Source organism: Actinomadura sp. 7K507 (genome assembly GCF_004348425.1).
Lineage (GTDB): Bacteria > Actinomycetota > Actinomycetes > Streptosporangiales > Streptosporangiaceae > Spirillospora.
Map to the genome: position 1 here is coordinate 1 of NZ_SMKK01000060.1, position 42,998 is coordinate 42,998.

Annotated in this window: 37 protein-coding genes; 7 read left to right on the forward strand and 30 right to left on the reverse strand. The window is 71.6% G+C overall.

The genetic code is table 11. The features are described from left to right. A partial coding sequence (locus E1285_RS15780; RefSeq protein WP_132152645.1) for a serine hydrolase occupies nt 1–1,131 on the forward strand: 1,131 nt, incomplete at its 5' end. 75 nt (nt 1,132–1,206) lie between these two features. Here E1285_RS15780 and E1285_RS15785 read toward each other — a convergent pair. The 4 genes from E1285_RS15785 to E1285_RS15800 are packed head-to-tail and all read right to left on the reverse strand — an operon-like array spanning nt 1,207 to nt 5,229. Continuing rightward, complete coding sequence (locus E1285_RS15785; RefSeq protein ID WP_132152647.1) at nt 1,207–2,298, reverse strand: YihY/virulence factor BrkB family protein; 1,092 nt, start codon at nt 2,296–2,298, stop codon at nt 1,207–1,209. Between the two features lie 53 nt (nt 2,299–2,351). Beyond that, complete coding sequence (locus tag E1285_RS15790) at nt 2,352–3,092, reverse strand: 2'-5' RNA ligase family protein (protein ID WP_165966635.1); 741 nt, start codon at nt 3,090–3,092, stop codon at nt 2,352–2,354. Beyond that, complete coding sequence (trpS, locus tag E1285_RS15795) at nt 3,082–4,185, reverse strand: tryptophan--tRNA ligase (protein ID WP_243722806.1); 1,104 nt, start codon at nt 4,183–4,185, stop codon at nt 3,082–3,084. The genes E1285_RS15790 and trpS overlap by 11 nt, the downstream gene beginning before the upstream one ends. 12 nt (nt 4,186–4,197) lie before the next feature. Beyond that, nucleotides 4,198–5,229, reverse strand: a complete 1,032-nt coding sequence (locus E1285_RS15800) for a hemolysin family protein (protein ID WP_132152649.1) — start codon at nt 5,227–5,229, stop codon at nt 4,198–4,200. Nucleotides 5,230–5,312: 83 nt separating this feature from the next. Here E1285_RS15800 and galE point away from each other — a divergent pair, with 83 nt between their 5' ends. Beyond that, nucleotides 5,313–6,266, forward strand: a complete 954-nt coding sequence (galE, locus tag E1285_RS15805) for a UDP-glucose 4-epimerase GalE (protein WP_207946612.1) — start codon at nt 5,313–5,315, stop codon at nt 6,264–6,266. Beyond that, nucleotides 6,242–7,423: a galactokinase gene (galK, locus tag E1285_RS15810; protein WP_243722807.1), complete on the forward strand. Its 1,182-nt coding sequence runs from the start codon at nt 6,242–6,244 to the stop codon at nt 7,421–7,423. Before galE ends, galK begins: the two co-directional genes overlap by 25 nt. Here galK and E1285_RS15815 read toward each other — a convergent pair. The 12 genes from E1285_RS15815 to E1285_RS15870 all read right to left on the reverse strand — a co-directional run bounded on the left by E1285_RS15815 (nt 7,410) and on the right by E1285_RS15870 (nt 22,185). Then, nucleotides 7,410–9,800 carry a tetratricopeptide repeat protein gene (locus E1285_RS15815; protein WP_132152653.1) on the reverse strand — a complete coding sequence of 797 codons (2,391 nt, stop codon included), beginning with the start codon at nt 9,798–9,800 and terminating at the stop codon, nt 7,410–7,412. The two genes, galK and E1285_RS15815, sit on opposite strands and share 14 nt — an antisense overlap. Beyond that, nucleotides 9,800–11,563 carry an HSP90 family protein gene (locus tag E1285_RS15820; RefSeq protein ID WP_132152655.1) on the reverse strand — a complete coding sequence of 588 codons (1,764 nt, stop codon included), beginning with the start codon at nt 11,561–11,563 and terminating at the stop codon, nt 9,800–9,802. The genes E1285_RS15815 and E1285_RS15820 overlap by 1 nt, the downstream gene beginning before the upstream one ends. 115 nt (nt 11,564–11,678) lie before the next feature. After that, nucleotides 11,679–13,073, reverse strand: a complete 1,395-nt coding sequence (locus tag E1285_RS15825) for a 4-hydroxyphenylacetate 3-hydroxylase N-terminal domain-containing protein (RefSeq protein ID WP_132152657.1) — start codon at nt 13,071–13,073, stop codon at nt 11,679–11,681. Between the two features lie 46 nt (nt 13,074–13,119). Further along, nucleotides 13,120–13,905: an enoyl-CoA hydratase gene (locus E1285_RS15830; protein WP_132152659.1), complete on the reverse strand. Its 786-nt coding sequence runs from the start codon at nt 13,903–13,905 to the stop codon at nt 13,120–13,122. Continuing rightward, nucleotides 13,905–14,687: a crotonase/enoyl-CoA hydratase family protein gene (locus E1285_RS15835; protein WP_132152661.1), complete on the reverse strand. Its 783-nt coding sequence runs from the start codon at nt 14,685–14,687 to the stop codon at nt 13,905–13,907. Before E1285_RS15835 ends, E1285_RS15830 begins: the two co-directional genes overlap by 1 nt. 101 nt (nt 14,688–14,788) lie before the next feature. Further along, nucleotides 14,789–15,910 (reverse strand): acyl-CoA dehydrogenase family protein, encoded by a 1,122-nt coding sequence (locus tag E1285_RS15840; RefSeq protein ID WP_132152663.1) that lies wholly within the window; start codon nt 15,908–15,910, stop codon nt 14,789–14,791. Between the two features lie 90 nt (nt 15,911–16,000). Then, nucleotides 16,001–17,170, reverse strand: a complete 1,170-nt coding sequence (locus E1285_RS15845; protein WP_132152665.1) for an acyl-CoA dehydrogenase family protein — start codon at nt 17,168–17,170, stop codon at nt 16,001–16,003. Between the two features lie 49 nt (nt 17,171–17,219). Beyond that, entirely contained in the window at nt 17,220–18,068 is an 849-nt protein-coding gene (locus E1285_RS15850; protein ID WP_132152667.1) for an enoyl-CoA hydratase/isomerase family protein, read from the reverse strand. Between the two features lie 50 nt (nt 18,069–18,118). Then, nucleotides 18,119–19,384, reverse strand: coding sequence for an acyl-CoA dehydrogenase family protein (locus tag E1285_RS15855; protein WP_132152669.1), 1,266 nt, complete (start codon nt 19,382–19,384; stop codon nt 18,119–18,121). Continuing rightward, a complete protein-coding gene (locus tag E1285_RS15860; RefSeq protein WP_132152671.1) occupies nt 19,381–20,535 on the reverse strand; it encodes an acyl-CoA dehydrogenase family protein in 1,155 nt (384 codons plus the stop codon). The genes E1285_RS15855 and E1285_RS15860 overlap by 4 nt, the downstream gene beginning before the upstream one ends. Before the next feature lie 25 nt (nt 20,536–20,560). Continuing rightward, nucleotides 20,561–21,322 (reverse strand): SDR family NAD(P)-dependent oxidoreductase, encoded by a 762-nt coding sequence (locus tag E1285_RS15865; RefSeq protein ID WP_132152673.1) that lies wholly within the window; start codon nt 21,320–21,322, stop codon nt 20,561–20,563. Nucleotides 21,323–21,393: 71 nt separating this feature from the next. Further along, nucleotides 21,394–22,185, reverse strand: a complete 792-nt coding sequence (locus tag E1285_RS15870) for an enoyl-CoA hydratase-related protein (RefSeq protein WP_132152675.1) — start codon at nt 22,183–22,185, stop codon at nt 21,394–21,396. A gap of 288 nt (nt 22,186–22,473) precedes the next feature. Between E1285_RS15870 and E1285_RS15875 the strand changes: the two genes are divergently transcribed. Further along, the gene (locus tag E1285_RS15875) at nt 22,474–24,045 is read left to right on the forward strand and encodes an AMP-binding protein (RefSeq protein WP_132152677.1); all 1,572 of its coding nucleotides are present in this window, start codon (nt 22,474–22,476) and stop codon (nt 24,043–24,045) included. Nucleotides 24,046–24,109: 64 nt separating this feature from the next. Here E1285_RS15875 and E1285_RS15880 read toward each other — a convergent pair whose 3' ends face one another. The 11 genes from E1285_RS15880 to E1285_RS15930 form a co-directional block, all read right to left on the reverse strand. Then, on the reverse strand, nt 24,110–24,793 hold the full coding sequence (locus tag E1285_RS15880) for a TetR/AcrR family transcriptional regulator (RefSeq protein WP_132152679.1): 684 nt from the start codon (nt 24,791–24,793) through the stop codon (nt 24,110–24,112). 237 nt (nt 24,794–25,030) lie between these two features. Beyond that, nucleotides 25,031–26,257, reverse strand: a complete 1,227-nt coding sequence (locus tag E1285_RS15885; RefSeq protein ID WP_132152681.1) for an ABC transporter substrate-binding protein — start codon at nt 26,255–26,257, stop codon at nt 25,031–25,033. A gap of 136 nt (nt 26,258–26,393) precedes the next feature. Next, nucleotides 26,394–27,935 (reverse strand): AMP-binding protein, encoded by a 1,542-nt coding sequence (locus tag E1285_RS15890; RefSeq protein WP_132152683.1) that lies wholly within the window; start codon nt 27,933–27,935, stop codon nt 26,394–26,396. A 2-nt stretch (nt 27,936–27,937) separates the two neighbouring features. Continuing rightward, entirely contained in the window at nt 27,938–28,813 is an 876-nt protein-coding gene (locus E1285_RS15895) for an alpha/beta hydrolase (RefSeq protein ID WP_132152685.1), read from the reverse strand. Nucleotides 28,814–28,826: 13 nt separating this feature from the next. Continuing rightward, entirely contained in the window at nt 28,827–29,567 is a 741-nt protein-coding gene (locus tag E1285_RS15900) for an ABC transporter ATP-binding protein (RefSeq protein WP_132152687.1), read from the reverse strand. Then, entirely contained in the window at nt 29,560–30,300 is a 741-nt protein-coding gene (locus tag E1285_RS15905) for an ABC transporter ATP-binding protein (protein ID WP_207946613.1), read from the reverse strand. The genes E1285_RS15900 and E1285_RS15905 overlap by 8 nt, the downstream gene beginning before the upstream one ends. A 151-nt stretch (nt 30,301–30,451) precedes the next feature. Then, nucleotides 30,452–32,473 (reverse strand): ABC transporter permease, encoded by a 2,022-nt coding sequence (locus tag E1285_RS15910; RefSeq protein ID WP_132152691.1) that lies wholly within the window; start codon nt 32,471–32,473, stop codon nt 30,452–30,454. A 183-nt stretch (nt 32,474–32,656) separates the two neighbouring features. Next, nucleotides 32,657–34,036: a 4-hydroxyphenylacetate 3-hydroxylase N-terminal domain-containing protein gene (locus E1285_RS15915; RefSeq protein ID WP_132152693.1), complete on the reverse strand. Its 1,380-nt coding sequence runs from the start codon at nt 34,034–34,036 to the stop codon at nt 32,657–32,659. Nucleotides 34,037–34,278: 242 nt separating this feature from the next. Then, the gene (locus tag E1285_RS15920; RefSeq protein ID WP_132152695.1) at nt 34,279–35,478 is read right to left on the reverse strand and encodes an acetyl-CoA C-acyltransferase; all 1,200 of its coding nucleotides are present in this window, start codon (nt 35,476–35,478) and stop codon (nt 34,279–34,281) included. Between the two features lie 133 nt (nt 35,479–35,611). Further along, nucleotides 35,612–36,454, reverse strand: coding sequence for an ABC transporter permease (locus tag E1285_RS15925; RefSeq protein WP_132152697.1), 843 nt, complete (start codon nt 36,452–36,454; stop codon nt 35,612–35,614). Beyond that, on the reverse strand, nt 36,451–37,329 hold the full coding sequence (locus tag E1285_RS15930) for an ATP-binding cassette domain-containing protein (protein ID WP_132152699.1): 879 nt from the start codon (nt 37,327–37,329) through the stop codon (nt 36,451–36,453). Before E1285_RS15930 ends, E1285_RS15925 begins: the two co-directional genes overlap by 4 nt. A gap of 97 nt (nt 37,330–37,426) precedes the next feature. On the opposite strand from E1285_RS15930, the gene E1285_RS15935 reads away from it, so the two are divergent. The 3 genes from E1285_RS15935 to E1285_RS15945 all read left to right on the forward strand — a co-directional run bounded on the left by E1285_RS15935 (nt 37,427) and on the right by E1285_RS15945 (nt 39,606). Continuing rightward, the gene (locus E1285_RS15935; protein ID WP_132152701.1) at nt 37,427–38,185 is read left to right on the forward strand and encodes a TetR/AcrR family transcriptional regulator C-terminal domain-containing protein; all 759 of its coding nucleotides are present in this window, start codon (nt 37,427–37,429) and stop codon (nt 38,183–38,185) included. Nucleotides 38,186–38,273: 88 nt separating this feature from the next. Next, complete coding sequence (locus E1285_RS15940; RefSeq protein WP_132152704.1) at nt 38,274–38,771, forward strand: hypothetical protein; 498 nt, start codon at nt 38,274–38,276, stop codon at nt 38,769–38,771. After that, nucleotides 38,758–39,606, forward strand: a complete 849-nt coding sequence (locus E1285_RS15945; protein WP_132152706.1) for an alpha/beta hydrolase — start codon at nt 38,758–38,760, stop codon at nt 39,604–39,606. The genes E1285_RS15940 and E1285_RS15945 overlap by 14 nt, the downstream gene beginning before the upstream one ends. 160 nt (nt 39,607–39,766) lie before the next feature. Here the strand turns inward: E1285_RS15945 and E1285_RS15950 are convergent, their stop codons facing one another. The 3 genes from E1285_RS15950 to E1285_RS15960 form a co-directional block, all read right to left on the reverse strand. Next, nucleotides 39,767–40,756, reverse strand: a complete 990-nt coding sequence (locus E1285_RS15950) for a malate dehydrogenase (protein WP_132152708.1) — start codon at nt 40,754–40,756, stop codon at nt 39,767–39,769. Between the two features lie 251 nt (nt 40,757–41,007). Continuing rightward, complete coding sequence (locus tag E1285_RS15955; RefSeq protein WP_132152710.1) at nt 41,008–42,225, reverse strand: NADP-dependent isocitrate dehydrogenase; 1,218 nt, start codon at nt 42,223–42,225, stop codon at nt 41,008–41,010. A gap of 174 nt (nt 42,226–42,399) precedes the next feature. Further along, entirely contained in the window at nt 42,400–42,867 is a 468-nt protein-coding gene (locus E1285_RS15960; protein WP_132152712.1) for a DUF3017 domain-containing protein, read from the reverse strand. Between the last annotated feature and the right edge of the window lie 131 nt (nt 42,868–42,998).

Genomic DNA, 42,998 nt, shown 5'->3' on the forward strand with positions numbered 1-42,998 from the left:
CAGCCCCCTGCCCCGCACGCCGCGCCGTCCGGCGCACCCGCGGCGGAGACGGTCGGCGGCCCGCAGCTCGCCGGCCGGGGCATCGTGGTCAACACGGCCGCCGGCGTCGCCGGACTGCCGAAGATCAAAGCGTCCTCGTACCTGATCGCGGACGCCGACACCGGGGACGTCCTGGCCGCCAAGAACCCGCACGGCGAGTACCTGCCCGCGAGCACGATCAAGACGCTGACCGCGCTGGCCCTCGTCCCCAGACTGGACGGGAACCACCAGGTGCGGCCGTCGCAGGCGGCGTGCGACGTCGAGGGCACCAAGGTCGGGATCACCCCGAAGATGCGCTACAAGGTCTCCGACCTGTTCCACGCGATGCTGATGATGTCGGCCAACGACGCGTCGGTGGCCCTCGCCGAGGCGAACGGCGGCCTGGAGAAGACGCTCGCCGACATGAACGCCGAAGCCAAGCGGATCAACGCGCACGACACCGTGGCCGGGTCGGTGAACGGGCTGGACAAGGATCTCGGGCTGAACGTCCGCACCATGCACACCTCGGCCTACGACCTGGCGCTCATCCTGCGCGAGGGGATGAAGAACTTGGCCTACCGGACCTACATGCAGGCCATCGACCACAAGTTCCCGGCGCCGCCGAGCAAGAAGGAGCGCAAGCGGGGCAAGAAGGTCAGCGGCTACCCCATCCACACGCACAACCGGATGCTGCCGGGCGAGCGGCACGCCTACCAGGGGATGCTGGGCGGCAAGAACGGCTACACGATCGCCGCCGAGCAGACGTTCGTCGCCCAGGCGCGGCGCGGCGGGCACACGATCGTGGTCGCGCTGATGAAGGCCGACAAGCCGCCGTCCCCGTACGCGGCCAAGCTGCTGGACTGGGGCTTCGCCGCCCGCGGCAAGGTCGAGCCCGTCGGCGTCCTCGTCTCGCCCGGCAACCCGAAGCAGGCCAAGAAGGACGCCGACTCCGGCGGCGTGCTGCCGGACGCGCCGCTCGCCTCCGACGACTCGTCCCGCAAGCGGCTGCTCGTGGGCGGCGGCGCCGTGGGCGCCCTGCTGGCCGTGGCCGCGCTGTTCGCGGTGCTGCGCCGACGCCGCCGCTTCGAGAAGTCCCTCGGGCCCCGTCCGTAGCCGCACGGTCCGTAGCCGCGCCGTCCGTAGCCGCGCCGTCTGTAGCCACGCGGTCCGTGGCCACGCGCCGGGCGGTCAGGTTCTGATCGGTTTGCCGTGGTCGGTCTTGGCGGGTTCTTCCTGTTCGGGGCCGTCCGGCTGTTCCGGGGTGTCCGGCTGTTCCATGCCGTCAGGCTGTTCGGGGCCGTCAGGTTCGACGTGTTCCCGGAGGGCCTCGACCTCCTCGCGGTCGGCCAGGTTCTCCGGGTTGGTGGCATCCGCGGTGAGGACGACCACGCGGGTCGCCGTCCACGCGGCGACGAACAGCGTGAAGCGGGACACCAGGTTGATCCACACCATCAGGCCGACCAGCACGGCGAACGTCCCGTAGACCGGGTTCTCCGTCACCCGCGCGACGAGGAACGTCGCGGCCTGCTTGAGCGCCTCGAAACCGGCGGCGCCGAGCAGCGCGCCGCGGATGATCCGCCGCCACGGCGCACGGGTCCCCGACAGGCGGGTGAACAGCACCAGGAAGATCACGGCGTTGAACGTGATCGCGCAGGCGAGGGACAGCATCCGCAGGCCGGTGCCCGCGCCGGGCACGTCCTGGAGGCCGAACCAACCGAGGACGGTGCTGGTGGCGGACGTCGTGACCGTCGTGACCGCCATGCCGCAGATCAGGGTCACGCCGAGGAACGCCAGGACCGACAGGTCCCAGAACCGCTTGACGACGAAGTTGGCGCCGCCGTCGGGCTCGTTGCCCCAGATGTCGCGGAGCGACTCGCGCAGCACCTGCACCCAGTTCGACCCGGTGATCATCAGCGCGGCCAGGCCGATGAGCCCGACGGCCGTCTTGGACTGGGCGATCTGCTCGACCCGGATCTCCCCGGACAGGCCGGGCAGCAGCGAGTCGATCGCCCGGATGAAGTAGTCGCGCGCCTGGGCGCTGACCCCGACGAGGTAGCCGAGCAGCGAGTACCCGAGGGCCAGCAGCGGGAAGAACGACAGGAAGGCGTAGCAGGTCAGGGCCGCGGCGAGCCGGTCACCGCGCCGCTCCTGGTACCGCTGGAACGCCCGGATGTGGTGGGCCAGCCATGGATGGCGGTCGCGGACGTCGCGCAGCAGGTCCTTCCCTTTGCCGAAAAGGGACTCGCCCTGCCGCTTTATCCCCTTGATCGCCTGCCGCATGGAGGGACCCTACCCAGCGGAGGCCCCCCGATACCGCAGACGGTAATCGATCGTTAAACGCTGCGTTGCCCGCGCGGGCCCGGACCTCCCTCGTCGAGCGACCCGTGCGGGACGGGGCCGCCCTCGCCGAAGACGAAGTCGCACCGCGGGCGCCACACCCCGTCCAGGCCGTGCTCGTAGAGCGAGAAGCCCCACACGTCGAAGTCGGCGCGGTAGCCGGCGAGTTCCTTGAACGCCCGGTCCATGACGTCGTCGGGCAGGTGGTGGGCGATGGTCACGTGCGGGTGGTACGGGAACGGCAGCGGCCGGGCCAGCGGGCCGGACAGAACCCTCGCCTGGACGCGCTCGCAGCCGCCGATTCCTTCGGCCAGGGCCACGAAGACGACCGGGGAGACCGGCCGGAACGTTCCGCTGCCGCGCAACCTGATGGGGAACGCCGGCTCGGTGCGGGCGATCTCCCGCAGGTGCTCCTCGATGCCGTCCAGCGCCTGGCCGGGGACTTCGGTCGGAGGGAGCAGCGTGATGTGCGTCGGGATCGCGTTGGCGAGGGGATCTCCGAAGGAGGCACGCCTGGCCTGGAGGAACGCGCCGTGCGGGTCGGGGATCGGGATGGCGACGCCGATCGCGCGGACATCGGCCCCGGGACCGGCGCCGCGCGGTTCGCCGGGCGCGTCCGGGGCGTCGAGGACGCCCGGGGCGCCGGGCGGCGGCGCCCCGGGCGTGCCGTCGCCCGCGGAGGGCGGTTCCCCCGCGCCCTCCGTGCCGTCGTCGTTCGCTGAGCGGTCAGTGACCACGTCCCACGAATCCCACCCGTTCGCGGACGACGTCCATCGTCCGCGCGGCGACCAAGGACGCACGGCCGGCGCCGTGGGCGAGGACCTGGTCGAGCCGGGCCTCGTCGTCCAGCAGCTTGAGCGTGCGTTCCCTGATCGGCGTGAGCGTGTCCAGGACGATCTGCGCGAGGTCCTTCTTGAACTGCCCGTAGCCGGAGCCCTCGTACCGGCGTTCCAGGTCGGGGATGGGCGTGCCCTCCAGTGCGGAGTAGATCCGCAGCAGGTTGGTGACGCCGGCCTTCTTCTCCTCGTCGTAGACGACCTCGGTGCCGGTGTCGGTGACCGCGCGCATGATCTTCTTGCGCATCGGGCCGGGCTCCTCCAGCACGTCGATGATCCCCTGCGGGGTGGAGGCGGACTTGCTCATCTTGGCGTCCGGCTCCTGCAGGTCGGTGATCTTCGCGGCGCCCGGCGGGATGTGCGCCTCGGGCGGCACGAACGTCTCGCCGAACCGGTGGTTGAACCGCTGCGCGAGGGTGCGGGTCAGCTCCAGGTGCTGCCGCTGGTCCTCGCCGACCGGGACGCGCAGCGCCCGCTCCCCCTCGCCGGGCTCCGGGGTGTAGAGCAGGATGTCGGCGGCCTGGAGGACCGGGTAGGTGAACAGCCCGACGGTCGTCCCGCCCGTCCCCTGCTTGGACGACTTGTCCTTGAACTGGGTCATCCGCCCGGCCTCACCGAACCCGGTGAGGCAGCTCAGCACCCACGCCAGCTCCGCGTGCTCGGGGACGTGGCTCTGCACGAACACGGTGGCGCGCTCGGGGTCGAGGCCCATCGCGAGGAGCTGCGCCACGGCGACCTTCGTGCGGCGCCGCAGGAGCGCGGGGTCGTGCTCGACCGTGATGGCGTGGAGGTCGACCACGCAGTAGAAGGCGTCGTGCGTGTCCTGCATCGAGACCCATTGACGGAGCGCGCCCAGATAGTTGCCGAGGTGGAACGAGTCGGCGGTGGGCTGGATGCCGGACAGCACGCGGGGCCTGACCCCTGCGGCGGCAGCGGTGGACACTGCGGCGGCATCGGTGGACGCTGCTGGGCTGGACGCTTCGGGCATGTGCACGGACCGATTCTCTCAGGTGTCGCCGGAGGCTCCGCCGATGGCCGCCCGCGGGGCCGCGGACGGGGTGCCGGACGGCGCCGTGACGGCCTGCGGCGTCGCGCGCGGCATGACGCGCACGCGCGCCACCCGCCGGCCGTCCATCCGGGCCACCGCGAGGCGCCGGCCGCCGGCCTCCACCGAGTCGCCCTCGGCGGGCACGCGGCGCAGCACCGCCATGATGTGCCCGGCGACGGTCTCGTAGGGCCCCGCGGGCAGCCGGATACCGGTCTCGTCGGCGAAGTCGTCCAGGTTGAGCAGGCCGTCGACCTCGACCACCCCGCCGTGCAGGCGCCGTGCCTGCGCGTCCTGCACATCATATTCGTCGCGGATGTCGCCGATGAGCTCCTCCACGAGGTCCTCCAGCGTGACGATCCCCGCCACGCCGCCGTACTCGTCCATGACGATCGCCAGGTGGCAGCCCTCGCGGCGCATCTCCGACAGGACGGGCAGCACCCGTTTCGTGGACGGCAGGAGCTTCACCGGCCGCACCAGCTCCCCCACCGGCACGTCCCTCGGCGGGCCCTCCCGGCCGTCCTGGCCGTCCGCGCCGTCCGGGCCGTCCGGGCCGTCCGGGCCGTCCGGGTCGCGCGGGCGGTCCGAGGGTAAATCGGGGACGAGCAGGTCGCGGATGTGCACGAAGCCGATCACCTCGTCGTGGGAGTCGCGGCAGACGGGGAACCGCGAGTGCGGGCTGCGGGCGGCGATCCGCGCGGCGGCGGGCAGCGGGAGCGCGGCGTCCAGGAACTCCACCTCGGTCCGGGGCACCAGGACCTCGCGCAGCGGCCGCTCGCCCGCCGCGAACACCTCTCCGATGAGCGCCCGCTCGTCGGCGGTGAGCTGGGTGTTCTCGGCCACCAGCGCCCGCATCCGCTCCGCCGTGAGCTCCTTCCGGAGCGTGCGGGGGTCACCGCCCGCCAACCGCACGACGAGATCGGTCGAGTTCGACAGCAGCCAGACCAGAGGGCGCACGAGCCCCCCGGGCGGCCGGGGCGGCGTCCGGTCCATGGGTTCACCCTTCCCAGTTCGGGGTTCCGGCTAGCCTTGACCCACCCCGCCATCACAGTGTCTTTTTCATGGAGGTCTGTCCTGTGAAGCTTCTCGTCACCGGAGGCGCCGGCTACGTCGGCAGCGTGGTCTCCGCTCTGCTCCTGGAGGCGGGGCACGAGGTCGTCGTGCTGGACGACCTGTCCACCGGGCATGAGGACGCGGTGCCGCAGGGGGCCCGGCTGGTGCGCGGCACGATGCGGGACACGGCCGCGGACGTCCTCGGCGGGGCCGGGTTCGACGCCGTCCTGCACTTCGCCGCCAAGTCCCTGGTCGGCGAGTCGGTGGAGAAGCCCGGCCTGTACTGGGACAAGAACCTGGGCGAGTCCCTGGCGCTGCTGGACGCGATGCGCGTCGCGGGCGTCCCGCGGATCGTGTTCTCCTCGACGGCCGCGACCTACGGTGATCCGGAGTCGGCGGCGATCCTGGAGACCGACCCGACCCGTCCGACCAACCCGTACGGCGCGTCCAAGCTGGCGATCGACACGGCGCTGGCCGAGTACGCGCGGCTGCACGGCCTCGGCGGGGTCTCGCTGCGGTACTTCAACGTCGCGGGCGCCTACGGGCGGCTCGGCGAGCGGCACACCGTGGAGACCCACCTGATCCCGAACGTGCTGAAGATCGCGCAGGGGGACGGCGAGTCGCTGCGGATGTTCGGCGACGACTACCCGACGCCGGACGGCACCTGCGTCCGCGACTACATCCACGTGCTCGACCTCGGCCGCGCCCACCTGCTGGCCCTGGACGCCTGCGCGCCCGGCACCCACCAGATCTTCAACCTGGGCAGCGGCACCGGCAGCTCCGTCCGCGAGGTCGTCGAGGCCTGCCGCGAGGTCACCGGCCGGGAGATCCCGACGGAGGTCGCGCCGCGCCGCCCCGGCGACCCGGCCGTGCTGGTCGCCTCGTCCGAGAAGATCCAGGCGGAGCTGGGCTGGAAGCCCGAGCGGGACCTGCGCACCATGATCGACGACGCGTGGACGTTCCTGCGGTCCCGGTGAGCGGCCCTCACGCGCTCGCCGCGGAGTTCACGGAGGCGTTCGGCCGGGAGCCGGACGGCGTGTGGCGCGCGCCCGGCCGCGCCAACCTGATCGGCGAGCACACCGACTACAACGACGGGTTCGTGCTGCCGTTCGCGCTGCCGCTCGGCGTGTCGGTGGCGGCGGCGCGGCGGGACGACGGCGTGGTCGAGGTGCGGTCGCGGCAGGCCGCGGCAGACGTCACCGCGCCTGTGGACGGCGGGCCGGTCGTGGCCGAGGGATGGCCGCCGGACCGGGCGTGGGCGGCGTACCCGGTCGGCGTGGCGCGGGTGCTGCGCGGGCACGGCACGGGCGGCGCGTCCCTGCTGATCGACTCGGACCTGCCGCAGGGCGCCGGGCTGTCCTCGTCCGCCGCCCTGGAGTGCGCCACCGCGCTCGCGCTCTGCGACCTGCACGGGATCGCGATCGACCGTCCCGCGCTGGCGCGGCTGGCGCAGCGCGCCGAGAACGAGCAGGTCGGCGTGCCGTGCGGGCTGATGGACCAGGCGGCGTCGCTGCTGTGCACGGCGGGGCACGCGCTGATGCTGGACTGCCGCAGCGGCCTGTCGTCGCAGGTCCCGTTCGCGCCCGCCAGCGCCGGGCTGACGCTGCTGGTGGTCGACACGCGGGCGTCGCATGCCCTGGCGGGCGGCGAGTACGGGCGGCGGCGCGCCGAATGCGAGGAGGCGGCGGCGCTGCTCGGCGTGGACGCGCTGCGCGACGTCAAGGATCTCGCCGGGGCCCTCGGGACGCTGCGCGACCCGGTGCTGCGCCGCCGCGTCCAGCACGTCGTCACCGAGAACCACCGGGTCGAGGCGACCGTCGGGCTGCTGCGCGCCGGAGCCGTCCCGGAACTCGGCGCGATGCTGAACGCGTCGCATCTGTCGCTGCGCGACCAGTTCGAGGTCTCCTGGCCCGAGGCCGACACGGCGGTCGACGCCGCGTTGAGGGCGGGCGCGCGAGGCGGCCGCATGATCGGCGGCGGCTTCGGCGGTTCCGTGATCGTGCTGACCGCGGCCGACCGCGCCGAGCGGGTACGGGACGCCATCGCCGCCGCCTACGCCGAGCGCGGCTGGACGCCCCCGGAGTTCCTCGAAGCCGTACCCTCCGAGGGCGGCCGCCGCGTCACTCCTGCATAGCCGCCCGGATGTCGTCGCGGAGGCGGGCGGCCTCCTCGGCGGGGCCGGTCTCGTCCAGGGTGCTGAAGCCGTCCACGGCGGCGGACGCGTGCGACGCCGCCTCCGGCAGCCGCCCGGACCGGGCCAGCAGGCGGGCCTGGTCGTAGGAGACGAGCGCGGTGTCCCAGATGCGGGCGGGTTCGTTGTCCGGCGGCAGGCTCGCCAGCGCCGAACGTGCCGACTCCATGACGGTGACGGCCTCGTCGCCCTCGCCGGACCACATCAGGCACATCGCGGCGCGGCGGCGGGCGCGGACCACGCCGTAGGGGTCGCCGGCCTTCTCGTGCACCTCGGCGGCGGCCGCGAACCGCTCGGCGGCCTGCGCGTCCTTGTCGAGGCCGGTCAGGATCTCGCCGGTCTCTTCGAGGAAGTGCGCGGCGCCGGCCGGGTCCCCCTGGTTCGCGGCGTCCTGGGCGAGGGCCGTGAACGTCTCCACGGCGCCCTCCTCGCCCAGTTCCTTCTGCGCGTGCGCGAGGACCAGGAGGCAGCGCCTCTCCCGGTCGTCCTGGCCTCCGAGGGCGGGGAGCGCCTCCTCGGCGACCTCGGCGGCCTCCAGGTGGCGGCCCGTGGCCAGGTATCCGGCGGCGAGGTCCACCCGCAGCTGGGCGGCCTGCTCGTGCCGGCCTTCGGCCGTCCAGCCCGCGACGGCCTCGGCGAGGTCGGCGACGGCGTCGGCCGGACGGCCGGCGGCCAGGAGGGCGAGGCCCCGCTCCGAGTGCGCCGCCGCACGCATCGGCGACGCGGCGGGCTGCGCGGCGATCAGCTCGTCGAGCAGGGCGAACGTGTCCTCGTGCGGGCCGTCCTCCTGCCGGGCCAGGACGCGGGCGAGCAGCAGCATCGGGGCCGCGGCCTCCCGCGTGCCGCCGGACGCCCGAGCGGCCTCGGCCGACCGGCGCAGCGCCGCGACGCCGTCGTCGGTCTCGCCGGTCAGCAGGAGCGCCTGCCCCCGCAGGAACCACATCTCGCCCGCCCGGTCGGGGACGTCGTCCGGGTCGACCTGCTCCAGGGCGGCCAGGGCGTCGGCGGGGCGGTCCTGTTCGACGTGCGCGGTGGCGAGGCGCAGGAGCGAGCCGGTGGCGTCGCCGTCCCCCGTCGTCTCCTCCGGCTCGCGCGGGTCGGCCAGGTCGTTCACTGTGGCGGGGTCGTTCGCGGAGGCGAGGTCCTCCGGTTCCGGTGCCGGGGTGGGGCGGCGGTGGTGGGCGGCCAGCGGCAGGAAGTCGACGACGGGCTCGGCCGCCAGCGTTTCGCGTACCTCGTCGCCCTGGCGGGACGTGCCGTTGCGGGCATCGAACCGTTCCGCCAGCCTCGTCGCGCGCTCGGTGAGCTCCGCGTGCAGCTCGGGCAGCGGCACGTCCGCCGCCGCACGGCCGTCCGCCGCGGGACGCCGGACCGTCGCGCCGTCGTACCCGGCCGCCATGACCCGGCCCAGGACCAGAGCCGACGCGGCGGCGAACCACATCTCCGCGAGCGGGCTCGGGGCCCGGTCGAGCCACCCGAGATGCCGCTGGACGATCTCCAGCCCCCGCGCCTCGTTTCCGGTGGCCGCGCAGAACTCCAGGTGCTCGGCGATCTCCCCGAGGTCGGCGAGCCGCGCCCGGTGCACCCGGTAGGCGCGGCGGTGCGCGTCGGCGGCCTGCTCGGCGCGGCCCGTGTGCAGGTACACCGGCAGCATCGCGGTCAGGACGGACTGCGGCTGCTCGTTGCACGAGAGCTCCGAGCTCAGCACGGGCGCGGCGATCTCGAACGCCTCCTCGTGCCGTCCGACCTGCGCGAGGTGGCGGATCATGCCGGTGGGGTCGCAGCCCTCGCAGTCGGACAGCTCGTCCCGCCGGGCGGCGCGCCACTTGAGGTACCAGTCGTCGGCCGTGCCGTCGCCGACGTGCTGCGCCACCTTGTGGCGGCGCCGGTAGACGGCCTGGAGGCTGTGCCCGCCCGCGAGGTAGCGGCGCTCCATGTCGTCCAGGAGGGCATAGGTGCGGTCGAGGGGGATCTCGGGGAACAGCGTGAGGGACGACACCCCCGCTTTCATCTGCCACAGCAGCAGGTGGTCCTCGTCGAACCGGCCGGGGTCGCGGTCGTGCTCGGCGAGCGTCCGGCTGAACGTCGCGAGGGCCTTCGCGGGCTCGCCCCCGTACAGGTAGGAGTCGGTGAGCCTGGTCCGCACCCGGAACGCCAGCACGTCGTCAGCGGCGGCCTCCGCGCGGCGTAGCGCGTCCTCCACCAGGATGGTGCGGGCCTCGCCGTAGGGGAGCTCCTGCGCCTGCGCCATCAGCGCGAACACGTCGTCCGTGCCTGACTCGCCTGTGCCGGACTCGTCTTTTCCTGAGGGGTCGGTCATCAGGGGGCCTCCGGGGCGTGGACGGCCCACTCCAGCAGGCCGATGAAGGAACGGTTCAGGACGGCGGTGTCGGCGGGCCGCAGCGGATGGTGCCCGAGCAGCAGCGCCTGCCCGTAGAGCGCCTGGACGGCCAGCTCGACCGGCCCGTCCTCACCCAGGGACGTGATCCGCCGGGCCAGCGGGTTGCGGTAGTTCAGCACGAGCTGCGGGCGCTCGACGCCGGCCGTGGCGTTGACGGCGCCGAGGATGCCGGCCCACAGTTCGTCGGCCTCGTCCTGCGCACGCGTGAGTTCCTCGCGGAACTGGGCGTCGCGGCTGGTCAGGTAGAGCGCGGGGAGCGAGGCCGGGTCGAAGTCACGGATCACCACCTCGCACCCGAGCCGCTCCACCGCGCGTTGCGCCGCCGCCAGGAACGGCCGCAGCGACAGCTCGGCCGCCGGGTCGAGGACGCCGAACGTGGTGGTCAGCTCCGCCGGGTCCAGCCTGGTGAGGCGGATGTCGGGATCGAGGTCCGGCAGCCGCCCGATGATCTCGGTGTCGTGGACGTATCCGCCGTTGACGAGCCCGACGCCCTGCGCCCCCGCGACCGACGACAGGCGCCGGAACTCGTCCACGCTCGTGGTGAACCGGCCGTCCGGGTGCCGCCGCCGGAACTCGTGCAGGGTCATCGGCCCGGCGGACGTCTCGTACTCCAGCCACCGGTCCACGATCCGCAGCATGTCGTCGTCGTGGAGGGCCATCGCCTTCACACCGAGCTGGTGCAGCCGCAGGAACCCGCGCAGCCGCGCCGGATCGGTCTCCGCCAGCTTCACCAGCCACTGCCGCAGGACGTCGCCCAGGCCCTCCCGCGTGGCGTCGAGCAGCTCGTCCTCGTAGAGCGCCTCGCGGCTCGCGGTCGGGCGCAGCTCCCCGGCGTCCACGACGCACCGCGCGAAGAACGCCCACTCGGGCAGCAGCCCCTCGACGCTCTCGGCCAGCAGCATCCGCTTCACGTAGACGCGGTGCGCGGCCCGCGCGGTCGGCGACACCGCCTGCGGCAGGACGAACGCCACACCCGTCAGACCGGCCTCGGGCACGTCCAGATCGACCACGTCGAACGGCGTGAACCCGTACAGCTCCTCGCAGTACTTCTCCAGTGCCCGCCGCCGCACCGCCGGATCCCGGCGGGACACCAGCCACGGCGGCCCGTCCCCGGTGACCGGGACGCCGTCGACGACCAGCTCGACGGGCAGCAGCGACCCGTACGTCCGCGCGAGGTCCGCGACGACCGGCGGGCTCAGCAGCTCGCCCGCGCCCGGCCGCGCCCGCAGCGTGACCGTCGTGCCGGGCTCGTGCCGTTCGGCCGGCTCGACCCGGTAGCTGCCTTCGGATCGTCCCGTCCACCTGACGGCCCCGCCGCCCCGCGCGGAGCGCGTCACGACCTCGATCTCGTCCGCGACCAGGAACGCCGACAGCAGCCCGATCCCGAACTGGCCGAGGAAGTCGTGGCGGGCGAACCCCAGCTCGTCCCGCTTGGACGACCGCCCGATCGTCGCCAGCAGCGTGTGCACCTCGCCCTCCGTAAGGCCCACGCCGTCGTCGTGGACCCGCAGCGTCCCGCCGCCGGTCTCGATCTCGACCCGGCCGCCGCCGCCCCGCGCGGTGATCGCGTCCACCGCGTTCTGCAGCAGCTCCCGGAGATACACCCGCGGGCTCGCGTACAGGTGGCGGCTCAGCAGATCCACCACCCCGCGCAGATCCACCTGGAATGCCTGTTCCGCCACCAGCGCGCCTCCCGATCAGCCGTTCGAAGCGATCACACCCTAGCGACCGATTCCGACCAGATCAGATCATTTGTGCGCCTCCGGACCGATCAGGGCACGGCTGCGCCGCCCGGTGTCACCGCCCCGTGTCACCGCCGGCCGCCATCCCGGCCGCCTCCAGGGCGGCCTGCCTCGCGGCGTCGAGGTCGTAGTGCTTGCGGGTGACGATGCGCTGCGCGTACAGGCCGCCGCCCGCCTGGACGTTGGTGACCTGGCGCCATCCGCCGTAGGAGTCGGCGGTCAGGTCGCGGATGGCGTGGAAGAGGCGGGTGCGGTACTCGCCGTCGACGTCGGAGCTGGTCGACATGTACTTGCGCGCCAGCGGCCCCACCTCGGGGTTCTCCAGGTCCGCGATGGACGGGGCGGTGACGACCGCCGCGCCGGCGATGTCGTGCAGGTGCCGCACCATCGTGTTGTACTCCGTCGCCCCGGTGTACTTGCCGGCGTTGGTGAACAGCTCGTTGGGGAAGACTGCGCCGAACACGCCCGTCTCCGCGTGGGTCAGCGCGGCCTCCAGGCAGGCCCGCACGACGGTCGCATGAATGATCATCTCCGAGATCTTCTCCCGGACGTGGCCGACCCGCTGCAGGCCGTTCGCCTCGGCGATCAGCTGCGCGAGACCGACCAGCACGTCGGCGCCGTCGGCCATGGAGCTGAGGCCGCCGAGCCGCTCCCACAGCCCGAGGGAGTGGGCGAAGACGGCGGCGCTCTCCGTCTCCCCGTCGAGGAAGACGCGCTCGGCGGGGACGAACACGTCGTCGAAGATGACGAACCCCTCCGGGAAGTGCTCCTTGCCCGACGCCGGGAACGACCGCAGGTCGGCGTGCCGCGGCGCGTAGGTGGTGTTGATGATCTTCACTCCGGGGGCGTCGACGGGGATCACCGCCGCGAACGCGTAGTCCTCCTCCCCCGGTTTCATCGACTTGGTCGGGATCGTCATCAGCTCGTGCCCGAACGACGCCGCGGTGATGTGCAGCTTGGCGCCCCGGATCACGACGCCTTCGGGAGTCCGGTCGACCACCCGGACGTAGGCGTCGGGGTCGTCCTGGCGGACCGGCGAGAGCGAGCGGTCGCCCTTCGCGTCGGTGATGCACTGCGTGACGCGGATGTCGCGTTCCTGGGCGTCGGCCACGAAGGCCTGGATGCGCTCGACGTACTGCGGGCCGGACTCGGCCAGCCGCCCCGCCGCCGTCGCCAGCGTCATCAGCGAGGTGTAGTTGACGTGCGCCATCATCCCCGCGGTGTGGACGAGCTCGACCTTCTCGCGGAGCTCGTCCGCCGTCGTCGGGATGCCGCTGACGGGACTGACGCCGTCGACCGCCTTGAGCGCCAGCCAGTCGTAGCCGTCCGCGACGTTCTGGACCACGGTGCCGAGGACCGGGTGGCCGGGGAGGTCGGTGACCTTCTCGCCCTCGAAGTAGGTGCTGCGGCCGTCGTCGAGACTGGCCTTGTACTGGTCACCGGTGAGCATGTGCCGGTGCTCCTCTCGCTCTGGGGGTGCGCGTCGGGAATGCGCGTCAGGAATCGGTCTGCGAGCGGCCCCGGGCGACGATCGCCGCACGGCGCCGTTCGACGGAGGCGGGCTCGAAACCGCGGGCCAGCCAGTCGCGCGACGTCCGGGCCTCGATGTCGTAGCCGGGTGCGGTCTGGGTCAGCTCGATGCGCCGGTAGGAGTCGAGGAGGGTCCGCACGGCGTCGTGGTCGTTGGCGGCGATCGTCCGGGCGACCCGGTGGGCCGTCGGCAGAAGCTCCTCGTGGGGGACGACCTCCGTGACGAGACCGGCGCGGAGGGCCTCACCGGCGCCGAGGAAGTCGCCGGTCAGGCTCATGCGGCGGGCCATCCCGTGGCCGACCAGCTGCGGCAGCAGGACGGACAGCCCCCACCCCGGCAGGACACCGACCCGGGCGTGGGTGTCGGCGAACCGGGCCCGTTCCGAGGCGATGAGGATGTCGCAGTTGAGCGCGAGCTCCAGCCCGCCGGTGACGGCGACGCCGTTGACGGCACCGATCACCGGCTTCGACGTCACCGGCCAGGGGTAGGGCGAGGGCTTCTCGTCCTCGTCCCGGCCGAGCCGCAGGTTCTCCCCCGAGCTGCCGAGCTGCTTGAGGTCCAGGCCGGCGCAGAAGGCGGGGTCGGAGCCGGTGAGGACGATGGCGTGGACGCCGGCGTCGTCCTCAAGGGAGCGCATGGTCTCGCGCAGGGCGGTGATGAGTTCCGCGCTGAGGGCGTTGCGCGCCTCGGGGCGGTCGAGGGTCACGGTCGCGACCCCGTCGGCGCGGTCGAGAAGGAGGACGTCGCTCATCAGCGGCCCTGCCACACCGGCGGCCGCTTCTCGGCGAAGGCCGTGGCCCCCTCGCGGGCGTCCCTCGACCGGGACACGGGCCGGGCGATCCTGTCCTGCTCGGTCCAGGCCTCCTCCTCGGTCCAGTCCGCCGACTCCTCGATGATCCGCTTGCTCGCGGCGACCGCCAGCGGGCCGTTGGCAGCGATCTCGCGGGCCAGGCCGAGGGCGGTGCCGAGCGCGGCGCCGTCGTCCACGAGGCGGTTGACCAACCCCAGCTCGCTCATCCGCTCCGCCCCGGCATGGTTGCCGAGCAGGGCCAGCTCCATCGCGATGTGGTATGGGATGCGGTGCTGGAGGCGGAGCAGTCCGCCCCCGGCGGCGACGAGGCTCCGCTTCACCTCGGGGATGCCGAACGACGCGCCGCGGGAGGCGACGACGAGGTCGCAGGCGAGCACGATCTCGAACCCTCCCGCGAGCGCGTACCCCTCGACCGCGGCGATCAGGGGCTTGCGCGGGCGGCGCTGCACGAACCCGGCGAAGCCGCGTCCCTCCACGACGGGGTGCTCGCCCCGGACGAACGCCTTGAGGTCCATCCCCGCGCAGAAGGTCCCGCCCGCGCCGGTGATGACGCCGACCTGGAGTGCGGGGTCCGAGTCGAGCCGGTCGACGGCCTTGGCGATGGCGTGCGCGACGTTCTCGTTGACGGCGTTGCGGGCCTGCGGGCGGTCGATGGTGATGACGAGGACGCCGCCGTCGTCCTCGACGCGGACCTCCGCGGCGTCCTGGGGGTCGGTTGTCATGGTGCTCCCTGCTTGTGGACGGGATTCGTGGACGGGTTGGTGGATGACGGATTCGTGGATGACGGATTCGTGGATGACGGGGGGTCAGGACGCGGCGTCGGTCAGGAGGCGGCGTCGAGGACCGACGCGGCCAGCCGTTCGGACGCGGCGGCGCGGCCGCCGAGCAGCGAGGCGTCGCTCACGGCGCGCTTGTAGTAGAGGTGCGCGGGATGTTCCCAGGTGAAGCCGATACCGCCGTGCACCTGGACGGTGTTCTTGGCCACCGCCTGGTAGTCGGCCGCCGTCTCGGCGGTGGCCAGGTCGACGGCGATCCGCGGGTCGTCGAGGCTCGGATCGTCCAGTGTCCAAGCCGCGTGATAGGCCGCCGACCGGGACTGCTCCACCGCGATGTGCATGTCCGCGCACCTGTGCTTGACGCCCTGGAAGGAGCCGATCGCCCGGCCGAACTGGAGTCGCGTGCCGGCGTACTCGACGCTCATCGCCAGCAGCCGGGCACTGGCGCCGACGGCTTCGGCCGCGAGGACGACCGCGCCGACGTCCCGGGCCGCCGACACGGCGGCCAGCGCCGCGCCAGGGTCCCCCAGGGGCCGGGCGGGAGTGCCGTCGAACCGGACCCGGCCGAGGCGGCGGGTCTGGTCAAGGGCGCTCAGCGGCTCCACGGAGAGGTTCCGCGCCCCGGCCTCGACGAGGAAGAGCGAGGGCCCACCGTCCGCCTCGGCCACCACGGCGAACGTGTCGGCGGCGACGGCGTCGAGGACGTGCGAGGCGGCACCGCGCAGCACGGGGGCGTCCCGCCCCTCGGCGACGATGCCGGTCCGCGCCGGCGCCCACACTCCCCGCGCGCCCGTGGCCACCAGGCTCACGACGGTCTCACCCGAGACGATCCTGGACACGATGCGGGCGCCCTCGGGGTCTCCCGATCGCGCCAGCGCCGTCCCGGCCAGCGCGACGCAGCCGAGCAGCGGCACCCCGGCGAGGACGCGTCCGAGTTCCTCGGCGACGATGGCGAGGTCCACCACTCCGCCGACGGCCTCACCGGCCTCGGTGGGCAGGGCGAGCCCCAGCACGCCGAGGTCCCGGCCCAAGGTGCGCCATACCTCGCGGTCGAATCCCGTGGGGGTCTCCAGTTGGGCACGGACCGCTTCGTCGGTCCAGGTCCGGTCCGCCACGGACCGCGCCAGGTCGCGCAGCGCCCGCTGCTCCTCGGTGAACTCGAACTCCATCACAGATCCCTTTCACATGGCCCGAAGCCCGCCCGGTCAACCACGCCCGTCCTGTCAGCCGCGCCCGCCCTCTCAACCGCGCCCGCCTTCTCAACCACGGGGGACCTCGCGCCACGGCTTGCCGGTGTCGGCGCGGAGGTCGCCCGGCAGGCCCAGCAGCCGCTCGCCGATGACGTTGCGCAGCACCTCGGAGGTGCCGCCCTCGATGGTGTTGGCGCGCGAGCGCAGGAACTTGCGCGGGAGATCCTCGCCGTCGCCGCCGGCGGGCGGCGCGTTGTAGCCGCTGTAGAGCGCCGCATCGGGGCCGAGCATGTCCATGCAGAACTCGTAGACGTCCTGGTTCAGCTCGGCGCCGGTGAGCTTCCCGATCGAGCCCTCCGCACCCGCTGGGCGGTCTCCCTGCTCCACCCGCTGCCGGTCGCCGGTCAGGCGTGCCGCGTCCGCGCGGACGAAGAGTTCCAGCAGCCGGGCGCGCAGCACGGGGGTCCGCAGGTCCCTCCTTTCCCGCCACAGCCGCAGGGCCGAGCCGATCGAGCCGCTGCCGCGGACGCTGGAGCCGCCGCCGATGGCGTTGCGCTCGTTCATCAGGGTGGTCATGGCGACCCGCCACCCCTCACCGACGGCGCCGAGCCGGTGGGAGTCGGGGATGCGGGCGCCGCGCAGGTGGACCTCGTTGAACTCGGCCTCGCCGGTCATCTGCCGCAGCGGCCGCACCTCGACGCCGGGGTCCCTCATGTCCAGGACGAAGTAGGTCAGCCCCTTGTGCTTGGGCTGGTCGGGGTCGGTGCGGGCGAGCAGCAGCGCCCATCTCGCCTTGTGGGCGTTGCTCGTCCACACCTTCTGCCCGTTGACGACCCACTCGCCGCCGTCCCGGACCGCCCGGGTCGCCAGGCCCGCGAGATCCGAACCGGCGCCGGGCTCGGAGAAGAGCTGGCACCAGATCTCGTCGCAGACGTAGAGCGGCCGGAGGAGACGCTCCTTCAGCTCCCGGCTCCCGTGGGCCATCACCGTCGGGCCCGCCATGCCGTAGCCCATGGGGTTGAGGTCGAACGGCACCGGCCCACCGGCGCTCTGGAGGACGGCGTCGACCGCGGCCTGGACGCCCGGTTCGGCACCGAGCCCGCCGAGCCCCTCGGGGAACTGGACCCATGCGAGGCCCGCGTCGAAGCAGGCTTCGAGGAACTCCCGCTGCGGGGTCGACGCCGGCGGGGTTCGCTCAAGGACGGCTCGCGCAGCGTCGAGGGCGGCGGTCGTGGTCACTCCGGACTCCTCGGGTCGTCTGTGGGCATGCTGGTGGTCGGCATGCCGGTCAGCGGTCGTGGAAGTCGGGGGCCCGGCGGTCCCGGAACGCCGCGGCGGCCTCGTCGTGGTCCCGGGTGTAGGTGGTCAGGATCTGGGTGCGGTTCTCCAGGTCGATGCCCGCCTGAAGGCTTCCGATCTCCAGCTGGCTCCACATGACCTCCTTGGTCATGCGCACCCCCATCGGGCTGTTGGCGCAGATGGCCCGCGCGGTCTCCAGCGCCGAACCGAGCAGTTCCCCGTCCGGGACGACCCGCGTCACCAGCCCGATGCGGTCGGCCTCGGCGGCGTCGATGAGGCGGCCGGTCAGCATCAGCTCGAACGCCCGGGACGCCCCCACCAGCCTCGGCAGCATCCAGCTCACGCCGATGTCGCATCCGGACAGGCCGATCCGCACGAACGCGACGTTGAAGCGTGCCGACGTCCCGGCGATCCGGACGTCCGAGGCCAGCGCGAGCGCCAGCCCGCCGCCCGCCGCCGGCCCGTTGACGGCCGCGACCACGGGCTGCGGCATCGCCCGCAGCTTCGGCACGAGCGCGGCGATGTGCTTCTGGAGCCGGAGGCGCTCCTGGGGCGAGTCCTGCTGCTCGCGAGTGTTCTGGGTTCCGAGGTCATAGGACGTCAGGTCCAGGCCGGCGCAGAACCCGCGTCCCGCTCCGGTGAGGACGACGACCCTGCATCCGGGGTCGGCGGCCAGCGCGTCGAGGGTCCGGTGAAGCTCGGCGAGCAGCTCCGGCGAGAGCGCGTTGAGCCGCTCGGGACGGGACAGGGTGAGCAGGGCGATGCCCGGCTCGGGGGTGCTCAGCTCCAGCGTGGACGTTTCACCGGCCTGCGGGCCGGGTTCCCGGGGCGTGGTCATGGGGGCTCCTGGATGCTCGGAAGGAAGGGGCGGGCGACGCGGAGACGGGCTCAGCCGCGCTGCCGCTCGTTGAACGGGACATTCTTGTCCGGGTCGGGATCCTTCGGCAGCCCCAGGACCCGCTCGGCGATGATGTTGCGCTGGATCTCCGGCGTCCCCCCGGCGATGCTCGCCTGCTTCATCACCAGGAACTCGTAGGAGGCCGCGGAGTTCTGTCTCCCTTGTTCCCAGGCGAGCGCGGCCAGCGGTTCCACCTCGGCCGCCAGCGCCCCCGCCTTCTCCTCCAGCCGGGCGTTGACGAGCTTGCGGATCGATCCCTCCGCCCCGGCCGCCTTCCGGCCGGACTCGGCATGGGCCCGGACGGTGGTCATCTGCAGGACCCGTTCCTCGACCAGGAAGCGGAGCAGGTCGTCGCGCAGGACCGGCTCGGCGAGCGTGCCGTTGTCCCGGGCCCGGCGGAGCAGCACGTCGGCGCGGCCCTCCCCGACGGCGGGCAGCCCGGTCAGCCCGTTGCGCTCCTGCATCAGCGTCGTGATCGCCACCGTCCAGCCCCCGTTCACCTCGCCGAGGAGGGCGTCGGCGGGCAGCCGCACGTCGGTGAGGAAGACCTCGTTGAACTCGGCGTCCCCCGTCATCTGCTTCAGCGGCCGGGCGTCGACCCCGGGCGTGCGCATGTCGAGGAGGAAGTAGCCGATGCCCCGGTGCTTGGGCAGCGCGGGGTCGGTGCGGGCCATGAGCAGGCCGTAGTCGGCGATGTGGGCGAACGAGCTCCACACCTTCTGCCCGTTGACCACCCAGGTGCCGTCGTCCTGCCGCTCGGCCCGCGTCGACAGGCCGGCGAGGTCGGAGCCGGCGCCGGGCTCGCTGAACAGCTGGCACCAGCGGTGCTCGCCGCGGGCCAGCGGGCGCAGGTACCGTTCCCGCTGCCTCGGCGTCCCGTGGAAGATGATCGTCGGCCCGGCCAGGGCCAGCCCGACGAAGTCGATCATTCCCCGGTCGACCCGGTACCGCAGGACGGCGTCGGCGACGGCGCCCGCCGCACGCGCGGACAGGCCCAGCCCGCCGCACTCCCTCGGCCACGTCGGCGTCGACAGGCCCGCGTCGCCCAGCGCCGCGTACCAGGCCGGTCCCCGCTGGGGATCGTCCAGGAACGCGCCGACGGCGTCCCAGTCCGCGTCCAGCGCGGCCTTCAGGACGTCGCCGGGGAGGTTCGCGCGCAGCCAGGCGTCCGCGGCCTCGAAGGCCTGGACCTCGGTGGCGTCCTCCGCCAGCTCGATCAACGGGGCCGGCTCGGTCAACCGGGACGGCTCGGTCATCGGGTCGCTCCTTGCGGCTCCGGGGACGGATCGGTGAGATCGGTGAGGACGTGGGGCAGGAGCGCGGAACGGGCCTCGGCCTCCCCGCCGAGCAGGGTGGCGTCGAGGCGGGCCCGCCGGAGGAAGAGGTGCGCGTCGTGCTCCCAGGTGAACCCGATCCCGCCGTGCAGCTGGATCGCGTCCTTGGCCGTCTGCAGGAAGGCGCCGCCGCAGTAGGAGCGGGCGACGAGCGACCCGAAGTCCTGGCCGGATGAGCCCGGTTCCTGCCAGGCCGCCCAGAACGCGGCGGACCGCGCCATCTCGTGGCGCACCGCCATGTCGGCGAGCCGGTGCTTCACGCCCTGGAAGCCGCCGACGGGACGGCCGAACTGCCGGCGCGTCTTGGCGTACTCGGCCGTGCGGCGGACCAGCTCGCCGGCGGCACCGGCCTGCTCGGCCGCGAGCAGGATCGCGGCGGTCCGCCGCATCCGCTCGGCGACCGCCCAGCCCCCGCCCCGCTCCCCGATCCGGCGTGCCGGCGTTCCACGCATCTCCAGGCGGGCCGCGGGCCGGGTGCCGTCGAGCACCTGGCGCGGCACGCGGGTGAGGCCCGCGGCCGCTCCCTCGACGGCATACCAGGTCGCGCCGGCCTCCGACTGCGCGAGCACGAGGATCACCTCGGCGTCGGCGCCGTCGAGGACGAGTTCCTTGTCCCCGTCCAGGACGGGGCCGCCCGTGCCGCGCCGTGCGGAGCTCCGCACGGACTCCGGCGCCCACCGTCCGTCCGCCTCGACGACGGCGACGGTCGCCGTCAGCTCGCCCTCGGCCAGGGGTGGCAGCAGTTCACCCGCGACCGGGTCCCTCGGCAGGGCGGCGAGGACGTTCGCCGCGAGCACCGCCGTGGGCAGGAACGGCCCGCCGAACAGCACGGCGCCCATCTCCTCCATGACGATGGCCAGGTCCACGAGCGAGCCGCCGCTGCCGCCGTGCTCCTCGGGAAGCCCCAGCCCCTGCAGCCCCAGCTGGGCCGCGAGGGTCTCCCACATCTCGGGATCGTGGCGCTCACCGGCCTCGGCCAGTTCCCGGGCCCGCGACAGCGGCGCCTTGGCCGTCAGCACACCGCGCACCGCGGCGCGCAGGTCGCCGTGCTCCGGCGTCCAGGAGAACTCCATGCGTACCTCCCTGTGACGAGCCCGCTCAGCGCGGGCTCATGCGGATGGCGCCGTCCAGCCGGATCGTCTCGCCGTTGAGCATCGGGTTCTCGACGATGTGCTGGACCGTGGCCGCGTACTCGTCGGGGGCGCCGAGACGGGACGGGTGCGGCACCTGCCGTCCCAGGGACTCGCGCACCTCGTCGCTGAGCGCCCCCAGCATGGGGGTCTCGAAGATGCCCGGCGCGATCGTCATCATCCGGATCTGCAGCGACGCGAGATCCCGCGCGATCGGCAGCGTCATCCCCACGACGCCGCCCTTCGAGGCGGAGTAGGCCGCCTGGCCGATCTGCCCCTCGTAGGCGGCGACCGAGGCGGTCGCGACGGCGACCCCGCGCTCCCCGGCGACGGGCTCCAGCTCGGCCATGCGGGCCGCGGCGAGGCGGATCAGGTTGAAGGTTCCGACGAGGTTCACCTCCACGGTCCATGCGAACCCGTCGAGGGGCGCGGGCCCGTCGCGCCCGACCGTCCTGCCCGCTCTCCCCGAGCCCGCGCAGCTGACCGCGATGCGGAGCGGGCCGAGATCCGAGGCGGCGTCCACGGCCGATGCCACGTCCTCCTCCGAGCGGACGTCCCCGGCGACGAAGGCGGCCCGGCCGCCGAGTTCCGCGGCCGCCTTCTCGCCCGCCGAGGACGGCAGGTCGAGCAGGACGACGGAGCCGCCGTGCTCCAGCAGCCTGCGGGCGGTCGCCAGCCCGAGCCCGGAGGCCCCGCCCGAGACCACCGCCGACGTGCCTTCGATCCTCATCTGGTCACTCCTGTCGTCGCGGATGTACGGGCGCGGATGTGCGGGCACGGGTGTACGGGCACGGGCGCGGGTCAGCGCCCGCGGAACACGGGGGGACGCTTCTCGAAGAAGGCCCGGCCCGCCTCCTCGGCGTCCTCCATCGCGAGGTTCACCGCCTGGGCGCGGGCCTCGGCCTCCAGCGCGCCCTCGAAGCTGCTCTCGAACGCGTCGTTGAGCAGGCGCTTGGACTGTGCGAGCGCCACCGGAGGTCCGTCGACGAGCTGCTCGGCGAGAGCGGTCACCGCGCCGTCGAGCTCCTCCGGCGGGACCACCTGCCGCACGATCCCGAGGCCGTGCAGGGTGCGGGCGTCGATCATGTCTCCGAGCAGCACCATCTCCTTGGCGCGGTGCAGCCCGACCAGCCGCGGCAGCAGCCACGAGCCGCCGAAGTCCACGGAGAGCCCGCGCTTGACGAAGATCTGGGCGAAGCGGGCCCGGTCGCTGGCGATGACGAAGTCGCCGGCCAGGGCCAGGTTCATCCCCGCCCCCACGGCGTATCCGTCGACGCGGCAGATGACCGGCATCCGCGTCCGGTGGAGGGCGAGGCATGCCTGGTTGACCTCGTGCATGCCGATGAGCGCGTGCCGCTCCCCTGGCGTGGACAGGTCGGCGCCGGCGCAGAAGTCGTCCCCTTCGCCGGTGACGACCAGCACCCGGGCATCGCTGTCCGCCACGTCCGAGACGGCGTCCCGGAGGGCCGTCCAGGCCGCCTGGCCGATCGAGTTCCTGCGCCGCGGGTTGGAGATCGTGAGGGTGGCCACGGCCCCGTCTTGCGACACGGAGAACGGCGGGACCACGGGTGCCGCCTCGTCGATGCTTGTCATGGGTCCATTCTCTCAACCAAACATGATGTCACTGTCATATTGAGGCCTCGACGTGCAGGCGCGGCTCGCCCTCCAGTGGTTGACCCTGATGTCAATATCGCCCTGTCTACCCGGCCCGGATGAACCATGTCAACGGTTTGGGCCGGATCGCGTCCTCAGCCCGATACCGGCGGCAGAGCCCGCCGCGAAGAGCATTGACACCGCCACGGCGATCGATTAGACACAAGGTGATTTCCACGTCATGTGTGTGACAGAGATCGACCTCACCCCCGCAATGCAGGAGCGGCCATGCACGCCAGGATCCGCGTCGGCGACTACCTCCGCCTCAGCTCGCAGCGCCACCCGGACGTTCCCTGCCTCGTCTTCGCCGACGGCACCGAGCAGACCTTCGCCGAGACCAACGCGCGCGTGAACCGGCTCGCGGACGCCATGGCCCGGCGCGGCGTCTCGAAGGGCGACAAGGTCGCGATCGTCGCCACCGACTGCGGCGGATACATCGAGCTGCTGCTGGCCTGCATGAAGCTCGGAGCGGTCTACGTCCCCCTCAACAACCGCCTCGCGGACTCCGAACTGCTGACGCTGCTGCGGTGGGCCGGGCCGTCGATGCTCTTCGTCACGAGCCGCTACCTCGAAACCGCGCGTGCCCTGCTGCCGCGGATCGAGGGACTGGACATCCTGGTGGACTTCGACCAGGACGACGGCCCCGAGGGGTACGAGGCGCTCCTCGCGACCGGCGAGGACGTGGAGCCCGATGTCGACGTGCGGGACGAGGACGTCATCGGCCTGGCCTTCACCTCGGGGACGACGGGGCTGCCGAAGGGCGTCCTGCAGTCGCAGCGGATGATCAAGTCGCTCATCGTGAACATGTCGATCGACTACGAGATCCTGCCGGACGAGTTCCGCTACACCGCGTCGCCGACCTTCCACATCGCCGGGCAGGGCATGATCCTCATGCACGTGTGGCGCGGGTTCCCGACCCTGGTCCTGCCGCAGTTCGACCCCGGCGAGGTGCTGCGCTGGATGAAGTCGGGGCGGCTGACCGGCGTGTTCCTCGTCCCGACGATGATCAGTTCGGTGCTGGAGCGGCCCGAGGCCGCCGCGGGCGCCTACCCCGGTCTGCGCTCCATCATCTACGGCGGCGCCCCCATCTCGCCCAGGCTGCTGCGCCAGGCCATCGAGACCTTCGGCTGCGACCTGATCAACGCCTTCGGGGCGGCGACGGAAGGCGGGCTGCAGACCGTCCTCGGCTCCGCGGACCACCGGCGCGCGATGGCGGGCGACACGCACCTGCTCGGCTCGATCGGCAAGCCCGCCTTCGGGGTGGAGCTCCGCATCGTCGACGAGAACGGCGACGACGTGCCGCGCGGGGAGACGGGCGAGATCATCACCCGGTCGGACGCGGTGATGAACGGCTACCTGGAGATGCCGGGCGAGACCGCGCGGGCCATCCGCGACGGCTGGTTCTGGGGCGGCGACCTGGCCCGGATGGACGCGGAGGGCTACCTCTACCTCGCCGGACGCAGCAAGGACATGATCATCCGCGGTGGCGAGAACATCTACCCCATCGAGATCGAGACGGTGCTCTCGGAGCATCCCGGCGTCGCGCAGGCCGCCGTCGTCGGCCGGCCGGACGAGCACTGGGGCGAGGTCGTGATCGCCTACCTCACGGCCGAGCGCGAGGTCGATCTGGAGGCCCTGCACCGCCGCTGCCGCGAGCGGCTGGCCGCCTACAAGGTCCCCGCCGAGTTCATCGTGGTCCCGGAGATGCCGCTCAACGCCAGCGGCAAGATCCTCAAGCGGAGGCTCCGCTCCGAGCCGCCCGAGGCCGCGGTGCGGCTGGGCGCGGGGGCGGGCCGGTGAGGCGGAGCACCAGGCTGTGGAGCACCAGGCTGTGGAGCCGGCGTCGGGACGGTGACCGGCCTGCTCAGCCGGGCTTCGCGGGCTGCCAGTCGTAGACGCCCGCTCCCCGCAGCCACACGGTGGTCAGGGCGTGCAGGAGTTCCTTCTCGTCGAACTCCTTGCCGAGGTTGAGCCAGACGTGGCAGATCTGGTCGACCATCGAGCCGATCAGTTCCGCGGTCATCTCGGGATCGAGCGACGGGTCGGAGAGCCCCTCGTTCTGGTGGTGCTCGATGATCCGCGCCATGCGGTCGACGTGCGCCTCGCGGACCTGCAGCCGGATCCGCTTCATCTCGGGGGTGAACGTGCCCACCTGCTCTATGAGCGCGACGATCTTGGCGTTGCGCCGGTAGGAGTCCACGAACCGCTTCATCGCCGCGTAGGTGCGGTCGTAGGTCGCGGGCGCCTGGGGACGGCTCGAACCGAGTTCGATGATCATGTCGCCGGCCACCCTGGTGGCGACGGACTGGAAGATCGCGTCCTTGGAGTCGAAGTAGGTGTAGAAGGTGCCCTGGGCCACCTTCCCCTCGGCGGCGATGTCCGCGACGCGGGTCTCCAGGAAGCCCTTCTCCTCGAAGACCCGGCGAGCCGCGTCGAGGAGGGCGGCGCGGCGCGCATGGCCGCGTCCCGTCAGCGGGCCGGTCTGGCGCCGCTCCTGCTGCTCCGGACTCGTGGTGGTGCCGAGCCGGCCACCGCGCGTCTTGGACATGTCTCATCACTCCCGATCAGTGGTACGACGCCCCGCACCGCGCATCGATGAGCATCTCACCTTTGTGACTGCCACATCAAAGATTCGAAGAGTGTTGCGCAGGCGGGGGGCCTCGATGGGCGGTGCTCACCCTAGTTGATCCATCCATACTATTTGACGGTGACGTCACTAATGACACGATTCGCGACACCGGCGGAGCCGTGCCGGTGCCGCGGAACCGTGCCGGGCCGGGCCGGGTCAGCTGACCGCCGCCGGCTCGAGGTCGGTGTAGCCCCCCTCGTTGATGGGCTTGAGCGAGCCGTCCTCCTGCACTTCGAAGAAGATGCCCTCGTGGCTGCACGCGCCGGGGCGGCCGGGCCACTGCTCACCGTCGCAGGTCACCTTCGGCCCCAGGTAGGTCTGGAAGTCCTTGACCTGCTGCATCGCCGTGGAGACCGACTTGTTGGTGATCTCGCCGTCGATGCCCTGGACCACCTTGGCCAGGTTGATGAGCCCGGCGAAGGAGTACAGCGACCGCGCCGACTGCTCGTCCTTGTAGTCGACCTCCTCCATCGCCTCGGCGAACTCGTCGAGCTGCTTCTGGACCTCGGCCGGCGCGTGGTCGCGGGAGGCCGGGACCCACAGCCGCGGCTGCACGATCGCGCCCGCCGCGTCCGGGCCCAGCTCGTCGATGAACTGCGAGCACGAGCCGGCGAAGACCGTACCGTCGTAGCCGGACTGCCGCAGCGCCCGGATCAGCCCGGTGCAGCCGTCCTCCGGCAGCGCAATGACGCCGGCCACGTCGGGCTTCGACGACATCTCGGTGGCCGCCACCACCTGGAAGTTGATGTTGTCGACCTTGGCGTAGACGGCGTCGACGTGCACGCCGAGCTTCTGCCCCATCGGCTTGACCAGGTCGTCGACGTAGCCGTGCGAGGACGGCGCGTCGGTCACGGCGAGCGAGGCCTTCTTCTTGCCGAGCTGGCTGAGGATCTTCACCATCCCGAGCGCGCTGGTCTCCAGCGGCCCGGAGAAGTAGAAGGCCGTCGGGTACTCCGCGCCCTCGGCGACGGCCTGGCCCGCGAGGGTGCCCACGATCGGGATGCCGGCCGACTTGAGGATCGGCGTCATCGCGCCCATGCTCGTGCCGTCATAGGCGTCGAAGACCACCGACACGTCGTTGGCGACGAAGTCGTTGGCGCACTTGACGCCGGCCTCCGGGGTGCCGTCGCCCGAGCAGATGTCGAGCTTGACCGGCCGGCCGCCGATACCGTCCAGCTTGTTGTTGATGTACCACTCCGCGGCTTCGGCGCCGTGGGTGTTCTGCGGGTAGGCCACCGGGCCGGTGTCGAGCGACTGGACGCCGAGGACGACCGGCTCCCCGGTCAGCCCGCCGTCGGTGCTCGTGGCCTCTGATTCCCCGCCGCATGCGGACAGGGCGAGGGCCATGGCCACCGCCCCCGCGACCGCGATCGTCTTCTTCATACCTGCTACCAGCCTTCTGCCGGAGGCGGCGGGCGCCGCCCTCACCTGACCTAGCCTGAGACGTTGATGTCACTGTCAATTGCGATGGGATGTCTGTTCGTTGGTCGGTTCCGTTCGAGTCCGCCCTAGTCGCCCTTCACGGAGTGAGCCTGTCCAGCAGTTCGCTCTTGCGGACCTTGCCCGTCGGGTTCCGGGGAAGCTCCGGAAGGACGTGATACTCGACCGGCACCTTGTAGCCGGCGAGCCGGGACCGGCACATCTCCTCCAGCGCCTCGACCGCCGGGGCCCGGTCGCGGAACTCCACGAACGCCACCACGACCTCGCCCCACTTGTCGTCGGGCCGGCCGACCACCGCCGCGTCCGCGACCTCGGGGACGTCGGTGAGCACGAGCTCGATCTCCGAGACGTAGATGTTCTCGCCGCCGCGGACGATCATGTCGCGGCTGCGGCCGCCCAGGAAGAGGAACCCCTCCTCGTCGACCCAGCCGCGGTCGCCGCCCCAGAACCACCCGTCGTGCAGGGCCTCCCGGGTCTTGCCGGGCAGGTCGAGGTATCCGGCCATCACGCACTCGGTCCGCGCGGCGATGTTGCCGACCACGCCGGCCGGGACCTCGTTGCCCTCGTCGTCGAGGATCCGCATGTCGACGTAGAGCACCGGCTGGCCCGCCGACGACAGCAGGTGCTCCTCCCCCGCCAGCGCCCGCCGGTGGTCCGCGGGGCGCAGCAGGGTCTGGACCCCGGACTCGGTGCCGGCGCCGAACATGTTCCAGAAACCGCAGTCGGGATACCGCTCCAGCGCCCGCTTCAGCAGGCTCGGCGGCATCGGGGCCGAGCCGTAGAGCATGGTGTCGAGACGCTCCCTCCCCGTGGGGCCGGTGTCGGCGTCGAGCACCGCCTGGATCATCGTCGGGACGAGGAAGCAGCCGGTCAGCAGCCCGTCCGCGATCGCCTTCGCCGTCAGCTCGGGGTCGAACTGCGGCTCGATGAGGGACGTGCACCCGACCGACACCTGTTCGAACACCAGCGCCCAGCCGGCGATGTGGAACAGCGGGGACGCCGTGTACCGCACGTCATGCGGCTTGGCGAAGATCTCCCAGCCGAGGCTCAGCATCCGCTTGAGCATGGCGTGGTTCTGCATGACCCCCTTGGGCAGCCCCGTGGTGCCGCTGGTGAACATGATTCCGAGGAGGTCGTCGTCGGCGAGCCTGACATCGGGCTCGACGTCACGGCCGGAGGCCACCAGGGACTCCACGTCGTCGTCCAGGCAGCCGTCCAGTGACAGCAGCGCGCACTCCCGGGGCAGCCCGGGAACCACCTTCCGCGCGAGTTCCAGGTAGCGCGCTCCCACGAAGAAGAACTCGGGCTTCGCCTGGCCGAGGATGTTCTCGATCTCGAACCGCGCCAGCCGGAAGTTCACCGGGACGTACGTCGCCCCCAGCTTGAAACAGGCCAGCAGAACCTCGGCGTAGGCGAACGAGTCGGTGTCCAGCAGCGCGATCCGGGTGCCCTTGCCGATCCCCCGCCCGGCCAGCGCGTCGCAGATCCGGTTGACGCGGCTGTTGACCTCGGCGAACGTGCGCTGCTCCCCGTCGCCGGAGATCCAGCAAGGCACGTCGCGGTGCCGCCTCGCCGACTCGGTGATGATCCTGCCGATGGGCCACGAAACGTCCAGGTCCACTTCTACTCCTTACCTCGGTCCGCGGAGACGGGCGTCAGCAACTCGTCGAGCGCCCGCCTCAGCAACCGGCCGAAAGGCGCGCCCTGATCGATCATCACGTGGTGGTAGGCGTTCGGGACGTCGTACTGGGCGATGGGGCGGCCGAGCAGTCCGGCCAGCACCTCGGCGGCGTCCGGCGGGACGATCTGGCTCAGCTCGCCGCGCACCACCGCCGTCGGGCACCGCACGTCCGCGAGCGACGCCGTCAGCCGGCCGGTGTCCAGCGCCCCGAAGATCGCCGGGTCGGACTTCCACGCCCATCCGCCGCTGACCGGCCGCACCGACCGTTCGGCGACGTAGGTCAGGATCCGCACGTCGGGTACCGGCTGGGGCGGCATCAGGCGGTACCGGTCCAGTGCGTCCTCGACCGTCGGGAACACCGTGTCGCCGCGCACCGCCGGCGGCCGTCCGTCCTCCCCCGGTTCGGAGACGACGCAGTCTACGAGGACCAGCGCCGGGACCGCGTCCGGCCGGGCCGCCGCCGCGCCGCCGGTGACCAGGCCGCCGATGCTGTGCCCCACGAGGGCCGCCGTGCCGCCGCACACCTCGTCGACGACCGCCAGGACCTCTCGCGACCACGTGTCCAGGTCGTACTCGCTCCGGCGGCCGCTGCCGCCGTGGCCGGACAGGTCCACGGCGACGACGTCGTAGGCGTCGGCGAGCCAGTTCGCGGTGTGGTGCCACCACGCCGTGTGGGCGGACGTCCCGTGCACGAGCACGACGGAAGGCGCACCGGGCCGCGACCACCGCTCCCAGGCGACGGGCACGCCGTCGACGACGATCGACCCGTCGCGGTCGAAGGCGAGTTCCGTCGAATCCGGCACGGTCGAATCTGGCATGGTCGGATCGCCTTCAGGAGGGCAGCACGGCGCCGGCGCCGTACTCGTCGACACCGAAGTACGCCGCCTCGACGTCCTCGCGGCGGTCGAGCAGCGACTTCGCGGAGGCGTCCAGCACGACCCGGCTGTGGTTGAGAATGATCCCCCGGTCGGCGACCGAGAGCGCCAGCTCGATGTGCTGCTCGACGAGGACCAGGCCGATCCCCTCGTCCCTGGCCAGATCCCGGATCGAGGGCAGCATCTCCTGGACGATCTTCGGTGCCAGCCCCAGGCTCATCTCGTCGATCATGAGCACCTTCGGCTTGGCGAGGATCGCCTTCGCGATCGTGAGCATCTGCTGCTCCCCGCCCGACAGCAGGCCGGCGCGGCGCCCCTGGATGTCGCGGAGCGCGGGGAACCGGTCCAGGACCTCCCGCTGCCGCTCCCTGTCGGGCCTCCGATGCGCCAGCCGGAAGTGCTCGCGGACGCTGAGGCCGAAGAACACGCCGCGGTCGTCGGGCACGAGCATCACGCCGCGCCTGGCCAGCCGGTGGGTGCGCTTGACCTCGACCTTCTCACCCAGGGCGAGCACCTCACCGGACATGAGCGGTACGAGCCCCACGATCGAGAGCAGCGCGGTGGTCTTGCCCGCGCCGTTCGGTCCGAGCAGCGCCACCACTTCCCCGGCGCCCACGTCGAAGTTGAGGTCGCGGACGGCCTGGACGCCGTTGTACCCGGCCGTGAGGTTCCGGACGCTGAGCACGGGATCAGGCATCTGCTTCCTCCATCGGGGAACCGAGGTATGCGGCGGCCACGGACGCGTCCACCCGGGCTTCCGCCGGCGTGCCCGTGAAGATCACCTTTCCGAACTCCATGACGTAGACGACGTCGCACACGTTCAGCACGAGCGACATGTCGTGGTCGATCAGCAGGACCCCGGGGCCGGATTTCGCGATCTCCCGGACCCGCGCCCCGAACTCGCGGCTCTCGTTGCTGTCCAGGCCCGCGGCGGGCTCGTCCAGGAGAAGCAGGTCGCAGCGTCCGGCGAGGGCGCGGGCGACGCCGACCAGCTTCTGCTGGCCGAGGGTCAGGTCGCGGGCCAGGGAACCGCGGGCGTCGGTCAGCCCGACCGTCTCCAGCGCGCGGTCGGCCGACCGTCCCGCGCCCGCCCGGCCGAAGACGTCACGGACCAGGGAGGCGAAACCGACTTTGCGGGCCGACACCAGGAGGTTCTCCTCGACGGTGAGGTTGCCGAACAGCTCCGCGGACTGCCAGGTGCGGGCGAGGCCCCCGGCCTTCCGCTTGTGCGGCGGCATCCCGGTGAGGCTCTGCCCGTTCAGGGTGATCTCGCCCTCGGCCGGGGTGAAGCCGGTGACGGCGTCGACCAGGGTCGTCTTGCCCGCGCCGTTGGGGCCGATGAGACCGACCACCGATCCCGGCCGGACCCGCAGGTCGATGTCGTCGTTGGCGACGACGCCCCCGTAGCGGACGGTCAGCCCGCGGGCCACGAGTCCCGGCGCACGATCAGACTCCGCCCGCTCAGATGGCCCGCGATCGGACTCCCTGTGTTCGGACTCCCTGTGTTCGGACTCCCTGTGTTCGGACTCCCTGTGATCGGGCTGCCCGTGTTCGGATTGCACGTGTTCGGGCTGCACGTGTTCAGACATGTCGGCCGACCTCCTCACGCACACCGCCGGCCGGCGGCGGAGCTGCGACTTCGGTTGTCCCGGGGTCGCCCGCTCCGGGGCGGCCCGCCGTCCTGGCCCGGACCCAGGCGATCTGTTCCCTCGTTTTTCCGGCGATGCCCGCCGGGTTGATGATGGCGGTGAGGATCAGCGCGAAACCGCTGATCAGCGCGTAGTAGTCGCCCATCTCGAACCACTGGTGCATGGCCGTGTAGACGAGCCCCAAGGGGCCGATCATGCCCGCGACGATCGCGCCGCCGAACGAGGTGATGCCGCCCAGGTACGCCATGGCGAGGACCTGCAGCCCCACGACCACCGAGAACGACTCGGCGGACAGCTGGCCCTGGCTGTAGCCGAGCAGGCATCCGGCCACGCCGGCGATGAACGCCGACAGGCCGAAGCCCATCAGCTTCGTGCGCCGGACGTCGATCCCCGCCGAGGCCGCCGCGCGCTCGTTCGCCCTGACGGCCAGGAACGCCCGCCCGGTGTCGCCCCGGGCGACCCGGATGAACATCAGGATCACCAGCGCGACCACGGCGAGGACCATCAGCGAGAACTCGACCCGCGCGAGGTCGCGTCCCTCCCGGACGGCGAAGCTCATGCCGAGCAGCCCCGGGTCGGCGATCGGGTTCCCGGACGGGGGCGTCAGGCTGTAGTTGCCGAACACGAACCGCTCGATCGCCAGCGCCGCCGCGATCGTCACGATCGCGAGCTGGACGCCGCGGATCCGGAACGCCGGCATGGCCACCGCCATGCCGAGGGCCGCCGCCGCGAGCGCGCAGAGCACGATGGCCAGCGGGAACGGCATGTTCCAGTAGCCGGTCAGCTTGGCCAGGGCGAATCCCGCGGCACCGGCGAACGCCGACTGCGCCAGCGAGATCTGCCCGAGGTATCCGGTGATCAGGACGTAGGAGAGCGCGAGCAGTGCGATGATCAGCGAGGTGGTGAGGGCGAACCGGTAGGTGTCGTTGAAGGCGAGGAGCAGGAAGACCGCCGCCCCCAGCAGGATCAGCGTGGGGACGGGGCGGATGCGGGGCACCGTCACGTCCGGGAGGCGCACCGACTGCAGCGATCCCCGCGCCGGCAGGCGCCGTCCGAGGACGAACAGGATGATCATGATGACGGCGAACGGGACGACCTGCTCCAGGCCCGACTTCGCCCACACCGGCCACCAGCTCTTCGTGGCGATGAGGCTGAGCTCGGACTGGAACACGCCGAGCACGACGCCGCCCACGGCGACGAGGGCGATGGACTCGAGCCGGGCGATCAGCAGCACCGCGAGCGCCGGCACGATCATCACGGTGTAGTTCGCCGGGCTGAGGCCGGTCAGCGTGCTGGCCAGCAGCACGCCCATCGTGCTGACCAGGGCGCCCAGGACCATCGCCACGAGGGCGAGGCGGTTGGGGTCGAAGCCCATCAGCACCGCTCCGCGCTCGTTCTCCGACGCCGCGCGGGTCGCGGCACCGGAGTAGGTGAACCGCAGGTAGCCCCAGACGCCGGCGGCGAGGACGAGCATGATGGCGGCCATCAGCATCTCGCGCACCGAGAGCGAGGCCCCGAGCACGTCGATCTCCTCGCGCGGGAGCAGCGACTCGACCTTCACGTTGTTCGGCCCGAACCGGATCACCGCCAGCGCCTGGAGGCCGATCATGAGCCCGATGGAGACCACGACCTGGGCGAGGACCGGCGCGTTCCGCACGGGCCGGAACACCAGGTAGTGCACGAGGACTCCGAGGACCGCCGCGCAGAGCAGCCCGATGAGCAGCGCCGGAAGGATGCCCACCTCGTCGCCGAGCTGGACGCTGCCCACGGGCAGGACCAGCAGCCCGTCGTCGACGAGCGTGGCGAAGACGTAGGCGCCCCACATCGCCATCGCGCCCTGGGCGAAGTTGATGATCCCGGTCGCGCGGTAGACGAGCAGCAGACCCGTCGCCAACCCGATGTAGACAGCGGCGAGCCCGAGCCCGAGCACCGCGAACTCCAGATAGGTGGTCACCTGCGTCTCCTCGCACCCGTCATGGTTCGTGTCCGTCCTGTGTTTCGCCGCGCTGAGGACCCTGTGGGGCGCGGACGGCCGGCCGGCGCGACGGGCCGTCCGGGGCCGCCTCGCCGGCGAGGTCTGTGATCTGGGGAAGGGGGGCCGCTCCCGGAGCACGGCCTGCTCCGGGAGCGGGGCGGATCATCCGCCGGACAGGCCCGCGGCCTTGTAGGCGAGGTGCTTGGCACGATCCATGTCGTACTGCCGCCGGGTGACCAGCCGCTGGGCGAACAGGCCGCCGCCGGACTGGATGTTGGTCACCTGGTGCCAGCCGCCGTAGGCGTCGGCGGTCGTGTCGCGGATGGCGTGGAAGAGCTTGGTGCGGTACTCGCCGCCGACCTCGTCCCCGGTCGACATGTACTTCTCGAGGAAGGGACGGAGCGTCTCGTTGTCGAAGTCGGACATCGAGGGGGCGGTCAGCACCGCGCCTCCGGCGATGTCGTGGAGATTGCGCACCATGCGGCTGAACTGCGTCGCGCCCTGGTACTTGGTGACGTTGGTGTACATGTCGTCGGGGTAGTAGTACCCCTCGGGCGTCGCGTGGGCGTGCACGAGCGCCGCTTCCAGGCCGGCCCGCAGCAGGGTGGCGTGGATGATCATCTCGTCGATCTTCTCGCGGATGTGGGCGATCCTGCTGGTGCCGTTCGCCTCGGCGATCAGCTGGGCGAGGCCGACGAGTTCGTCGGCCTGCTCGACCATGAAGGCCGTGCCGCCGAGCCGCTCCCACAGGCCCAGCGAGTGGGCGAAGACCGCGGCCTGCTCGACCTGGCCGTCGAGGAACACGTTCTCGTCGGGGACGAAGACGTCGTCGAAGATGCACATGCTGTCCGGCACGCTCTTCTTCGAGCTCACCGGGTAGTCCCGGCCGTCGCCGCCGTTCGGGTGGTAGGTGGTGTTGGTGATGTGCACGCCCGGCGCGTTCACGGGGATCGCGCAGGCGATCGCGTAGTCCTCCTCGCCGGGCTTCATGGTCTTGGTGGGCATGACCATGAGGTCGTGGCCGAGTGCCGCGGCGCTGATGTGCAGCTTGGCGCCGCGCACCACGACGCCGTCGGGGCGGCGTTCGACGACGCGGACGTAGGCGTCGGGGTCGTCCTGCTTCGCGGGGGCCTGGCTGCGGTTGCCCTTGGCGTCGGTGATGCATTCGGTGATGCGGATGTCATCTTCGAGTGCGCGCTTGATGTAGGCGTTGATCCGGGGGATGTACTGCGGGACGGCCGGCTCGATGCGGGCGGAGGCGACGATCAGCGTCATGATCGACTGGTACGTCACGTTGAGGAGCAGGTCCATCTCGAGAAGTTCGGGAATCTTGTTGCGCAGCTCGTCCGCGCTCCGGGGTGCGGTGATGACCTGGTTGTACGCGCCTGGCTCGGCGGAGTAGTACTTGTCGTACCCCTCTGCCGCCACGTTCATCGGCACCGCGAGCGCCGGCTCGGTGTCGAAGTCCTCGACGAGACGTCCCTCGAAGTAGACCTTCCGTCCGTCCTTGAGCGAGTCCTTGTACTGCTTCCCCGTCATCATCGTGGGGGGTCCTCCTCCTGGTGCGAGGCCGCCGCCCGCGCGGCTCCCGTTCGGTGCCGGGATGCCCCGGCGAACGCCTGGGTTCGGTACTGAAATCCGCCTGAATATGACGTCGTCGTCATGTGCGTGACCTTGTCATGCGCCTCCCCGAGTGTCAAGGGTCACATTCGTGCCGGGAACCGCCCGTCCGGGAGCGCGAAAGCTCCACGGGCGGCGTCATGCCGCGTCCGCCCCGGGGTGCGTCAGAGCCGCTCGATGATGGTCGCGTTGGCCATGCCGCCGCCCTCGCACATGGTCTGCAGCCCGTAGCGTCCGCCCGTGCGCTCGAGCTCGCAGAGCAGCGTCGCCATCAGCCGGGTGCCCGAGGAGCCGAGCGGGTGGCCGAGCGCGATCGCACCGCCGTTCGGGTTCACCTTCTCCATGTCGAAGCCGGTCTCCTTCTGCCACGCCAGGACGACGGACGCGAACGCCTCGTTGATCTCGACGACGTCGATGTCGCCGGCGCGCAGACCGGAGCGGTCGAGCACCTTGCGGGTGGCGGGGATCGGTGCGGTGAGCATGGCGATGGGGTCGTCGCCCGCGACGGCGAACGTGTGGAAGCGGGCCCGCGGCGTCAGGCCGAGCCGCCCGGCGGTGTCCTCGGACATGATCAGCACCGCGGAGGCCCCGTCGGTGATCTGCGAGCTGTTGGCGGCGGTCACCTTCCCGTCCGGGCGGAACGCGGGCTTGAGGGCCGCCAGCTTCTCCGCCGTCGACGCGCGGATCCCCTCGTCGGCGGTGAGGTCGGCCCCGGTGCGGGTCACCTCTTCGGTTTCGGGGTCCCAGGTCCGGGCCTCGACGGGGAGCAGTTCGCGGTCGAAGCGCCCGGCGTCGCGCGCCGCCGCGGCGAACCGCTGGCTGCGCAGGCCGAAGGCGTCGAGTTCCTCGCGGGTGAGGCCCCAGCGGTCGGCGATGAGCTCGGCGCTCAGCCCCTGGTGGACCAGTCCCCTGGCGCCGTAGGTCTCGACGTGGGCGTAGCGGGCCTTGGCCAGCGGGCCGAACGGGTCGCCGCCGGCGCCGGTCGCGCCCATCGGCGTCCGCGTCATGACCTCGACACCGGCGGCGACGACGATGTCGTAGGCGCCGGCGATCACGCCCTGGGCGGCGAAGTGGGCGGCCTGCTGGCTGGAGCCGCACTGCCGGTCGATCGTGGTGGCGGGGACGCTCTCGGGCCACCCGGCGGCGAGCACGGCGGAGCGGCCCACGTTGACGCTCTGGTCACCCACCTGGCCGACGCACCCCATGACCACGTCGTCGACGAGGGCGGGGTCGAGGCCGTTCCGCTCTCCCAGCGCCCGCAGGACGGTTCCGGCCAGGTCGGCGGCATGCCACCCGCCCAGGGACCCGTTGCGTCTGCCGCCCGGTGTGCGGACGGCGTCGACGATGACCGCGGACTTGGACATGAACGCTCCCTGACTTGAAATTGACGTCGTCCTCACAATAAATTCGGATTCGAAGACGTGTCAACGGTCACATCAGGGGCCGGAACTCGCCCCGCACTCCATGCCCTTCCCGGACACGGGATGCGATCGGTGCTCAGGCGCGGGCGACCTTCCGGGGGAAGATCACCGCGGTCAGCCAGACGGCCAGGACGATGAGCCCGGCGCACCAGAGCAGGCCGACCCACAGCTCGGAACCCGGCGACTGACCGTTCAGCAAGGCGCGCGAACTGTCGATGATGGGCGTCATCGGCTGGTGCTGGGCGATGGGCTGCAGCCAGCCGGGCATCGTCTCCACCCGCGCGAAGCCGCTCGAAATGTAGGGCAGGAAGAGCAGGATGAAGCCGTAGCCGTTGGCGGCCTCGGCCGACCCCGCCACCATCCCGAGCATGGCGAAGACGCATGTGATCACCAGGATCCACAGCGCGATGATCCCGACCGCGCCGAGGAACTGCAGGACGTTCGCGTCGGTGCGGAAACCGACCGCGAAGCCCACGAGGAGGACCACGGCGGTGGCCAGCAGGTTGCGCACCATCGACGACGCGGTGTGCCCCAGCAGCACGGTCACGGAGGGGAACGGCATCGTGCGCAGCCGGTTCATGAACCCGGTGGTCATGTCGTTGCTGACCACGACGGAGGTGTAGGAGGCGCCGAACCCCGCCGCGATCAGGGCGATGGCCGGCAGGACGAACGCCAGATAGGCCTCCCGCGCCCCGGCCGCGTCCTCGCCCTGGCCGACGTTCATGGCGCCGCCGAGGACGTAGGTGAAGATCAGCATGAGCATGACGGGCAGGAGCACCGCCATCAGCAGCGACTCGCCGTCGCGGAAGGAGTGCTTGAGGCTGCGGACGGTGAAGACGCGCAGGCCGACGAGGAAACCGGCGCCGCCGGCCGGGGCGGGCGACGGCACGGCGGTCACGGTCGTGGAGGTGGCGGTCATGCTGCCTTCTTTCCGGTGAGCTGGAGGAAGACCTCGTCCAGGGTGGGACGGCGGACCGTGACCTGGACGTCGGGTCGTTCGGCCGCCAGGGCGGCGAGGTGCCGGGAGATCTCCAGGGCCGAGCCCCGGGTGGCGATCTCCCCGGTGACGTTGCCGTGGCCGTCGTGCAGCTGGATGGTCGAGCCGCCCACGCGCTCCTTGAGCTGGGAGGCGGTGCCGTCGGCGACGATGCGCCCGTCGTTCAGGACCAGGATCCGGTCGGCGAGCACGTCGGCCTCCTCCAGGTACTGGGTGGTGAGGAAGATCGAGGTGCCGGTCTGGGCCAGGCCCGTGATCTCGTCCCACAGCGTCTGGCGGCTGCGGGTGTCCAGGCCGGTGGTGGGTTCGTCGAGGAAGATCAGCCGCGGCCGCGCGATGAGGCTGACCGCGATGTCGAGCTTGCGGCGCATGCCGCCGGAGTAGGTGCTCACGCGCTTGCCGGCCGCCGCGGTCAGCTCGAAGCGGTCGAGCAGGTCGGCGGTGCGGTCGGCGGTGTCGCGGCGGGAGAGGCCGAAGAGCCGTCCCATCATGTGGAGGTTCTCGACCCCGCTGAGCCGTTCGTCGACGGCGGCGTACTGCCCGGTCAGGGAGATCATGCCCTGGATCTTCTTCTTGTCCCCGCGGACGTCGAGGCCGAGGACGCGGGCGGCGCCGGAGTCGAAGGGCGTCAGCGTGGACAGGATGTTGACCAGCGTGGTCTTGCCGGCGCCGTTGGGTCCGAGGAGCGCGTGGATGCCCGGCGGGAGGGCCAGGTCGAGGCCCTTCAGGACCTCGTTGTTCCCGAAGCCCTTGGTGAGCCCGTCGAGCTCGATCAGAGGCGCGTCTGTGTATCGCATATACTGAGTATGACATAAACAGTGTGTGCTATAAACAGTGTGTGAGACACACAGCAAGCGCCCACGCGGATCCATCACGAGTGAGAACATCGAGCACATGGCAGACACGACCGGGACCGGCCTACCGCAAGCCCTCGCGATCGCCTGGGGCATGCAGGAAGCCCCGCAGCGCGGGCCGGCCCGCGGGCTGACCCATGCGCGGATCGTCGCCGCCGCCATCGAGATCGCCGACACCGAGGGCCTCGGTGCCGTGACCATGCAGGCGGTGGCGAAGTCGCTGGGCTTCACCACCATGTCGCTCTACCGGTACGTCTCCAGCAAGGACGACCTCGTGCGCCTCATGCAGGACGCCGCGGTGACCTCCACGGAGACGGTCGAACTGCCCGACGACTGGCGCGAGGCACTGAGGACGTGGGCGGGACTGGTCCGCGACGCCTACCGCGCCCACCCGTGGGTGCTGGAGACCCCCCGTGGGCAGCTGTCGGTCCTGATGCCCGCCTCGGTCCGCGCCGCCGACATGGGCCTCGCGGCATTGGCGGGTCTCGACCTCGCCGACGGCGACAAGGTCGCCGCCATCCTGCTCATCTCCCAGCACGTCAGCTCCATGGTGGAGCTTGAGCAGTCCCTCGCCGCAGAAGGCACGCCCGCCATCACCCCGCAAGGCGGGGAGGCGCTGCGCGAGGTCATCACCGCCGACCACTTCCCCCACCTCGCCCCGATCATGGCGGCGGGGGGGTACGTCGTCGGCGAAGAGCAGGCAGCCGAGGCGGAAGGCGTGGACGCCGAGTACGAGTTCGGTCTCGACCTACTGATCGCCGGCCTCGAATCCCTCGAACGGCGCCGCCACTCGACCTGACGACGCCACGCCGCGGGCACCGCTCGTACAGGCCTCCGGCGAGCCACTACTTGACATTGAAGCGCAAGTACTTGCTAACATCCGTCAAGTGACGACCACGGGTGATCACGTCGAGCTGGTGAACGAGCTGGTCCAAGTGCTGGAGACGCGGGTCCTCAACCCGCTGGAGATCCTTCTGGCGTCCGGAGAACTCCTCGGCCCGATCAGGGCGCGGCTGCGCGTGGAGGCCGAAGTCTGGGCCGCGCAACTGCTCGGCGCCGACCGGGAACTGGCCACGCTGACCGCGGCCCGGCTCATCGGGGTGCTGTTCCCCGGCGACGCGCCCTTCGACCCGCCGGCCTCCTGGTGGCGTACCGCACTGGGACGCGCCGTGGTGCGCACGGCAGGCCACCCCGCCGCGGCGGCCGTCCCGCACGCCACCGCCGGGGCGATGCTCGGCATCACCCGGCAGGGCGTCCACGACCTGGTCAAGCGCGGCAAGCTCGGCAGGCACCCCGACGGCGGCGTCACCACGTCCTCGATCCGCGACCGGCTCAACCGTCCCCAGGAGAACATCCGTGTCCCCACGCGACATGACCATCGATGATCGCCCCGTCCGGCTGGCGGTCCGCGACCACGGCGGATCCGGGTCCCCGGTGCTGCTGCTCCACGGCCTGGGCGGCACCCTCCTGCACTGGGACGCGGTCGCGCCGCTGCTGACCGGCGAGCACCGGGTCGTCGCCATGGACCTGCGCGGCCACGGACTGTCCGGCGACGGCCCGTGGGAGTGGGACGCGGTCCTGGACGACCTACAGGCGGTCATCGACCATCTCGACCTGGACCCTCCCATGCTGGTGGGCCACTCCATCGGCGGCATGGTCGCGGTCAGGTGGGCACTGCGCCACCCGGACGGCCCCGGAATCGTCAACCTCGACGGCCTGCGCTCGGCCGAGACCGCACCCGAGCATTACGCGGGCATCGCGCAGGAGGAACTGACCGAACTCCTGGCCGAACTGAAGGCCGTCTTCGACGCCCAGGCCGACGCGATGGCCCACCCGCTCCCCGAGGCGCACATCGCGATGCTCCCCCAGCGGTCGCTGCGCACCACCGATGCGGGCGTCCACGTACGGCCGGACGCCGCACTCGCCCGGCAGATCAGATACGACCCGCACTTCCAGGACAGCATCGCGGCGGTGCCCGGCATCCGCTGCCCCGCCCTGTTCGTCCTGGCCACCGAGAACATGCCCGGCCTGCCCGGCCGCACAGGCGACCTGATGCCCGCCCTGCGCGCGGGAATCCGCCGCGACCTGCTCCCCCTCACCGCCGACCGGCCACACCTACGCGTCCTCGAACTACCCGCCGGCCACAACATGGTCGCCGAACTACCAGACCGGATAGCCCAGGCCATCCTGAGCCACGCGGCACCCCACGCGCGAAACTGAGCCAGCCGTCCCCGAGGGCCGGGCCGATGCGCTTCGGGTGAGGGCTCCGGCATGGTCAAAGTGGACGCCGCGTGCGGCCTCGCGCGCGAACCCTGATCGAGAAGCACGACGCGAACGAGCCCCGGTGCCGTGCGGGACCGGGGCTCGATGCGGTCGTTCGTCAGATCAGGCCGAGCTTGCGGACGGCGTCGCGCTCCTCGGACAGCTCGTTCACCGAGCCGTCGATGCGGGAGCGGGAGAAGTCGTTGACGTCCAGGCCCTGGACGATCTCCCACTTGCCGTTCTTCGTGGTGACCGGGAAGGACGAGATCAGGCCCTCGGGCACGCCGTACGAGCCGTCCGACACGACCGCCATGGACGTCCAGTCGCCGTCGGCGGTGCCGTTCACCCAGGTGTGGACGTGGTCGATCGCGGCGGACGCGGCCGACGCCGCCGAGGACGCGCCGCGGGCTTCGATGATCGCCGCGCCGCGCTTGGCGACGGTCGGGATGAAGTCGTTCTCCAGCCAGGTCTGGTCGTTCACCGTCTCGGCGGCGTTCTTGCCGGCGATCTCGGCGTGGAAGATGTCCGGGTACTGGGTGGCGGAGTGGTTGCCCCAGATCGCCAGCCTGCGGATGTCGGCGACCGAGACGCCCGCCTTCTTCGACAGCTGCGCGAGCGCGCGGTTGTGGTCGAGGCGGGTCATCGCGGTGAAACGCTCGGACGGGACGTCCGGGGCGTGCTGCTGGGCGATGAGGGCGTTGGTGTTGGCCGGGTTGCCGACCACCAGGACCTTGACGTCGTCGGCCGCGCCCGCGTTGATCGCCTCGCCCTGCGGCTTGAAGATGCCGCCGTTGGCCTCCAGCAGGTCGCCGCGCTCCATGCCCTTCGTCCGGGGGCGTGCCCCGACGAGCATCGCCACGTTGGTGCCCTGGAACGCCTTGGTCGCGTCGTCGAAGATGTCGATGCCGGACAGCAGCGGGAACGCGCAGTCGTCCAGTTCCATCGCGGTGCCTTCGGCGGCCTTCACCGCCGGCGGAATCTCCAGCAGCCGCAGGCGTACGGGTACGTCCGCGCCGAGGAGGTGCCCGGACGCGATGCGGAACAGCAGCGCGTAGCCGATCTGGCCCGCCGCGCCGGTAACGGTAACGGTGACTGGGGTGCGAGTCATGCGTCCTTCTCCTGCTGTGACCTGACGGGGCTCAGGCGGCCTTCCCTTCGAACCCGACCGCCCGAGAGCCCCGCCCGTGCGCCCGACACTGCACGTGGGTCTCTCGCCGTCGAGATATCTGCCTGGTTCAGGCTATCGCGCGCCGCCTGCCCGCCTCCCGCCAGGTGCACCACCCGGCATGACGATCTTCCCTCGGACAAGCGGAAGGCCGCCCCGGACGAACCGGGACGGCCTCCAAGTCACGGCTCGGTTCAGCCGTTGATCTTCTTCTGGAGGTTGGTGTCGAGTGCCTCCAGGAACTCCTGCGTCGTCAAGAACGGAGTGTCGCGGCCGACCAGGAGGGCCAGGTCCTTGGTCATCTGGCCGGATTCGACGGTCTCGATGCAGACCTGCTCGATCTTCCGCGCGAAGTCGCTGACCTCGGGCTGGTTGTCGAGCTTGCCTCGGTGCTCCAGGCCACGGGTCCAGGCGAAGATCGACGCGATGGGGTTGGTCGACGTCGGCTTGCCCTGCTGGTGCTGCCGGTAGTGCCGGGTCACCGTGCCGTGCGCGGCCTCGGCCTCGACGGTCTTGCCGTCGGGGGTCATGAGGACGGAGGTCATGAGGCCGAGGGAGCCGAAGCCCTGCGCGAGGGTGTCGGACTGGACGTCGCCGTCGTAGTTCTTGGCGGCCCAGACGAACCCGCCCTCCCACTTCAGCGCCGCCGCGACCATGTCGTCGATGAGGCGGTGCTCGTACTCCAGGCCCTTGGACTCGAACTCGGCCTTGAACTCGGCCTCGTAGATCTCCTGGAAGAGGTCCTTGAACCGGCCGTCGTAGGCCTTGAGGATCGTGTTCTTCGTCGACATGTACAGCGGCATCCCGCGCTCCAGCGCGTACCGCATGGTCGCCCGCGCGAAGTCGCGGATCGAGTCGTCGTAGTTGTACATGCCCATGGCGACGCCGCCGCCGGGGAAGTCGGCGATCTCGAACTCCATCGGCTCGGAGTCGTCCGCCGGGGTGTAGGTGATCGTCACCTTGCCGGGGCCCGGAACCACGAAGTCGGTGGCCTTGTACTGGTCGCCGTGCGCGTGGCGGCCGATGATGATCGGCTTGGTCCAGCCGGGGACGAGCCGGGGGATGTTGGAGCAGATGATCGGCTCACGGAACACCACGCCGCCCAGGATGTTGCGGATCGTCCCGTTCGGGGACCGCCACATCTTCTTCAGGCCGAACTCCTCGACGCGCGCCTCGTCGGGGGTGATGGTCGCGCACTTGACGCCGACGCCGTGCTCGCGAATGGCGTTCGCGGCGTCGACCGTGACCTGGTCGTCCGTGGCGTCACGGTGTTCCATTCCCAGGTCGTAGTACTTCAGATCGACATCGAGGTAAGGCAGGATCAGCTGGTCCTTGATGAATTTCCAGATGATCCGCGTCATTTCGTCGCCGTCGAGTTCGACGACCGGGCCCGCTACTTTGATCTTGGGCATGCTGTGGCTGTCCCTTTCCTACACCTGGCCAGCGGTGAGGCCCTCGTCATCCTCGGTGGGGGGTGGCGGTGTCGGGCCGCCGGTACACCCCTGGATTGAAGGGACTCGGTCCTTGTAAGGCTCAACTGGCAAGGCTAGCCGAGGCGCCCGGAAGGTCTAGACCTGACCCGGCCGTTAAGGATGTCCGGGGCCGCCTTCACCTGGGACGACGTGCCGGCCCGGCGGACCGTCCCGGCGTTTGCCGATGAGCAGCTTCACACCGCGCGCCAGCAGGACGAGCAGGATCAGCACCCCGAAGGCGCCCGCGAGGAGGAGGCCGGTCTTGTGCATCGGCGGGATGCTGAGCGACACGAACGCGACCATCTCGCCCAGGATCACGAGCGTCCAGCAGTCGATGGACCTGCTGCGGACGGCGAGCGGGCCGAGCTGGGACTCCGGCAGCAGGAGCCGCGCGAGCGCGCCGATGAGCAGCGCGGCCGCGATCAGGCCGGAGCCCTTGCGGAAGTAGTTGAAGGCGCAGAGCGTGAGGCCGGCGCCGACGCCGCTGAGCACGATCAGGTAGGGCAGCTGCGCGAGCCAGTGCGGCGCGGCCCCCCTGCGCCGCGGCGTCCTACGCCGCCGCCGCTGCACCTCGGTGCTCATGACCGTCCTCCAGCCCCGCTCGACATTCCACGGTATAGGCATTCCGATCCCGGCACGACATCGCCGATCGCCCGCCGGGGCCCCTCGTGGGGGCCGTCCGCAGGTCCGGGGGTGTCCGGGTTGTCGGGCGG

Bases quoted from the DNA above. Each gene is read 5' to 3' on its own strand.
- E1285_RS15825 (WP_132152657.1), bottom strand. From the start codon at position 13,073: ATGCTCACCGGTGACCAGTACAAGGCCAGTCTCGACGACGGCCGCAGC.
- E1285_RS15880 (WP_132152679.1), bottom strand. From the start codon at position 24,793: ATGTCCAAGACGCGCGGTGGCCGGCTCGGCACCACCACGAGTCCGGAG.
- E1285_RS15865 (WP_132152673.1), bottom strand. From the start codon at position 21,322: ATGAGGATCGAAGGCACGTCGGCGGTGGTCTCGGGCGGGGCCTCCGGG.
- E1285_RS15860 (WP_132152671.1), bottom strand. From the start codon at position 20,535: ATGGAGTTCTCCTGGACGCCGGAGCACGGCGACCTGCGCGCCGCGGTG.
- E1285_RS15935 (WP_132152701.1), top strand. From the start codon at position 37,427: ATGGCAGACACGACCGGGACCGGCCTACCGCAAGCCCTCGCGATCGCC.
- E1285_RS15895 (WP_132152685.1), bottom strand. From the start codon at position 28,813: ATGCCAGATTCGACCGTGCCGGATTCGACGGAACTCGCCTTCGACCGC.
- E1285_RS15955 (WP_132152710.1), bottom strand. From the start codon at position 42,225: ATGCCCAAGATCAAAGTAGCGGGCCCGGTCGTCGAACTCGACGGCGAC.
- E1285_RS15785 (WP_132152647.1), bottom strand. From the start codon at position 2,298: ATGCGGCAGGCGATCAAGGGGATAAAGCGGCAGGGCGAGTCCCTTTTC.
- E1285_RS15835 (WP_132152661.1), bottom strand. From the start codon at position 14,687: ATGACAACCGACCCCCAGGACGCCGCGGAGGTCCGCGTCGAGGACGAC.
- E1285_RS15960 (WP_132152712.1), bottom strand. From the start codon at position 42,867: ATGAGCACCGAGGTGCAGCGGCGGCGGCGTAGGACGCCGCGGCGCAGG.
- E1285_RS15840 (WP_132152663.1), bottom strand. From the start codon at position 15,910: ATGGAGTTCGAGTTCACCGAGGAGCAGCGGGCGCTGCGCGACCTGGCG.
- E1285_RS15920 (WP_132152695.1), bottom strand. From the start codon at position 35,478: ATGTCCAAGTCCGCGGTCATCGTCGACGCCGTCCGCACACCGGGCGGC.
- E1285_RS15855 (WP_132152669.1), bottom strand. From the start codon at position 19,384: ATGACCGAGCCGTCCCGGTTGACCGAGCCGGCCCCGTTGATCGAGCTG.
- E1285_RS15915 (WP_132152693.1), bottom strand. From the start codon at position 34,036: ATGATGACGGGGAAGCAGTACAAGGACTCGCTCAAGGACGGACGGAAG.
- E1285_RS15800 (WP_132152649.1), bottom strand. From the start codon at position 5,229: ATGGACCGGACGCCGCCCCGGCCGCCCGGGGGGCTCGTGCGCCCTCTG.
- E1285_RS15930 (WP_132152699.1), bottom strand. From the start codon at position 37,329: ATGCGATACACAGACGCGCCTCTGATCGAGCTCGACGGGCTCACCAAG.
- E1285_RS15900 (WP_132152687.1), bottom strand. From the start codon at position 29,567: ATGCCTGATCCCGTGCTCAGCGTCCGGAACCTCACGGCCGGGTACAAC.
- E1285_RS15945 (WP_132152706.1), top strand. From the start codon at position 38,758: ATGACCATCGATGATCGCCCCGTCCGGCTGGCGGTCCGCGACCACGGC.
- E1285_RS15870 (WP_132152675.1), bottom strand. From the start codon at position 22,185: ATGACAAGCATCGACGAGGCGGCACCCGTGGTCCCGCCGTTCTCCGTG.
- E1285_RS15885 (WP_132152681.1), bottom strand. From the start codon at position 26,257: ATGAAGAAGACGATCGCGGTCGCGGGGGCGGTGGCCATGGCCCTCGCC.
- E1285_RS15850 (WP_132152667.1), bottom strand. From the start codon at position 18,068: ATGACCACGCCCCGGGAACCCGGCCCGCAGGCCGGTGAAACGTCCACG.
- E1285_RS15815 (WP_132152653.1), bottom strand. From the start codon at position 9,800: ATGACCGACCCCTCAGGAAAAGACGAGTCCGGCACAGGCGAGTCAGGC.
- E1285_RS15950 (WP_132152708.1), bottom strand. From the start codon at position 40,756: ATGACTCGCACCCCAGTCACCGTTACCGTTACCGGCGCGGCGGGCCAG.
- E1285_RS15830 (WP_132152659.1), bottom strand. From the start codon at position 13,905: ATGAGCGACGTCCTCCTTCTCGACCGCGCCGACGGGGTCGCGACCGTG.
- E1285_RS15875 (WP_132152677.1), top strand. From the start codon at position 22,474: ATGCACGCCAGGATCCGCGTCGGCGACTACCTCCGCCTCAGCTCGCAG.
- E1285_RS15925 (WP_132152697.1), bottom strand. From the start codon at position 36,454: ATGACCGCCACCTCCACGACCGTGACCGCCGTGCCGTCGCCCGCCCCG.